The organism is Bartonella sp. 220B (genome assembly GCF_026930205.1).
Classification (GTDB): Bacteria; Pseudomonadota; Alphaproteobacteria; order Rhizobiales; family Rhizobiaceae; genus Bartonella.
On the sequence record NZ_JANHOI010000001.1, the window covers coordinates 1 to 57,671 of the forward strand.

Annotated in this window: 31 protein-coding genes, 3 tRNA genes and 1 pseudogene (1 of these 35 running past the window's edge); 12 read left to right on the forward strand and 23 right to left on the reverse strand. The window is 38.6% G+C overall.

Annotated features, from left to right (window positions below; translation table 11 throughout):
* The 4 genes from NPX99_RS00005 to NPX99_RS00020 form a co-directional block, all read right to left on the reverse strand.
* Window positions 1-7,287 (reverse strand): hypothetical protein (locus NPX99_RS00005; RefSeq protein ID WP_269029728.1); only part of this gene is annotated, 7,287 nt, incomplete at its 3' end.
* 1,422 nt (window positions 7,288-8,709) lie between these two features.
* Window positions 8,710-12,942 (reverse strand): Vomp family autotransporter, encoded by a 4,233-nt coding sequence (locus tag NPX99_RS00010; RefSeq protein ID WP_269029729.1) that lies wholly within the window; start codon window positions 12,940-12,942, stop codon window positions 8,710-8,712.
* 408 nt (window positions 12,943-13,350) lie between these two features.
* Window positions 13,351-17,970 (reverse strand): Vomp family autotransporter, encoded by a 4,620-nt coding sequence (locus NPX99_RS00015; RefSeq protein ID WP_269029730.1) that lies wholly within the window; start codon window positions 17,968-17,970, stop codon window positions 13,351-13,353.
* 595 nt (window positions 17,971-18,565) lie between these two features.
* Entirely contained in the window at window positions 18,566-19,090 is a 525-nt protein-coding gene (locus tag NPX99_RS00020; RefSeq protein WP_269029731.1) for a helix-turn-helix domain-containing protein, read from the reverse strand.
* 792 nt (window positions 19,091-19,882) lie between these two features.
* On the opposite strand from NPX99_RS00020, the gene NPX99_RS00025 reads away from it, so the two are divergent.
* Both NPX99_RS00025 and NPX99_RS00030 read left to right on the forward strand, forming a co-directional pair.
* Window positions 19,883-20,152 (forward strand): hypothetical protein, encoded by a 270-nt coding sequence (locus NPX99_RS00025; RefSeq protein WP_269030013.1) that lies wholly within the window; start codon window positions 19,883-19,885, stop codon window positions 20,150-20,152.
* Window positions 20,153-20,475: 323 nt separating this feature from the next.
* Window positions 20,476-21,250, forward strand: a pseudogene (locus NPX99_RS00030) (class I SAM-dependent methyltransferase).
* 412 nt (window positions 21,251-21,662) lie between these two features.
* Here NPX99_RS00030 and NPX99_RS00035 read toward each other — a convergent pair.
* The 4 genes from NPX99_RS00035 to rplU form a co-directional block, all read right to left on the reverse strand.
* Window positions 21,663-21,752: transfer RNA gene (locus NPX99_RS00035), tRNA-Ser, on the reverse strand.
* 349 nt (window positions 21,753-22,101) lie between these two features.
* Window positions 22,102-24,606 carry a phosphoenolpyruvate--protein phosphotransferase gene (ptsP, locus tag NPX99_RS00040; RefSeq protein ID WP_269030014.1) on the reverse strand — a complete coding sequence of 835 codons (2,505 nt, stop codon included), beginning with the start codon at window positions 24,604-24,606 and terminating at the stop codon, window positions 22,102-22,104.
* Window positions 24,607-25,343: 737 nt separating this feature from the next.
* Window positions 25,344-25,613 (reverse strand): 50S ribosomal protein L27, encoded by a 270-nt coding sequence (gene rpmA / locus NPX99_RS00045; protein WP_269029732.1) that lies wholly within the window; start codon window positions 25,611-25,613, stop codon window positions 25,344-25,346.
* A gap of 12 nt (window positions 25,614-25,625) precedes the next feature.
* Entirely contained in the window at window positions 25,626-26,117 is a 492-nt protein-coding gene (gene rplU, locus NPX99_RS00050) for a 50S ribosomal protein L21 (protein WP_269029733.1), read from the reverse strand.
* A 290-nt stretch (window positions 26,118-26,407) separates the two neighbouring features.
* Between rplU and NPX99_RS00055 the strand changes: the two genes are divergently transcribed.
* Window positions 26,408-26,497, forward strand: a tRNA-Ser gene (locus tag NPX99_RS00055).
* Between the two features lie 110 nt (window positions 26,498-26,607).
* Here NPX99_RS00055 and pgi read toward each other — a convergent pair.
* From pgi to NPX99_RS00070, 3 genes are all read right to left on the reverse strand, one after another.
* Window positions 26,608-28,272, reverse strand: coding sequence for a glucose-6-phosphate isomerase (gene pgi, locus NPX99_RS00060; protein WP_269029734.1), 1,665 nt, complete (start codon window positions 28,270-28,272; stop codon window positions 26,608-26,610).
* 195 nt (window positions 28,273-28,467) lie between these two features.
* A complete protein-coding gene (locus NPX99_RS00065; RefSeq protein ID WP_269029735.1) occupies window positions 28,468-31,602 on the reverse strand; it encodes an efflux RND transporter permease subunit in 3,135 nt (1,044 codons plus the stop codon).
* A complete protein-coding gene (locus tag NPX99_RS00070) occupies window positions 31,599-32,741 on the reverse strand; it encodes an efflux RND transporter periplasmic adaptor subunit (RefSeq protein ID WP_269029736.1) in 1,143 nt (380 codons plus the stop codon). Before NPX99_RS00070 ends, NPX99_RS00065 begins: the two co-directional genes overlap by 4 nt.
* Before the next feature lie 377 nt (window positions 32,742-33,118).
* Between NPX99_RS00070 and NPX99_RS00075 the strand changes: the two genes are divergently transcribed.
* The 4 genes from NPX99_RS00075 (at window position 33,119) to NPX99_RS00090 (ending at window position 37,990) form a co-directional block, all read left to right on the forward strand.
* A tRNA-Arg gene (locus NPX99_RS00075) sits at window positions 33,119-33,195 on the forward strand.
* A 646-nt stretch (window positions 33,196-33,841) separates the two neighbouring features.
* Complete coding sequence (locus NPX99_RS00080) at window positions 33,842-35,515, forward strand: formate--tetrahydrofolate ligase (RefSeq protein ID WP_269029737.1); 1,674 nt, start codon at window positions 33,842-33,844, stop codon at window positions 35,513-35,515.
* Window positions 35,516-35,711: 196 nt separating this feature from the next.
* Window positions 35,712-35,945, forward strand: coding sequence for a 30S ribosomal protein S21 (gene rpsU / locus NPX99_RS00085; protein WP_269029738.1), 234 nt, complete (start codon window positions 35,712-35,714; stop codon window positions 35,943-35,945).
* 1,469 nt (window positions 35,946-37,414) lie between these two features.
* Window positions 37,415-37,990 carry an SH3 domain-containing protein gene (locus tag NPX99_RS00090; RefSeq protein ID WP_269029739.1) on the forward strand — a complete coding sequence of 192 codons (576 nt, stop codon included), beginning with the start codon at window positions 37,415-37,417 and terminating at the stop codon, window positions 37,988-37,990.
* A 64-nt stretch (window positions 37,991-38,054) separates the two neighbouring features.
* Here NPX99_RS00090 and irrA read toward each other — a convergent pair whose 3' ends face one another.
* Entirely contained in the window at window positions 38,055-38,549 is a 495-nt protein-coding gene (irrA, locus tag NPX99_RS00095; protein ID WP_329957915.1) for an iron response transcriptional regulator IrrA, read from the reverse strand.
* Window positions 38,550-38,768: 219 nt separating this feature from the next.
* Between irrA and fabA the strand changes: the two genes are divergently transcribed.
* From fabA to fabI, 3 genes are read left to right on the forward strand one after another with little or no spacing between them, the layout of a single operon-like run.
* Window positions 38,769-39,278 (forward strand): 3-hydroxyacyl-[acyl-carrier-protein] dehydratase FabA, encoded by a 510-nt coding sequence (fabA, locus tag NPX99_RS00100; protein ID WP_269029740.1) that lies wholly within the window; start codon window positions 38,769-38,771, stop codon window positions 39,276-39,278.
* A gap of 40 nt (window positions 39,279-39,318) precedes the next feature.
* On the forward strand, window positions 39,319-40,539 hold the full coding sequence (fabB, locus tag NPX99_RS00105; RefSeq protein ID WP_269029741.1) for a beta-ketoacyl-ACP synthase I: 1,221 nt from the start codon (window positions 39,319-39,321) through the stop codon (window positions 40,537-40,539).
* 51 nt (window positions 40,540-40,590) lie between these two features.
* Window positions 40,591-41,409 (forward strand): enoyl-ACP reductase FabI, encoded by an 819-nt coding sequence (gene fabI, locus NPX99_RS00110; protein ID WP_269029742.1) that lies wholly within the window; start codon window positions 40,591-40,593, stop codon window positions 41,407-41,409.
* Between the two features lie 247 nt (window positions 41,410-41,656).
* On the opposite strand, the gene gpsA is transcribed toward fabI, so the two are convergent.
* The 11 genes from gpsA to acnA form a co-directional block, all read right to left on the reverse strand.
* A complete protein-coding gene (gene gpsA, locus NPX99_RS00115; RefSeq protein ID WP_269029743.1) occupies window positions 41,657-42,691 on the reverse strand; it encodes an NAD(P)H-dependent glycerol-3-phosphate dehydrogenase in 1,035 nt (344 codons plus the stop codon).
* Window positions 42,692-43,120: 429 nt separating this feature from the next.
* Window positions 43,121-43,906 carry a cytochrome o ubiquinol oxidase subunit IV gene (gene cyoD / locus NPX99_RS00120; protein WP_269029744.1) on the reverse strand — a complete coding sequence of 262 codons (786 nt, stop codon included), beginning with the start codon at window positions 43,904-43,906 and terminating at the stop codon, window positions 43,121-43,123.
* The gene (locus NPX99_RS00125) at window positions 43,906-44,571 is read right to left on the reverse strand and encodes a cytochrome (ubi)quinol oxidase subunit III (protein ID WP_269029745.1); all 666 of its coding nucleotides are present in this window, start codon (window positions 44,569-44,571) and stop codon (window positions 43,906-43,908) included. Before NPX99_RS00125 ends, cyoD begins: the two co-directional genes overlap by 1 nt.
* Complete coding sequence (cyoB, locus tag NPX99_RS00130; protein WP_269029746.1) at window positions 44,568-46,586, reverse strand: cytochrome o ubiquinol oxidase subunit I; 2,019 nt, start codon at window positions 46,584-46,586, stop codon at window positions 44,568-44,570. Before cyoB ends, NPX99_RS00125 begins: the two co-directional genes overlap by 4 nt.
* A gap of 73 nt (window positions 46,587-46,659) precedes the next feature.
* The gene (gene cyoA, locus NPX99_RS00135; RefSeq protein ID WP_269030016.1) at window positions 46,660-47,631 is read right to left on the reverse strand and encodes a ubiquinol oxidase subunit II; all 972 of its coding nucleotides are present in this window, start codon (window positions 47,629-47,631) and stop codon (window positions 46,660-46,662) included.
* A 125-nt stretch (window positions 47,632-47,756) separates the two neighbouring features.
* Window positions 47,757-48,221 carry a type II 3-dehydroquinate dehydratase gene (gene aroQ, locus NPX99_RS00140; RefSeq protein WP_269029747.1) on the reverse strand — a complete coding sequence of 155 codons (465 nt, stop codon included), beginning with the start codon at window positions 48,219-48,221 and terminating at the stop codon, window positions 47,757-47,759.
* Between the two features lie 52 nt (window positions 48,222-48,273).
* Window positions 48,274-49,407: a DNA replication/repair protein RecF gene (recF, locus tag NPX99_RS00145; RefSeq protein ID WP_269030017.1), complete on the reverse strand. Its 1,134-nt coding sequence runs from the start codon at window positions 49,405-49,407 to the stop codon at window positions 48,274-48,276.
* A gap of 20 nt (window positions 49,408-49,427) precedes the next feature.
* The gene (gene dnaN / locus NPX99_RS00150; protein ID WP_269029748.1) at window positions 49,428-50,549 is read right to left on the reverse strand and encodes a DNA polymerase III subunit beta; all 1,122 of its coding nucleotides are present in this window, start codon (window positions 50,547-50,549) and stop codon (window positions 49,428-49,430) included.
* Window positions 50,550-50,731: 182 nt separating this feature from the next.
* Window positions 50,732-52,303 (reverse strand): chromosomal replication initiator protein DnaA, encoded by a 1,572-nt coding sequence (gene dnaA / locus NPX99_RS00155; protein ID WP_269029749.1) that lies wholly within the window; start codon window positions 52,301-52,303, stop codon window positions 50,732-50,734.
* Window positions 52,304-53,019: 716 nt separating this feature from the next.
* Window positions 53,020-53,286, reverse strand: a complete 267-nt coding sequence (rpsT, locus tag NPX99_RS00160) for a 30S ribosomal protein S20 (protein ID WP_269029750.1) — start codon at window positions 53,284-53,286, stop codon at window positions 53,020-53,022.
* Between the two features lie 234 nt (window positions 53,287-53,520).
* The gene (acnA, locus tag NPX99_RS00165; RefSeq protein ID WP_269029751.1) at window positions 53,521-56,208 is read right to left on the reverse strand and encodes an aconitate hydratase AcnA; all 2,688 of its coding nucleotides are present in this window, start codon (window positions 56,206-56,208) and stop codon (window positions 53,521-53,523) included.
* Between the two features lie 304 nt (window positions 56,209-56,512).
* Here acnA and ccmA point away from each other — a divergent pair, with 304 nt between their 5' ends.
* On the forward strand, window positions 56,513-57,139 hold the full coding sequence (ccmA, locus tag NPX99_RS00170) for a heme ABC exporter ATP-binding protein CcmA (RefSeq protein WP_269029752.1): 627 nt from the start codon (window positions 56,513-56,515) through the stop codon (window positions 57,137-57,139).
* Window positions 57,136-57,671, forward strand: the 5' portion of a protein-coding gene (ccmB, locus tag NPX99_RS00175) for a heme exporter protein CcmB (RefSeq protein ID WP_269029753.1). The gene runs 130 nt beyond the window's last position; 536 of the gene's 666 nt are visible here — the first part of the coding sequence; the start codon lies at window positions 57,136-57,138; the stop codon falls past the right edge of the window. Before ccmA ends, ccmB begins: the two co-directional genes overlap by 4 nt.

Below are 57,671 nucleotides of genomic sequence, written 5' to 3' on the forward strand. Positions count from 1 at the left end.
AATATCCCCATTCTTAAGAGATGTAATCTTGCTGTTGCTTTTCTCTCCTTCTTTTTCACTATGCGTTGCCACAAAAGCGCTTTTTGCCTTATCCCACAACAACGCATCTCCTTGAACTTCTTGCGTAATATTCGTGATATTTTGAGTAAGTTCATTAAACTTATTCGTTATATTGTTATTAACATTTGCAAAAGAGCTCCCCACACCAGCAAACGCAGTTGTTACATCATCATAGGTTGCATCAGAAATTTTGCCACCTTCATTGACTGTCTTAACCGTAAATTTAGGAGCAGTCCATTTGCCATCCTTGTAGCTAGCATTACCTCCAAGAGATTTCGCAACTTCACTACCTAAAAAATAAAGCTGAGAACCATTGATTGCATCTGTTGAGTCTTTTGCAACACTACCATTGGCAAGAAACTTAATCTTGCTATTCGTTTTTGTATCATCTTTTCCATGCTGCGCTACAAAGGCACTCTCGTTATCACTCCACAACAAAGCATTCTGCTTAATATTTTCAGTAACTGCCGTGTTACTTTGAGTAAACTCTTTTTGAAGATTCTCAAAAGAACTCCCTACACCAGCAAACGCATCCGCTACGCTACCATAGCTCTGCTCTTTAACTTCAGTGCCATCCTTATTGACAATCTTAACCTTGAAATCAGGCTTGGTCCATTTACCATTCTCGTATTTAGCTACGCCGCCAAAATAGCCCGCAACATTCTGATTTGTCTCAAAAAGTTGAGAACCATTGACCGCCTCAATTGAATCTTTAGAGATTGCACCACCTATCACACCGTAAATGGTTCGGTTCTCACCATTCTTGTTTTGAAGGTTGATTATTGTACCATCTGTTTCCTTACCGATGGTAATAGGACTACCTTCTTTCTCTTGCTTAACAAGGCTATCACTAACTACTTCGTTAATCTCATTCTTAATTTCATTCTTAACATTCGTGATAGAAGTACCAACTCCAGCAAATGCATCAGCTACAGTATCATACTTCTTCTCTTCAGAAACTCCATCAGCGTTAACTATATTAATCTTAAAATCAGGCTTGCTCAAAATTCCGTTCTCATATTTAGAACCACCGCCAAAATAGGTCGCAACCATGTTGCCCATTGAATAAAGCTGAGAGCCATTGACTGCATCCGTAGAATCTTTCGTAATGTTACCATTAGCAAGAGAGGTGATTTTACTATTCGTTTTTACTTTATCCTTCTCATGCTGTGCTACAAAGGCATTATCCTTTGTACTCCAGTTTAAAGAATCCTGTGCTACATCTTGAGATACTTCCTTAATACGCTGGTTTACATGCTTGATATTTTCATCAAGACCAGAAAAAGCCGTTCCAACATCTTTAAATTCAGCATCTTTTATTTCACCTGTCTTATCAATACTGGATAATTTGTAGGTTGGACCTGTGAAAGTACCATTGTTAAATACTGTCCCACCACCTAAATAGCTCGCAAAACTCTGAGAAATCTCGTTAATCTGACCACCATTAATTACATCTCGTGAATTCTCAGAAATCTGACCTTCAGCAACATTATGGAGACCAACAGGAGCGGAATCTTTACCCTTTCCAAAAGTCACACTCGCATAATTAATGCTGTTATTGTCATCAGCTTTTTTATCGTAATGAACAACAGCTGAATCATCAGATTGAAGACTGTTAGAAAGTTTCGCTAAACTTTCATCAAGCTGGCCTTTATTAACTGCTTCATTGACTTTCTCCGCTTTCTTAACTCCAGAAAGGGTTCTATCCTTACCTTCTTGGTCAGAAATAGTAATTGTATTACCGTGTTTTTCTGCACCAATTTTTATTAGTTGACTATTGTCATCCCACTTAACAAGGCTCTCACCTTCAACTTTGGTAATTTCATTATTAATCTGGTTGGTAATTTCCTTTTTAACATTCGTAAAAGAACTGTCTACACCTGCAAAGGCAGATCCAACATCATGATAAGTCTTCTCTTCAGAGCTACCATCGCCATTAACAATCTTAAGTTTAAATGTTGGAGCAGTCCATTTCCCATCTTTATATTCAGCGTCACCACCTAAATAAGTTGCAAGAGCATTGCCCACTGAATAAAGCTGTCTACCTGTAACTGCATCCACAGAGTCAGACGCAATATTGCCATCTGAAAGATGCGTAATCTTGCTATTGGTTTTTGCTTCTCCTTCGCCATGCGTTGCAACAAAGGCATTATCTTTTGTACTCCAATTCAAAGAATCTTGCGCAACACTTTGAGAAACTTCTTTAATACGTTTATTGACATTATCAATGTTTGTATTAAGTCCTGTAAAAGCTGAACCAACATCAGAGAAAGTCTTGGCTGTTATCTCACCCTTTTCATTAATATTCGACAAATTATAAGTTGTCCCTGTAAAAGAACCATCTTTAAAGGATGTATCACCACCCAAAAGTTGGGCAACCTCATTGCCAACTGTATTAATCTGGCCACCCGTAATTGCATCATGAGAATTTTTTTCAATTTTCCCATCAGCAACATTATGCAAGGCAACTGAGGTTTTATTTTTACCACCTAAAGTCACACTCGCATAATTAATACCACCATTTTCGCCATCTTTCTTATCATAGTGAACAACTGCTGATTCATCAGACTGAAGAGCATCAGAAAGATTCTTTAGTCCTTCATCAAACTGTGTTTTATTAACGGCTTCATCACCTTTTACTGCCGCCTTAACACCACTAATGGTTCGTCCATTACCATCCTTATTCAAAATACTGATTTCAGTACCATTTTCTTTCGCACCAATGGTAATTTTACCTGTTTCGCCATCATGCTGTATAAGGTTGTTTTCTGTAACATTCGTAATCTGTGTATTAATGTTTTGGACAGCTTCTTTAATTTGTGTCTGAACGTCGTTGGCTACTTTTTCTACGTGCGTGTTGACATTCTTTATATTCGTATCAAGGCCCTCAAAAGCTGAACCGACATCATTGTAAGAAGCACTGTTTATTTTACCATCAGCTGTAACAGAAGATAAATTATAGGTTGGCGCTTTTTTAGAAAGCACATTTGCTTCACCACCCAAATATGTCGAAACATTACTGTTTAATAATGTTATATCAGTATAATTCTTCGTAGCCTTATCATTAGTTTCTTTAATAGCCTTTGTATTTTTGGTTACATCAGCATTCGTTGCAAAAAGCTGTGAACCTGTTACCGCATCACTGGAATCTGCTGAGAGTGCGCCATCTTTTATACCAGTAATCGTACGCTTTTGCCCTTCATTATTGGTAATATTTATTTCACCACCTGCTACTTTCGCACCAATAGTAAGACGATGTGTTGCTTTGTCTTGTTGAACAAAACTTTCGCTTTCCACTTTGTTCACTACATTATTAACCTGTTCCGTCAATTTCTTCTGAACATTCGTAATTTCATTCTTAACATTCTTGAATGAATTACCTACGCCCATGAAGGCAGCTGCGACATCATTATAGGTAGAATCAGAAACATTGCCATCATTTTGGACGGTCTTCACTATGAATTTAGGGGCGGTCCAACTTCCATTCTTATATTCAGCGCCACCACCTAAATAAGTTGCAACATTCTCATTTGTATCAAAAAGCTGAGAACCATTCACTGCCTCGTTTGAATCTTTAGAGATTGTTCCACCTATCACACCTGCAATCGTCCGGCTCTCTTTATTCTTGTTTTGAAGATTAATTATACTGCCATCTTTTTCTTGGCCAATGGTGATAGATTTTGTCACCTCATCCCACTTAACAATACTCTCACCTTCAACTTTGGTAATCTCATTATTAATCTGGTTGGTAATTTCATTTTTAACATTCGTGATAGAAGCACCAACGCCTTCAAAAGCTTCTGCCACACTTTTATAAATCTTCTCTTCAGAAGTACCATCACTATTAGGCGTTTTAAGTTTAAATGTTGGAATGCTTACTTTACCATCCTTATATTCAGCACCACCACCTAAATAAGTTGCAAGTGCATTGCCTACAGAATAAAGCTGAGAACCATTTATAGCATCTGTAGAACCAGCAGAAATGTCACCATTAGCAAGAAATGTAATCTTGCTGTTTTCTGGTGTCTCTGTAACTTCACTCTTTTCTACTTTCTTCTTTTTATGATGAGCGACAAAAGCCTGTTCTTCATCGCTCCATAAAAGAGCATTTTGATCAACCTTTTGAGCTATCTCGTTATGAATATTCGTGACAGAATTTTCTACCTTCGTAATTTTATTGTTTACATTCGTAAAAGAACTGTCAACACCTGCTAAGGCAGATCCAACATCATGATAGGTTTGTTTTTGTACAGTATAGGTTGGTTCTGTACCTTTAAGAACATTTGCACCACCACCCAAATATTTCGAGATATTACTATCAAGAGAAGATATATTACTGTTTGCTTTTGTTATATCAGCAGCGTTCTTCGTAATCTTACTATTAGCTTCTTTAATATCATTGGTATTTTGGGTTACATTACTGTTCGTTGTAAAAAGCTGTGAACCTGTAACTGCCTCACTAGAAGCTTCTGAAAGGTCGCCATTCTTCAAACCAGTAAGCGTACGCTTTTCTTTATCCTTATTGGCAATATCAATTTTATCACCACCAATGTCCTTACCAATCGTGATATGCTGAGTTTCAGAATTTTGTTGAACAAGATTATCACCTTCAACTTTTTCAATTACATTATTTACTTGTTCAGTAACTTTATTCTGAACATTCGTGATAGAAGTAGCAATACCTTCAAAAGCTGCTGCTACATTCGTGTAAGTCTTCTCTTCAGAGTTACCATCACTATTAGGCGTTTTAAGTTTAAATGTTGGGATGCTTATTTTACCATCCTTATATTCAGCACCACCACCTAAATAAGTTGCAAGGGCATTGCCAACAGAATAAAGTTGCGAGCCTGTTACCGCTTCATTTGAATCTTCTAAGAGTGCGCCATCTTTTATACCAGTAAGCGTACGCTTTTCTTTATCATTATTGGCAATATCAATTTTATCACCACCAGCGCCCTTACCAATGGTGATATGCTTTGTATTAGCATCTTGTTTTACAAAACTATTGGCTGCTACTTGTTGTTCAATCTTTGTTTCAGCTGACTTCAACTGTGCAAAATTTACAGCATCGGTATCTGCAGTTCCGGTTTCCAAATTTGTAATTTTTTTATTGCCAGCTGAAATGCCGTCCTTCGTCATCTTTGGGCCATCAGCAACTATGAGACCTGCTGCACTTAAACTACTTGCCCCTAATTTTATAGTATCATGTATTTTTATGCTATCAAGCGTAAGATCCTTGGCTAAATCAAATGTTAGCTTATTGCCTTTATCGCCTTTCGCAATTTTGAAATTGCCACTTCCAGAAGAAAAATCTACCGTATTCTCTGTATCTGAACTAACGTTCGTAGGATTTTCTCCACCAATGGTGAACTGCCACCCTCCTCCTACCATTTCCCTTAATTCTTTTAACTGCGCAACATTCACAGCATCGGTATCTTCCGTTCCAGCAGAAACACCTACAATCTGCCGTGTACTTTTAATCTCACCCGTGTCTGCGTTATACTTACCCACACTCACTGCACCAAATCCAGACCGCCATGCGGGATCCTGTGATGTTGAAGTTTTTCCTGTCTTAGGACTATAACCTACCACGCCACCCCAATGCTTTTTTAGAACATTAGAGTTAGAACCCAAAGCAACACTAGACATAACAGACGTTTGTGTATTATAGCCAATAGCTATTGACATATTCCCTTCTGTTCGTGCTTTTGCACCTATGGCTATTGAATCTTCTGCAGAAGCTACAGCATCAGTAAAATCTTTGCTCGTTGTGTTAATTTTTAAACCTTTTATAGCTACTGCCTCTTGTACTGCTTTTAACTGTGCAACATTCACAGCATCGGTATCTGCATCTCCCTTTGCAACGTCTGTTATCTTTTTACTACCAGCGGAAATACCAGCCGTGGTCACCTTCGGGCCATTACTAATTACTAAGCCAGTTGCATCGAAGACGTTCGCTCCTACTTTCACCTCATCAACGGCTATGCTCTTGGCGAGATCAAAGTTTATAGTATTGCCTTTATCGCCTTTTGTAATTTTGAAATTGCCACTTCCAGAAGAAAAATCTACCTCACTATCCATAAGAACAGTTTGAGCATTTTCACCGCCAACGGATAAACTCCAACCTTTTGTTCTTACAACTTTTTCTAAATCTTTCAACTGAGCAACATTCACTGCATCAGAATTTTCAAAACCAGCTGCAACTCCCGTAATCTGTCTAGTTATTTTTTTCTCAAAATTACCAACACTAACAGCACCTCTAGTACTCTTCCATTCAGAGTCAGTATTTTTTGTTTCCCCCTGCAAAATAGAAGTGTACCCTGCAATATCAGCAGCTTTATCGGCAATAGATTCTGCACCTATAGCCACACCTGAATCTGCTGTTACTTTTGCATAAGTACCAAAAGCTACAGATCGTTTATTGTCTGCTTTAGCACGATATCCAATAGCAATTGATTCTTCGCCCTTTGCTATTGTACGAGCATCAGCCTCAAGCGGCTCATCATTCCACCTACCTTCGCTGCCTATTGCAACACTTTTTCCACCCATACTATAGGCCAAATGACCTACGACAACAGACTTGTTTTGCTCCACCTGTGCACCATAACCAACAGCAACCGAATCTGGGGCTAGCATTTGTATTTTGGCACCAATAGCAACCATATCACTTGTATTGTGGGCGTTTTCGTATACCGTTATATTCTCACCAAACAAAACATTAGTACCATTTGCGCCTTGCTGTAAAGAACTGCGACTTTGCGGTCCGGCACGGCTCAGCATTACTGCACTGTTATCACCAGCCTGCCCAATTTTAGGTAGAGAGAGGTTTCTTAATCGAGGACCTTTCTTAACAGTATCTTCTTTTAGCGATTCAGTGTTTGCTGAAACATTCACTCTCAACGCTGCTGGATTGCTCTCCAATGCTGAGACCAACACGGGCTGCGTAGATACAGCAAATCTAGAAGATGCTTCTCCTTCACTAATATGACTCGCATTTACATCAACAGGCGATGTTGTAGAATCATTATTTGATGCTCTGGATACTGTTTCAACAGTATTAGGCTTTCCACCTGAAGAATTCCCCGCTATACCAGCACTTACTGGAAAAACATTTGATAAAAATGCTACCATGGCAGCAAACGATACACCCTTACCCAAAGACCATAGATAAGAAGAGCGAAGGTGATTTTCGTTATTCCGCGCTAACATGATACATAACTTTTTCATAATAAATTCTCCAAGTAAGAAAATTAAACCATAAAAAAGACACATTTTTACATTATTTGAGGATGAAGAGTGGGTTTTAGAATTTGATTCTATTGTTTTGTATGATGGTAACATTTTGAGTCTTCTTGTATGGTTTTTTGTGTGTGTTTTGTAAAGTCTTAATAAAAAAATTGAAAATGTTAAATAAACATGGGAAAAAAGTATATTTAGATACTGAGTAAAAGGTAAGTTTTATATTGTCATAAGATGAGTTTAAATAAAGAGTTATTTTTTATATCTTAATAAGAGTAGAGGTTTTTTACTTAAGAAATCTAGTGTTACTTAAGGGATGTTTAAGTATTTTGGAAATATTTACCTTTCTTTTTTTGAGTGCGTTCTTTGTTATTTAAGATAATAATGTGAAACGTGTGTGATTTTGTGATCTGCTTTATTTAAATGCGTTGATCTTACCCCTTCTTCTTTCGCTTCCTTCAACAAAATGAGCCTTACTAATACACTTTCTGCATGTTTATAAAGCCTGTTATTAAATAGCAAAAAAAATGAATTCTTGATAAGAGTACATCATTATGGATTCTAGTGTGCTGCTTTTTCAACAAAATCACGTAATATTTTTCTATAAAATCGCAAAATTCATCGCCTCGTTCAGGTGCTATACTCAACTGAGGTAATCAATATTATCTCATTTTTAGAACTTATAAACTGCTCTACAAAAGTAATGGCATTTAAGATTTTCACTAAATTCGCTTCTAACATCAATTAAGTGCCATATGAACCCCGTACTCATAATTTCAATAAATCTCCTGACTTTATTAATGATTATAATGAATTGAATGCCAAACCTTATAAATGCTCCTTTTAAAGATATCACCAACACCTAAAGAGAATGATACTGGAAAAAACATATTTAAATGCTCTTATCAGATAAAAGGTTTATAATTCGTAAAGTTTAGAAGACTCATTTTGTGTATTTGAAAGGTAAAAGATAATGAGTTTGAAAAAAGACTTGTCTTCTAGCAAGTTTTAAAGCAAAAATTCGTGCATTAATCATTTGCTTGTTTTGTAAAGTGAATTGTAGTCTTTTTGTAAAAATGGTTAATATTGCTTTAATTTAGCTTCTCATTTACAAGAAAAAATGACTTTAAATGATTGCATAATCTCTTGGAAGATATTTGTTTTACTTTCACTATAATGAATCTAACGCTCGTTATAGCACAATAGAAAAATAACTAGAAAAAATAAACTCTCCTCGCTCTGCTCATAACAAAGCACACTCCAGCAGATTTTGGAGTGTGCTTTTTATCCGTAAAATTATGAAATATTCTTCTGTGAAATTTTGACTTTAAGTACAATTGTCATTTATAAAATTTTCGCCCTTGCCTCATCCGACAAGGGCGAAAATTCTGTTAAGTTCCTGTTTTCTTATTATTTTATTTTCAGAGTTATTGCACCACCTACTCCCCAATGACCGCCAGCACTTGTTGCTGAGAGATTAGAGCGGATTTTTCCATTTTCAGATGTGTAACCAGCACCAAGAGCAAACGCAGATTGTCCACGCCATGCACCGCTACCAAATGAAACACTCAAAGAGCCTGGATCGTCAAAGTAACGTAAGTTAGATACTGCTAAACCAACCGCTGCTGCTTGCCTTGCCTCTTTGCGTACGCTCTTAATGTCATAACTTAAAATATTAAACTTCATATCTGTATATTGGTTAGCCCGATCAACGGCATCATCAACCGCATCGATAACGATATTATTCACCCGTTGATCTGTGTAATGTTTCGATTCATCAAGAATAATCTTCATTTGCTGCTCAGTATAATCATGTAGTTGCCCACCATTAACTGCCTCTTTCGAGCCCTTCTCAATACGCCCATCAGCTACATTATCAATCAGAACAGGTTCACTAGCATCACCACCTTTTAAAGTGATCTTATTGGTTTTCTTTCCGTCTTCAGTTTTGTCATAGTGAACGGCCCCATCAGCAAGATTATTAACCGTGTTCTCAATATTATCAACTCTGTTTTCAATATTGGTAACTGTATTACCAATATCTCCAATTGTATTTGAAATATTATCAACCCTGTTTGTGATATGTTTAATATCTTTTTCAACGCCTGCGACACGTTCATTGGTCTTCCAAAGTTGTCCGCCATTAACCGCATCTTTTGAATTTTCTACAATATTACCGTCAGCTACATTGATAATTTTACTTGGCTTACCCTCATGTTTAGCATCATAAGCTCCCTTCAAATCATTCCACTTTAAAGCATCGGAATCTACCTTGTCGATAACATGATCAATACGATCATTTATGCTTACCATATTGCTACTCACACCACTAAGTGCATCAGCAACATTACCGTAGCTTTTCTCTTCCGTTGTTCCATCAGCATTGAGTTGTGCAACTTTGAAATTAGGAGCAGTCCATTGCCCATCCTGATAGCTAGCACCACCACCAAAATAGGCTGCAAGTTGGTTGCTCATATGATAGAGTTGATTACCCGTAATGGCATCTGTCGAACCATCAGCAATTCTGCCATCTTTGACATTAAGGAGAGCTACTGGTCCAACGCTGTTTTTACCCCCTAAGGTTACACGATTATAATCAACAACACCATTTTCTTTATCGTAGAGAACCGCTGCCGCACTTGCTGTCTCAATATTTTTAGAAATCTTCTCTATGCTTTTATCAAGTTGATCTTTGTTAACAGCTTCATCACCCTTTTCTGCTGTTTTCACACCAGAAATAGTGCGTGCTACACCACCAACACCTGCAATATTGATCTCAGTACCAGCTGTTGCCTTACCAATCGTGATAATCCCTGATGCCCCTCCCTCTTGTTGCACAAGATTGTCCTTTTTCATTTCGGAAATCTTACCATCAAGATTGGCAATAGAAATATTCACACCAGTGAAAGCATCCGTAACATTATCATATTGTGTATCCTTAATAAGGAAGGTTGGTTTGATACCAGCCTCTACATCTGTACTACCACCAAAATAGTTCGATATATTCTTAGCAATTTTGAAAATCTGTGAACCATTCACGGCATCTGTTGAATCGCTAGAAATTTCTCCATCCTTAAGAAACTTAATTTTGCTGTTTGTCTTTTCTCCATTTGGTCCATGAAGTGCAACAAATGCTCTTTCCTGTTCGCTCCACAATAAGGAATCTTTAGAAACCCCATCTATTTTCTGAGTAAACTCATTAACTACATGGTCTAAATGGCTATTTACATTTTTGACATTTGCATCAAGACCTGTCAAAGCTGAACCTACATCTTTAAAGATTTTCTGTTTTACACTACCATCTTCGGAAACAGTAGATAAATTATATCGTGGTCCTACAAAAGCACCATCTTGAAATGCAGCATCCCCACCAAAAAATTCTGCAATATCTCCGGATATTTTATTAATTTGGCTCCCATTGATCGCATCACCCGATTCTTCGGTAATTTCGCCATCTTTAACATTATGGAGAGCAACTGGTTCTTTGGTCTTATCGCCCCCTAAAGTGATACTCTTATAATTGACAGAATTATCACCATTTTTATCGTAGAGAACTGCAAATTTATTTGCTTCTTTAATGACTTGAATCCTGTCTGTTATATCTGCAATTTCACCATCGAGTTGTTGTTTATTAACAGCTTCATCATCCTTCGTAGCCGCTTTCACACCCGAAATTGCACGAGCTTCACCTGATTTGTTTGCAATATGAATCTCTGTACCTTCTATTTCCTTACCAATGGTGATACGATTTCTCTCTTCTTCTCGCTTAACAAGGTTATTGCTTTTTATAGTGTCAATAACATCAGCAATCTGACCATCGAGTTGTTGTTTATTAACAGCGTCATTCGCGTTTACTGCTGCCTTCACACCGGAAATTTTACGATCATCACCATCATTATTTGCAACATTGATTTCAACACCACCCTTTTCAGCACCAATAGTGATACGCTCTTGCTCATCATCCCATTTTACAAGACTATTTTCTGCTATTTGGCTTTCCATTTCTTTTAGCTGTGCAACATTCACTGCATCAGTATTTTGTTGTCCTTTTTCAAGTCCTATAATCCTTTTATTTCCAGCATCAATACCATCAGGCGTTACCTCTGGACCTCCTTTCTCAAAATGAAAGCCTTGATCATTCATAACGCTTCTTCCTGCAGTAACACTTGTCACATGAATATCATCCGCTAGATCAAATGTTACATTGTGATTGTCATCCCTTACAATTTTGATATTCTGTTTATTTTCACTGCCGGCTGCTTGTAAATTTACTGTACCATTTTGGCCAATGGCTATAGCATCTCCACTGTTGACAGAAAGCTGCCAACTTGTTTTCGCTGCCTCTTTCACAGCGTTTAGCTGTGCAAAATTTACTGCATCAGTATCTTCAGTCCCCTCTGCAACTCCTGTAATCTGTTTATCACCAGCATAAATACCATCCACAGTTATTCTAGCTCCATCAGCAAACATAATGCCATCATCACTTATAGAGCTTCTTCCAGCGGTAACTCGCTCCACTGTAATATTTTTGGCTAAATCAAATTTTACATTATTGTCTTCAGCACCTTTTGTAACCGTAAGATTATTACTTGCAGCCGATAAATCTACTACACTCGTTGCACCAACTGTCGTGGCATTTTTACCTCCAACAGACAACTGCCAATCTTGGCCTATGTAGGATTGTAATTCTTTTAACTGCGCAACATTAACGGCATCAGTATCATTACTACCAGCTGCCACCCCTGTAATCTGACGCGTTAGTTTTTCTTTAGGATTACCAACACTCACTGCTGCTAGTGTACTTTTCCACCCGTAGTCCTCATTCTCTGATACTCCGTTTTTCAAAGGACTATAACCGCGAACACCAGCAAACGCATCAGCTACGGACTCGCTTCCAAGAGCAACACCGCCCTCTACAGTCGCTCTTGCATCGAAACCCACAGCAATCGCATCTTGTTTATCTGCACGTGATTTGTTACCAAATGCAATACTTTCAGTGCCTGTTGCTTTTGCAAGCCCACCAATAGCAATTGCCCCTTTTTCTCCTGTCTCTGACGCAACTCCTATAGCAAGACTTGCTTGTCCACCCGCAAGAGCAAAAAGACCAAAGGCTTGTGCTCCACCCCTCTTTGTGGTCGCACCCGCTCCAAATGCTGTTGAATAATTGCCCATTGCGGACGATCCACACCCAGTTGCAAAAGAATAAACACCAAAAGCTTCAGGCATAGCATTCAAAAGACCACCGGTTGCTCTTCCCATATACCCACCGCTATTAGTTGTAGCATCACTAACCCAAACAATCTGTCTATCTCCCTGATCAAAAGGCTTCTTGCCAGAAAAATCTTTGTTCAGAGAAACGCCTTCATATAGTTCCTCTGCAGTCATTTGATTAACAGTGCCTTGATTCTTTCCACCACGGCCAATAACATTAAACACACCACAGTAATCATCATCGCCAGCTAACACAATACTACCATGACTACCCTTTGAGTAAGACACACCAGCACCACTTGTGCTTAAAACCGCTCCACCTGTTATCGCAAGGTTTGCAGCGATTACAGGAGAAACACTCGACAAAAGTGTTGCTATAACAGCCCCCAATGAAACAGCTTTAATCGAATTTGGTGTTGAGTATTTTTTCATAATTCCCCTCCCTATAATAATATATTTAAGACGCAAAAAAACATTCCCTCATGTTGCAAGGACTTCTTATCTTTTTGTTTCTGCCTGCTTTCGCACTAAAAATAAAACAAGATATAAGCTGTTATGCTACAGCACCTTTAAAGGGGAATTAGAGGGCGCCTTGTGAAAGTCAAGTTAAGTAACATCAAAAAACATATCTTATTACGAGAATAATGTTAGACTTTTCTCTTAAAAAGAGTGTGTGGCTTTTCGCTTTAAGCTCTTTGGAATTGGTATAATTTTTGCGTCTCTTTATTTTAGGAGAGCGTTTATTCTTTTCAAGCAAGATTTATGTAACGCTTTTTAATAAAATGCCCCTGCTTCATTAAAGTAAGGGCAAAAAGTGTATTTAAGAAAACTGTTTCTGCATCAATTTAGTGTCATGTTAAGTCCTGCACCGACACCCCAATGCCCACCTGAACTCGTAACCGATACATTAGAACGAATGTTTCCTTTTTCAGATGTATATCCAGCACCAAAAGCAAAAGCAGATTGACTACGCCATAAACCGCTACCAAATGCGACACTTAATTTTCCAGGTGTATCATTGTACCGTAAGTTAGAGACTGCCAACCCAATCGCTGCTGCTCGTCTTGCCTCTTTGCGTACATTTTCAATGTTGTAATTTAAAGCCTCAAACCTCATGTTTGTGTAGTGGTTCGCGCGTTCAACAGCATCATCAATCGCATCGACAACGATATTATTCACCCGTTGATCTGTATAATTCTTTGATTGATCAAGAATAATTTTCATTTGCTGTTCAGTATAATCATGCAATTGCCCCCCATTTACAGCTTCCTTCGAGCCTTTCTCAATGCGGCCATCAGCTACATTATCAATCAGAACAGGTTCACTGGCATCACCACCTTTTAGAGTGACTTTATTGGCTTTCTTACCATTTTTATCTCTGTCATACCGAACAGCGTCCTCTGCAATATCGTTAATTCTATTATCAATATTATCAACTTTGTTTTCAATATGGAAAACCGTTTTACCAATATCCGTAACCGTAGTGGAAATATTGTCGACTCTGTCGGTAAGATGCTTAACATCTTTTTCAACACCCGTGACACGTTCATTGGTTTTCCAAAGTTGTCCACCATTGACGGCATCTTTCGAGCCTTCTTCAACCTTACCATCAGCTACATTGATAATTTTATTCGGCTTACCATCGCGACTAGCATCATAGGCTTTTTTATCATTGTTCCACTTTAAAGCATCTGAATCAACCTTGTTGATGACATCATCAATACGGTTATTAATATTTGACATATTTTTATTGACGTCACCAAAAGCATCAGCGACATTATGGTGCTCTTTCTCAACAGTCGTACCATCAGCATTGACTTGAACAATCTTAAAAGTAGGATCTGTCCATTTTCCATCCTTATAACCCGCACCACCACCAAAATATGCAGCCAACTGGGTACTCATGAGATAGAGTTGATTCCCTGTGATAGCATCCGTTGAACCTTCAGCAATGTTTCCATCCAAAAGGAATTTTAACTTGCTGTTCGTCTTCTTTCCGTTTTTTTCGTGACGTGCAACAAATGCCTGCTCATCTTCACTCCAAAGTAAAGCGTCTTTAGAAAGACCATCTATTTTTTGACTAAAATCATTGGCTACATTTGTTATGCGAGTATTCACACTTTTGATATTTGCATCAAGTCCATTCAAAGCTGTACCAACATCACGATAATTAACTTTTGCTACCGTACCATCTTCAACAATAACAGATAAACTATATTTTGGTCCTACAAAATCGCCATTTTCGAATTTAGCTCCTCCACCAAAATATTTTGCTATATTCCCGGATATTGTATTAATTTGACTACCATTAATGGCTTCTGTTGAATTGGCAGAAATTGTACCAGCTTTGACACCAGCGATAGTCCGGTCTCCATCACTGCCTGTAATATCAATTTTCATACCACCTTTTTCCTTACCAATAGTGATAAGATTCTGGTCTTCGTCCCATTTAACAAGGTTATTTCCTGCTACTTCTTGTATTTTCTCTTCTACTTTTTTCAACTGAGTAAGATTAACTGCATCCGTATCTAAAATACCTTCTGCCACGTTTCTAATCTCTTTATTGCTAGCATCAATACCGCCATATGTTATACTTGGACCACGTTTAATCACTAAGCCATTATCAGTTATAGTAACTTCATCCCCTACTTTTATTGTATTAACTTTAATAAATTTGTTTAAATCAAATTTTACCTCGTTATCATCGCCTCTTACAATGTTGATATTTTTGTGACTATCCTTATCCGCAGCGGCTACAAACTTTACTGTACTCTCTGCTCCAATATCTGTAGCCTCTTCATTTTCAACAGCAAGTTTCCAACCTGTTTTAATTTTCGCTGTAAAGTCTTTTAGCTGTTTATAATTCACAGCATCGGTATCTCCCTTTCCCGCTGCAACTCCCGTAATCTTTTTATTGCCAGCGAAAATACCACCAGTAGTCATATTAGGACCACCAGTAATTATGAAACCATCATCGCTTACATTCGTTTTATCTGCTATTACACGTTTAACTCTGATAATATCATTTAAACCAAATTGTACAGTATTGTCACTGCCTTTGGTAATTTTGATATTCTTACTTTCTTCATTACCTTCCTCTGCAATAACACCTACAAAATCTACTGTGCTACCAGCCTTAACATCCACAGGATTTGCACCATTAACAGAAAGTTTCCAACCTTTTTCTGAAAGTGTTTTTACATCTTTCAACTGTTTATAATTTACTGCATCAAAATCATCTTCCGCATCTGCAACTCCTTTAATCGTTTTATTACCAGCATGAATGCCAGTAACAGTTATACTCGGACCATCATCACCAGTAAACCTAAAACCAACAGCATCCATAATGCTTTCTCCTGTAGTGACACTCGTCAACTTAAGATCATCACTTAAAGTAAAGTTGATTTTATTCTTATTATTACCTCCATTGTCTTTGGTAATCTTTAAGTTGTCTTTGCTCTCTTCATTATCGCCATTTTTCACTGAAAAATCTACAATATTGCCTGAATTCACATCTGTAGGATCGGTATCGTTAGCAGAAAGCTGCCAAGCCCCTCCTCCTGCTATTTGATTTTTTATTTCTTTCAGTTGTGAATAATTCACTGCATCGGTATCATCAGTCCCTGCGACCACTCCTGTAATCTTTTTATCGCCAGCAGAAATACCATTCACTGTTATGCTTGGACCATTACCATTAAGAAACTTAAAGCCGTCATTACTCATAATGCTGTTGCCTGTAACAACAGTCGTTAGCGTAATCTGATCACTTAAAGCAAATGTAACTTTATTGTTGTGATCTTTTTGAATCTTGATATTTTTACTTTGTGTCCCCCTAGTCTCACCAGCAATAAGATCTACTGTACTACCAGCTTTAACATCTGTAGTGTTGCTACCATCAACAGAAAGTTTCCAAGCTCCTGCCAAAGCTTCCATAGCTTTTAGCTGTTTATAATTCACTGCATCGGTATCGTTACTTCCTTCTGCTACTCCCGTAATTTTTTTATTGCCAGCAGAAATGCCTTCATTCTTTACGCTTGGACCATTAGTAATCACTAAGCCACTGTCATCTAAAGAGCTTTTTCCTGTAGTGACACTCATCAACTTAAGATCATCACTTAAAGTAAAGTTGATTTTATTCTTATTATTACCTCCATTGTCTTTGGTAATCTTTAAGTTGTCTTTGCTCTCTTCATTATCGCCATTTTTCACTGAAAAATCTACAATATTGCCTGAATTCACATCTGTAGGATCGGTATCGTTAGCAGAAAGCTGCCAAGCCCCTCCTCCTGCAATGACATTCCTCATAGCTTTCAGCTGCGCAACATTAACAGCATCAGTATCTTCACTTCCCGCTGCAACTCCTGTAATTTGGCGTGTTAGTTTACCCTCTGTACCATTAGGCGCAACACCAACTTCTCCAACGCTGAAAGCGCCTGTGGTGCTTTTCCATGCTATACCACTATCTGTCGAGGCAGCATTTAAATGAGGGTCATAGCCAGCAAAACCCTTCTCTCTATAAGAGATAGATCCCCCACCCACAGCTACACCATCCTTAGAAAACACTTGTGCATTTACACCAATGGCAACAGAATCTTCCGTTTCAGCATAAGCAAATGTCCCTATAGCAATCGCATTTTCAGCCTTTGCTATTACTTTTCTGTTAGGATCATGTTCTTCAGTTCTGTCAGAACGCCTGCTACCTATCGCAATAGAACCTGAAGCTTGAGCTTCAGCCTCTGAGCCTATAGCAATCGCATAATTCTTTTCTGCCCTTACCCTTGTTCCTAAAGCAACACTATTTTCACCTAATGCAGTTGCAAGCCCACCAATAGCAACTGCAGATTTCCCTGATGCCTCTGAATCAACACCCATAGCAACACTTGCTATACCACCTGCAAGCGCAGAAACACCAAAGGCTTGCGCTCCACCAGCCTTTGCTGTCGCGCCTGCACCAAACACCGTGGAATAATTACCTGTTGCAGCAGATCCACAACCGGTAGCAAAAGAATAAACACCATAAGCCTCAGGCATAGCATCCTCAGTACCAAAAGTGTTTGTTCCCATATAAGTACCATTATTGGACAAAATTCCTTCACTAACCCAAGTAACCTGTTCAGTGGTCGTACCATAAGGACTACGACCGTTAAAAACTTTTTCACCAATAAATCTCTCATATTGTTGCTTTGCTGTTATTCGAGAAGTGTCTTTTATTGCCTGCTGTTGTTTGCCACCACGTCCAATAACACTATCTGCACCACAGTAATTGTCATCACCAGCCAAAACAACACTCCCATGACTACCATATATATAGGAAACACTGGTACCACTTGTACTATTATTATTTCCTCCGACAAAAGCAAAGTTAGCAGCAAAAACAGGAGAAACACTCGATAAGAGTGTGACCATTGCCGCACTGAGCGAGACAGCTTTAATTAAATTTGGTGTTGAATATTTTTTCATAATAAATCCCTCAATATAGAGAATCCTTAAAGCCAAAACGCAGTTCAGCTTCGCCACAACAGGCAATAAAAAATACTTTGCAAAATCATGTTTGCGCACTAGAAAAATTTTAAAAAGACAAAATGCCCCCTCTCGACGCCTAGAGTTTTCTCAGCATCATCCTACAACTTCTGAAAAGACATTGGATGTTAAAAAATTCCCCATCAATAAAGGGAATTAAATAAAAAATAAGCAATCTACTTGCAAATTATGTTATAATCTCCATCATGAACAGTATAATCCACTTCTTATAAAACGATCTCTCATTTTCAGATAAAGCGCATAAACAAAATGGCAAGAGTAGAGAAAAATAATTTTTCATTGTGTTAGAAACACACTATCATAAACTGTAAAATGTATTTTTATATAAAGACAATCCTACGGTATAGTTTCACGAAACGTATGAACACTACATAGAAATTTGTATTGTTCAATCTTCTCTAGAAGATAAAATGCGTGATAGTGTTTTCAAAAACTAAAAGATCTGTAGAGGTAGTGCTATTTTTGAACTTGGATTTTTATAGAAAATCAAAAAAATTTTTGTTGCAGAAGACTGTTAATCTTGTGGCGTTGTTGGTTGTGTTTTCTCAGCTTCTATTTGACGTTTTAAATGCAATTTCAAAAGCGGGAAAGTTGCTTCAACTTCTTCCACATCACTGATGTTTTGAATAAGCTCTTGTAATTTTCCATAAAGTTCTGCCGCTAATTCCGCTATATCTTCAGGAGAAATTGTTATCTTTGCATCATGATAGGTCGTATAAACCAAACGCCCAAGCTTTTTCATCAGTCCAGCAGGAATAGCTTGCAGTTTAAAACCCGCTGCTTTCGCCTTTGCCATGTCTGTAAACATTTCACCATTGCCAGTAATGAGCCAATCTAATGAAACACCACAGATTTCTTGATATTTGGAGAGAGCAGAAGCAGTAGGCTCACTTATACCAGTTTCATACGTTCCTATGGAACCAGCAGTTATACCAAGATGTTCAGCAAATTGTTTACGTTCCTTGAAACCAAGGGTGCGACGCACTTCACGAAAACGTTTTGCCAAATCAGTTTTAGGTTCTGTTTCTGGACGTGCCAAAAAACTACTCCAAAATCAATATAATTGTTGACTAAATAATTATATTGATTTATATTTCTTAATTACCGCTCGTTAGATGAGCGGTTATCACACACATAACCCCACAAAATGGATGTTGCCGTATCCATTTAAGTAGGAGCGAAAATTATGACAATCACATAAAGATAGTACTGCCATAGTATTTTTCGAGTTTATGCCGCAAAACATGATCCGTGGCAAAACTCACGAGAGTTTACCAAATACCGTTATCCAATGTCAAAAAATTTGGACAGTTTTTTAATTACATAAGAAAAAAGGTTTCTCAATGTCTCAAAATCAAGTCGAAATGGGTAAAATAAATTGGTGTTTTGCAAAAAATGAAAGCAGATCGGAAATGATAGATGCCTCGTTGTTAATGAAGTTCAAAATCTAACCGATAAAGCAATTCATCAATTATGCCAAGTTATTGATATCAATAATTCTGGTTTGAATTTCGTTAGCAATGATAAAATCTCAGAGCATTTTTATCAAAATGATACATCTTCTGCGCAAACGAAAAGCCGTCTGCCAATCATGTATTCTCAATACTATAAGTCCTATAATAAAGATCTTGCAATATGCATGCACAAGTGGGAAACTGAAGTTCTTGGAACAAGAAAATTTCTGATAGATAGTGACTTAAAAGTTGATGTTTTGCGCCAAATCGACAAAACTATGATAGTGATATGCATGAAAGCTTTTGACGATCATAATGCAATGGCGCTTAAATACATAAAACTGCATTAAAAAAAACCGTGATGTGGAGACATGAACATGACCTCTTTACGCGATAAAGAATTATCGGATACGCTTGTTGGTCTTTATGACGATTATCAACGCGGTTTTGACATTGGAGAACAGCTTAAATCATGTGTAGATTTAGCTTTATCTCTTGAATTAGAATTAAGTATCTGTCGTTTAAGTGAAACAGATATGGTTTTTAAAAAGGAAATTGTAGAAACTCTACGCCGTCGTAGAATGCCTCTTTCCAATAAAAATGAAGAAGAGACTGTGACTCATATGGATTTTGAAGAATACAAATAACACAATACAACCCTGATATGGTGTGAGATTGTCTGACTGCCTTCCACTCTTCTTTACTTAAATAGAAATGAAAAACTTTTAAAAAATTGCAAAATGCTGTCTCCCTTCCCTCTCACGAAAGTGAGGTTAAGAAAAAAGGCATCTCAAGTTTCTATAGTAATTCATCAAAAACTGGCTCATATTTTATGGCACTTATAAAATTTATGCATTATTCATTACAAACAGCCATTCCTCTTCAACTATCCTTAGGAACTTATGCTTAACATACGGAACAAAGAAAAGCATCTCAATTACCTATGTTAGCAATTGTAAAGGGAAATTCGATGACACAAAATATTCAACCACAAAGCGAAAAGTTTGATGGATTGGCTGATGATTATGATCGCTATCGTCCACGCTATCCCCTCCCTTATTGAAAACCATGCTACTGCCTTTTAAGGACAAAAAACATTTATCCATCGTGGATGTAGGAGCTGGAACCGGTATCGCATTAGAAGGAATTGTCAAACTTCTGGGAAATGAACACCAATATCATGCTATCGATATATCCTCGGACATGATTAAGCAGGGGCGAAAAAATTTCCTACTGTGCAATGGTATCAAGGCCAAGCCGAAAGCCTATTGCCCAAAATCGGCAAGCTTGATCTTGTTGTTGTGGCACAGGCGTTTCAATGGATGGATCGCCCTCGATTGCTTTGTGCTGTCTCAAACCAACTCCAAACCAATGGTATCATAGCGGTTATTCAAAACAATCGCAATTTTAAGCAGAGCGAATTTCTCACCGCTTATGAGACATTATTAGAAGAAATGAGCCCTCACTATTCCCGTTATTATCGTCATTTTGATTTTTTACAGGAAATGAGCGATGGCTTTAGGGTCAATCCAGAAAAGATTGCTTTACATACACATGATTGGTCAATGACGATCTCATCCAAAAACTTTATTGGAATAAGCCGCTCCTCAACGCAAGCACAACGCGCCATTGCTAGCCATCAAGAAGAATATTTGCAGAAATTGGGTACATTGATAAAGCAATATGAAATACAAGGAAATTTGGAGATTCTGTATCGAAGTGAACTTTACATGTATGCAAGATAATCCCATATTTATGGTTGCCTCTTCTGCCTGTCAGCATACAAAATAAGCAATGTGCGAAAAATCCACGCATATTAAAATGCTAATTTGAGAGACATTTGTACCGCCTTTCTCCTTTGGTTCCCAATTCACGTCTTATTACATCGATCTTTATGTTCCGTGTCCATGAACTTTGCTCAAATAAAGAGAAAGCGTTTTTTGTCTCTCAATAATATGCCAGAGATAGGAAAATTGAGTTAATTTACACTTTGGACGCACCAAGGATAGAATAGCATCACTTTATACCAAAACAGCAGATAGGCAACGGTGAGCAATAGAAGTAATAAAAAAGGTATGGGATAGACAGGAAAATAAGTTAAAAGAATCAAAGAATACAAGATTCCTGAACTTGCATAGACCCCTTTAATTCTTAAAGTGGCGGAGAGAGAGGGATTCGAACCCTCGATATGGTTTCCCATATACACGCGTTCCAGGCGTGCGCCTTCAACCACTCGGCCACCTCTCCAGAGGTCCGCACTATACCCAGAAAGAAATAACGTGCAAGCTTAAACTCATACTCACAACTCAAAAAAATAACTTTATTTATCAAAACAAGACGAAAGCCTTATTAAGGATAAATACATTTTCTCTTTTTCAACAAGCAACTTTTTTCCGTGGATAGACAGTACTCCCCCTATTATCACTACCTATATTTAGAAAACAACAAAATAAGCACCTTCATGAATCGTCACCAATACGAAAACGTGCTTCGTGAGAATAATAAAATCTATTCTAACAAAAATGCTTGATGATGTGCTTTTGCTTTACCAAATTATAAGATTAATAAATTCTCCGTCCCCTTAAACTTCCCTATATCACTTTATATCATTGCTAAGAGCACGTACAGCCTGTGCAGTTTCACATTGTAATGCCTTTCTTGCTAAAATTTTCATGTCTTCAAAACTATGGGTCTGCAAACATGCTTTTACTGAAGAAATATCACTGGATATCATAGAAAGTTCATTAATCCCCAATCCTGTCAAAATCATCGCTGCAAAAGGATCTCCCGCCATACCACCACACACACTAACCCAACAATTATGTTTTTCTGCACCTTGTACAGTCTGATGTATCATACGCAAAACCGCTGGATCAAGACTATCAGCTTCAGACACAAGGTAAGGATTCTGTCTATCAACTGCCATTGTATACTGCGTTAAATCGTTCGTTCCAATGGAGAAAAAATCCACATAGGCACTCAAAACATCTGCCATAATAGCTGCTGCCGGAACTTCGATCATAATACCAATCTTTAATTTAGGCGCACCAAGATCATGACGTATTTCTTCTGTGATCTTTTTTATAGCAAAAACCTCTGAAACAGACATAACCATCGGAAACAGAAGCCATAAATCTCCACCTTCTTTTGCCACTCTATACAAAGCACGTAACTGAGGAACCAAAAGATCACGTCGCCGCAATAAAAGCCGCGTTCCCCGAATTCCTAAAAAAGGATTGTCCTCTTTAGATAAATGTAAATGTGTAACCTGTTTATCTCCACCAATATCGAGTGCACGAATAATCAATGGCTTATCCCCCACCGCTGTCATCATCGCTCGGTACACATCAAATTGTGCTTCCTCATCTGGAACATAGGGGCTCTCTAAAAACAAAAATTCTGTACGCATAAGACCAATACCTTCAGCTCCCAAGTCCAACGCAACAGAAACCTGATTTGTGTAGCTGACATTAGCCATGATACGAATCTTTTGACCATCCGTCGTTTGCACAGGTAATCTACATACGCGTATCTCACTCTCATGCTTTTGCGCAAAAATGCTTATCTGCCTTTCTACATCTTCAACATCTTCAGGAGAAGGATCAAAATAAATGAACCCATTATCACCATCAATAATAGCTTGAACATCATTCTCAACTGCCAAAATATCATCACCTGTAGCAACAACCATTGGGATACCCAGAGTACGTGCTAAAATTGCCGTATGAGACAGTGGACCTCCCCATGCCGTTACTAACCCTTGCACTTTTGTACAATCAAGCTGAGCTACATCAGAAGGAGATAGATCATCTGTAACAAAAATAATACCGCTCGGAAGGTCATTTAAAAAGAATGGTTTATATGATGGATTTATTTCGCCTAAAACACGACGACCAACATCAACTAAGTTAACAGCACGCGCCGCTAACAAAGGATTATTGACCTGAGAAAACATATCCACAAATTGCTGAATCGCTCTATCCCAAGACCAAGCAACACCATGACCTTCTGCTATAAAACGATAAGCTTGAGCTATCAGATTTTCATCTTCAAGCAAAACCATTTGTGCAGAAAAAATCGCAGCAGAATCTGCTCCCATACGCGCTGTGATATCAGAAATAACGGATGCCATTTTACGTCTTGTTTTTGTAAGAGCATTTTCAAGATATGCCGTCCCAATTGCAAAATCAACAGGCTGATCCGTTATGGAAATATTATTTTGTTTTAAAACAAAAATCTTTCCCAAAGCTAACCCTGAACTTGCACCAACACCAGAAATACCTTTTTGCCCAGAACGCGGAGACCAGCCATGAAAAGTCTTGGTTTGAGACTCTATTTCTCTCATCATACACTTTTCACTTATGCTCACTTTCTTCGCAACAGAAATTGCATCTTTAAGCAGTTGCACACCTTCTACAGCATCCGTCGAAAAAATAAGAACATCACCGCTTTTTGCTCCTAACTGCAATAAACCAACCAAATTTTTCATTTCAACAGCATATTGACCATGGCGAATTCTGATAGAGCTCTTAACCTTTTTTGCAAAGTCAACCCAAAGAGAAGCTGGTCGTGCATGAAGACCACTTGGATAATCTAAAGTCCATTCTTGGCAAACCGAAAGATCACCAATAGAAGTCTTTCCCATCTGCATATCTTGACCAAATAAAGTTGTAACAATCTGTTGTTTATCCGTAGTCGTTGAAAGTGCTTCAAGCAGTTCCTTATCATATAAAAGAGGCGCCAATTGTCTGCAAATCTCTCTATAACGATCTGGACAAGCTGCAATGGCAATAACCAAACGCGCTTTCTCACCCTCCCGCCATTCAACACCTGCAGGAATCTGTATAACAGCAACAGCATCTCTGATAATCAAATTATGGTTTTCAACCATTCCATGGGGAATGGCTATACCATTCCCAAGCCAAGTATTTGTGATTGCTTCACGTTGAAGCATGCTTGCTAGATAACATTCATCAACTGCACCGGCCTGCACAAGCAATTCACCAGCAGCACGAATCACATCATTTTTATGCTCAAAAGCAGCTGCAAGTTGTACAGATCTTATAGACAAGATTTCACTCTCGTTAAATTCTGTATTCATTGCTTCGACTTCTTCACATCTCATGATGAATTTAAACTCCCTCACGTTTGAGCATGAATATTTCTGATAAATTTTATTTCAAAGCCGCATTTTTCAACATACAACGTATAAATAACATTGCGACTTCTCTTTTTATTGTATGGAATATAATGAACTGAGACATTTCCCCCAACGCGATCCATCAAACGCTTGGATATCATCCTCTACCAAGTTACGAAAAGTTATCATAGATAAATCGAACTCCCACTCTTTATTTTACAAAGATCAATACCCCAATCCTTGCACCCTCAACAAATTGAAAAGCTCTTTAAAAAACGCTCTCACTTCCCCAAGTTATTTGGCATAACCTGTCATGACACCCCATAACCGTTTAAAGAACATGAATAGCCCCACTACCCCTTCAAATTTCTCTTAAAATTCTATGAAAATAAATTGCCTTTTTAAAACAAATGGTTTGGTGCTTTTTCGTGCGCAAAAAACCTTCTGCATCATTATCATACCCTGATTATTGGCAAACTCCCTCCTCATATTAATGCCTTCAATACAAGCGAAACATTACAGCAATCTTTCAGCTCTTTAAGAAAAACATTTTCCTAGATTCTGTTCTTTAGTTTTTTGCATCCCCTCCATTTTACATTATAGCATAGAGCACAAAAAAGGAAAGATAGCATCCTACCTTCCCTTTCTTGTGCTAAAATTTAAAACCGAACTCCAATGAAGTTCTAGCTTATTACAATCTATTTTGTCGCCTCTGTCACAGGAATAACCGAAACATACGAACGGTTACTCGCTTTCCTACGAAAAGAAACCGTTCCATTTGATAGCGCAAAAAGAGTATGGTCTTTTCCCATACCAACATTGTCACCAGGATGCCAACGCGTACCCCGTTGGCGAACAATAATATTCCCAGGAATGACGGCTTCACCACCAAATTTTTTAACGCCAAGTCGTTTCGATTCTGAATCGCGACCATTCCGCGAGGAACCACCAGCTTTTTTATGTGCCATGGACGTTCTCCTTTAATCTTCTTTATTCTCTGATGCTACAGCCGCTTTCTTTTGCGGTGTGGTCTTCTTTTCAGCAGGCTTCTTTGCTGCCTTCTTTACAGAAGCTGGCGCTTTTGTTTCCTTCGTTGTCTCTTTTAATGCCGTGGCTTCCTCTTTACTTGGTTTTGCAACTGCTTTTTTAGGTTTTGAACCACCCATTAAAATTTCTAAAATACGAAGTGTTGTCAGTTCTTGACGATGTCCACGCGTACGTTTCGAATTTTGACGACGACGCTTCTTAAATGCGATAACCTTACGCCCACGTACTTGCTCTACAATCTCAGCAGTAACCAAAGCACCAGCAACAACAGGTGCACCAACAACCGTATTCCCCTCTTGCTCAACCATCAATATGTCATTGAATTCAATAACATCACCCGCATTGCCAATAATTTTTTCAACTTTTACCACTTGGTTAGCAACAACGCGGTATTGCTTACCACCGGTTTTAATGACTGCGAACATTTTTTATCCTTCCGTTCATTCCAGCTCTTATTTGATTTCTGCCTTGTTAATAAGGAAAAATAGGCTGCTTTTTATCAGTCGTAATAGATCTTCCAAGAAGGATAAATATCCTTCTCTAAAAAAAATACACACAGACTTATTCTGCGCTTGTATCTCGCGTATATGACGGAATTTCTATTCTTTGTCAATAAAGCCCTATAAAAAAGCAAAAAAGGGTTGTACTAAAAGCAATTGAAGGTTATTTACCCGCCATACACTCAAATAGTGTGAAATTCATCACACTTTTATAAGGAGAGATGGCTGAGTGGTTGAAAGCACCGCACTCGAAATGCGGCATAGGGGCAACTCTATCGGGGGTTCAAATCCCTCTCTCTCCGCCAAAGTATTCATCGCTCAATGATATTTGTGAAAACAGTGAATTATCACGTATTTTTTCCTCATCCTCTCTTTTCTCATTTAAGTATAAAACCTTATGTCAAACTACAACAGTTCATTCTACACGCTTGGCTCTCATATGTGCTAATAACCCTAATGTCGAACTATCGCGGTTATCCGCTTTTTTTTCTCCACGAAGTATCGGTAACAATTCATTGGCTAATTCTTTGCCAAGCTCAACGCCCCATTGATCAAATGAATTAATATTCATCAAAACACCTTCAACAAAAACACGATGTTCATAAAGGGCAATAAGGCGACCAAGTGAAAAGGGAGTCAATAAATCCTGAACTAACATTATACTGGGACGGTTTCCCTCAAAACTTTTATGAAGTGCTAGATTATCTGCTTCATACTCATCCATTCCATTTTTTACAAGAATGCGCCAAGCATCTTCGACACGACGTCCCTTCATTAAGGCCTTTGATTGCGCTAAGCAATTTGCTACCAACATATCATGCATATGACGTAAATTATGTTCATGCCCTTTTGCAAATAAAATAAATTCCACGGGAATAACATCTGTTCCCTGGTGCAAAAGCTGGAAAAAAGCATGTTGCCCATTCGTCCCAGCATCTCCCCAAACAACTGGACCGCTTGAAAAAGTCATCGGTTTTCCATCCAAAGAAACCTGCTTACCATTTGACTCCATATCAAGTTGTTGCAGATAAGCTGGAAAACGTACCAAACGCTGTTCATAAGGAATAACAGCACGTGATAAATAACCACAAATGACGCGATGCCAAAATCCTAAAAGCGCAAATCGAATAGGAATATTTTTATGTAAAGGTGCCGCTTTAAAATGTTGGTCCATCTGCTGCGCACCTTTAAGAAACTGGCGAAAATTCTGCCCCCCGATTGCCAACATAACAACAAGACCAATAGAAGACCAAATCGAATAACGCCCTCCAACCCAATTCCAAAATCCAAAAACTCTTGAAAAATTGATGCCAAATTCTGCTACTTTATCAAGCGCACTTGAAACAGCAACAAAATGCCTGCAAACAGCTTCTTCCCCTAAATGCGAACAAATCCATTGACGTGCAACTTGCGCATTCATCATCGTTTCTGTGGTCGTAAAAGTTTTAGAGGCAATGACAAACAGCGTTGTTGCAGGATTCAAAACAGAGAGAGTATCAAAAATATGTGCACTGTCAGCATTAGAAACAAAATGACAATGCGGACCATCATGATACGGTTTTAAAGCATGTGTGACCATTGCAGGTCCAAGATCAGACCCCCCAATACCAATATTCACAATATCGGTTATCCTCTCACCATTATTGCCCTTATAGCTACCATCACGCACTCTTTCAGAAAATCTTTCCATATCATGAAGAACAGCTTGAATATCTCCAATAACATCATGACCATCCACCATAAAAACTTCGTCAGCAGGCAAACGTAATGCAATATGAAGAACTGAGCGTTTTTCAGTTGTATTAATAGCCTGACCTAAAAACATTGCCTCACGCCTACCCAACACATCTGCGGCAAGAGCCAAATCATCCAGAAGTTGTAACGTTTTAAATGTTACACCACATTTTGAAAAATCAAAAAGAAGATCATCAAGCTTTAAAGAAAAATGAGAAAAACGCTTTTCATCCTCTTCGAAATGCCGGCGAATATCGTGGACTCTCTCTTTTGTGGCATGCTTTTTTAAAGCTTTTAAAGCTTCCTCAAAAGCTTTTTCATTTCGAAGCAACAAGCTATCTTCCATAGACTTATCTCGCACAGTTATTGACAATGAAATTTACGCACAAAAATAATAAAATAGAGAGCTTCCTTTTTTATTGTTCGGTATTTTTACTGCTCATATACAAAATAAAGGAACACAAAAGTGGAAAGGTAGGACCTGAAAACGGCATTTTTAAAACGAAAGTAAGAAACTTCTAAATCTTTCTTACCAAATACATCATTCAACTTGGCTGAGTTCTTTTGTTAAACGTAAAGCTTCTTCTGCTTTTGGCTTTACAAAACATCCGAGAAAAAGATAAACAACCGGTGTGACATAAAGCGTAAAAACAGTTGCTAAACCCAAACCACCAACAATAACCCAACCTAAAGATACACGTGCTTCTGCACCAGCACCTTTGGCTAAAACCAAAGGAATCCCCCCTAAAATAGCACAAATCATCGTCATACAAACTGGACGAAGACGTATATTTGCCGCTTCTTCTACAGCTTCACGTACGCTTTTACCTCGATCACGCAATTGATCTGCAAACTCAACAATCAGAATCCCATTTTTGGCCATAACCCCAACTAACAAAATTAAACCAATTTGACTATAAATATTCAGACTAACACCACTTAAAAGCATAGCAATTACAGCACAACCAATCCCTAATGGTACAGTCGCCATGATAATAAATCCTGAAACAAAACTCTCAAATTGAGCAGCTAAGACCAATAAAATAATCACAAAGGCTATTCCAAAGACAATCATAAAATTGGAAGATGTTTCATCAAGTGTAGCAGCTTCCCCCAATGGAACAATATAATTTCCCTCTACCAACAAAGGAGCTGCGATTTTCTGTACAGTCCGATAAGCATCCCCTAAAACGATACCTGGGGCAAGATTTGTGCTTAAAATAACAGCACTCATGCGTTTCTCTCGTTTTAATTGAGGTGCTATGGCTTTTTCCTGCAAGCGCGCAACAACCGATAAAGGAACATATTTATTGCCTTTGGTTTTCAAAAAAATATTTTCCAAATCACGAGGATTGTTAAGTGGATTCTTACGCGAAGTGAGTTTTACATCATAAGAATGATCATCAACATAAACGGAACCAATTTTTTTCCCATCCAGCATTGCTTGTAGTGTATTCCCCAAATTGGTGATATCAATCCCTAATTCAGAGGCTTTTTCTCGATTAATTTCAATAAAAAACTGTGCTTGCGTTGCATCAACAGTAAGCCTTGGGTGGATAAAATGTCGATCAGCTTGCAAAGCACTCACAAGTTTATCAGCAATTGGCTGTAATTTTGTATAATCATTGCCAAGAATTGCAAATTGTAATCCTTGCCCCGTTCCTCTAACGCCTAGAGAATTTCCCTGTGCAGCAAACACAAAAACTGCGGGCAACTGTCTCACCTTAGCATTAACATCTTCTACGATCTCTTGTTGAGAGCGCAAACGTTTATTCCAAGAAGAAAGCAACAAAATTAAAAAAGCAGTATTTGATGAACCACCAATGCCAGCGATAGAATAACTGTTAGCAATTTCTCCAGCATCACGTAACGGTTTTAAACGCGTTTCAATCTTCTCTACCTGTTCATTGAGATATTGTGTTGAAATACCTTGTGGTCCATTAATGACTAAAAAGATCAAAGCCCTATCTTCTGCCGGCGTTAATTCCTGTTGTAATTTCGTATAGCCTCCAACACAAAGACCCGCAAAAATAAACGAAGCAAAAATAACAGTCCAAGGTCTGCTCAAACATTTATGCAGAGTATAAGCATATCCTTTGTTAAAAAAAGAACCCAATTTATATAAAAAGGTAAGATAATGCGTCTTATCCCTCTCGCTTTCAAGATGTCCTTTGAGAAGACGTGAAGCCAACATCGGGCAAAGTGTTAAAGCAACAATCGAAGAAAGCAGAATAGAAATTGCCAACACAAAACCAAATTCTCTAAAAAGTCCTCCTACTTGACCAGGAAGAAAAGAAATAGGTACAAATACAGCAACTAAAGTCAACGTTGTTGCTAAAACAGCAAAAAAGACTTCCCGTGTCCCTCGTACCGCTGCTGCTCGAGGACCAAAACCCATATTGCGCCATCGAACAATATTCTCCAGAACAACAATTGCATCATCAACCACAAGCCCTGTTGCCAAAACAAGTCCTAAAAATGTGAGAATATTTAAGGAAAATCCTATAAGATAAATGGCAGAAATTGTACCAATCAAAGCAACAGGAATAGATAAGGCAGGAATAAGCGTTACACGAATATCTCTTAAAAAAAGAAAAATAACCAAGATAACGCTGAGAATAGCAATGACCAATGCAACCTCAACCTCATGAAGTGCGCTCTTAATAAAAAGTGCATCATCACTAATCACATCCATATGCACAGAAGACGGAACAATACTTTTGAGGTGACTAAGAACTTCTCGAACTCCTTGAGAAATATTAAGGGTGTTGGATTGTGCTTTACGCACAATTCCTAACCCAATTCCTGTCTTTCCATTAACACGAAGAATAACTGTTTCCACATCGGGTGATAAAGTCACATGCGCAACATCACCAAGATGCACATGCGGTTTTAAAACAACTTGTTCAAAAGCCTCTGGTGTTGTTAAACGCGCAGTAGCACGTACAATTAAAGTTTGCTTAGAATTGCGTAATGACCCTACTGGTACATCCGTTGTCATATCCGCAAGAACACGTGAAATATCCGCTACAGTTAAGCCATAGCTGGCAAGCTTTGCTTGATCGACATCAATCTGAAAAATCTTCGTGCGTGCGCTATCAACCTGCACATCACCAACACCATCAACGGCAGAAAGCGCATCAACAATTTGATCATTTACGACTGCTGTTAAATCATCAATACTCATTGTTGGTGAAGTTACAACCAAATACATCATCGCAGCAGCATTCGAATCTGCCTTAATAATCAAAGGTGTGTCAGCATTTTTGGGTAAAGAATAAGCAATGCGAGAGAGCGCATCACGAATATCAGATGCTGCAACATTCAAATCAACACCAACATTAAAGCTAATCTCTACACGGGAACGGCCAAAAGAAGAGCTTGAAGAAATTGTTTTAACACCTGAAACACGAGAAACAGCATCTTCTATAATTCTTGTAACTTCACGATCAATGGTTTCTGCTGATGCTCCAGCAAAAGCTGTCATAATCGTCGTTACGGGAGTATCAACATCGGGAAGTTCACGTACATCCACATTCAACCATGCAGCAACCCCTGCAATGACAATCAGAGCATTCAAAACAAAGGTGAAAACCGGTCTGCGAATAAACAATGCAATCAAACCGCCTTGCTCAGCCTGTGCTATGGGCTGTTTCGCGCTAAATTCCTGTCTCATTGTACACTCTGCCCATGAAGCATTGATAATTTCTGTTGATCGGACTTTGGATTATCAAGAGTAACCCTGCTTCCTGGATGGAGAGTCTGTACTCCCTGAATAACAACTTGATCACCATTTTTGAGGAGAGCTTTCACAAATACTTGATCTGCTTTATGCTGCATAATCGATACTGGAATAGGCTCTACTTTCCCCTCTCTCACACGCCAAACGAATGATCCCTTACTGTTCCATTGAACGGCAAGTGGATGAACGACAGGAAAAGCACCACCATAAAATTGCAACGCAATAGAAAAAGACATACCGGACATAAGCGTATCTTTTTCATTCTTGATTTCAACCTGAACATGAAGTGTGCGACTTTCTGGATCAACAACATTATCAATCGCATAAATATGACCAACAAAAGCTTTATCCGGCTGTGCCGTTAATGTTGCTGTTACCTCATCTCCTTTATGAATATACGATGTGTATCGTTCAGGAACCCATATATCAACTAAAATACGTTCTCTATCCTCAATACGGCCTATTATAGTATTAGGAGTAACAGCATTGCCCACATCAATGGGGAAAATACCAACAACACCGCTAATAGGTGCACGAATTGTTCGCCGATCAAGTGCTAAATCAGCATCACGTAAAACCAAATTTGCGTTATCCAACTCTAAGCGTGCAGTAATTTCCTGAACCTCTGTTGCTGTATTGCTGGCACGTAATTTAAGAATACGCGATAGCGTTAATGCACTGTTATCACGTTGTACTTTTGCTTTTGCAACCGCTATTTCTTCCTTTTTAGAATCAAGCTTTGCAAGCGCATCACCCTCTTGCACTTTTGCACCAGCTGACACAAAAAACTTATCAATAACACCTGATGACCAAGGGGTTAACTCCACTGTAGCAAATGCTCGTCCACTTCCAAGCGCATTCAACTGTTCATAAAAATCTTGAACTTTGACAACATCAACAACAACATGCGTCAGAGGGCTTCCCATGGGTGCCTTTAACATTTTACCCGATGCATTTGTCGTCTTACCTGTTATAGGAATAAGTCGTTCTGAACTTTTTTTTCCCTCCCAATAAGCAACCATCAGAACAACAATGAAAAACACTAGTGGAAAGATCTTTTTTAACAACCCCATACATCTATCCTTGCTTCGCCATTTAATACGCAAATTTGTCCGAAACAATCTTCAACAGTAACATCCGAATTTCACATAAAAAACGAATTGCAGGCAGTGTATTTGATCCTCTACTGAAAAAAACATATCTCATCGAGACTTGATTATCTTGCACGGACTAAAGCGTCAAGTTAACTATCGTTCATATTACATTTACTGCTTAAACAAGTGAAAACATACCATATAAAAATCCAACTTAAACCGAAAATGTTGTTGTCTTTTTTAAATGTATTAAAGAACAAAAGGACAAAATTTCTATTTTTACCAAGTTTCACTTGCAATTCCTCAATGAAACGATTAGGAAACGCTTGTTTCAATGATGTAAAGTTGAAAATAGGGCACCCGTAGCTCAGCTGGATAGAGCACCAGACTACGAATCTGGGGGTCAGGAGTTCGAATCTCTTCGGGTGCGCCATCATATAAGATTTTCGTTTCTCTTTAGCGCATTATTAGGGTTAGTAAACCATTTCCCTTTATGGTACCCTTTTATCATGCACTTATAGCCTAATCGGATAAGCACACACCCACTCTTTTGAGCACGAATCAGGATTTTTTGCTAAGATGTCTTTAGACACACGCATCATCTAACATATTTTTCTATTCAAAAATGGAAATTCCTGAATATCTCTATTATCTTTTGAAATCCAAAATAAAATATTTTGTTCTTTGCTAAAGAATATTCGCCATTTTAACAAAATTCCCCTTTATAAAATTTTATGGTGATAGCATTCTTTTTTAGTAAGCTATAAAAATTCTGGAAAATATAAACTGATGCGAAAATCAGAAAGCGTAACACAGTGCTGTTATGTAAAAATTTGAAAGATTGATATCAAGGAGCTGTTTCTGAATTCCTCATTTCTTCTAAAAACTTATCAAAATTAAAAATATAGCGATTTTTTAAATTTCTTTCTGTTTCTCTTTAGCTTTCCCTCTTGCACAATATAATCGCTATCTTATCAACCTTTATTATGTTTATCTTAATCTCTCTATGCTACAGTTTCCCTTGTCCGATTAATACTCGCCCTCAATGTCAACAAAAGCAAAATTTAAAGAATTTTCCCATGCCTAAAACAGATATTGAAATTGCCCGCATTGCTCAAAAGCAGCCCATCACTAAAATTGCACAAAAAATTGGTATTACACATGAAAATCTCATTCCTTATGGACATGATAAAGCTAAAATTTCTTCTGCATACATAAAATCACTCAATAACAATCCGGATGGTAAACTTATCCTCGTCACTGCTATCAATCCAACTCCTGCTGGAGAAGGAAAAACGACAACAACGGTTGGACTCAACGATGCCCTCAATCTCATTGGAAAAAAAACAATCGCCGCTCTGAGAGAACCGTCTCTAGGCCCCTGTTTTGGTATAAAAGGTGGTGCTGCTGGAGGTGGTTATGCTCAAGTTGTACCGATGGATGATCTGAATTTACATTTTACTGGTGATTTCCATGCCATTACAGCTGCCCATAATCTTCTTTCCGCAATGATAGATAATCATATCTATTGGGGAAACAGTCTGAACATTGATCCCCGCCGCATTGTTTGGAAACGAGTCCTTGATATGAATGACCGTACATTGCGCAATATTGTTATTTCATTGGGTGGAATAACCAATGGCTTCCCACGTCAAACAGGTTTTGATATTACTGTTGCATCCGAAATTATGGCTGTTTTTTGTCTTGCTGAAAATTTGGAAGATCTTTCACAAAGACTCAAAAGAATTATTGTTGCCTATCGTTATGACAAAACACCTGTGACAGTTGCTGATCTCAATGCGGAAGGTGCAATGACAGTTCTTCTCAAAGATGCCATGCAGCCTAATCTCGTACAAACCCTTGAAAATAATCCTGTTCTTGTTCACGGAGGACCTTTCGCCAACATTGCTCATGGCTGTAATTCAGTTATAGCAACAAAAACCGCTTTAAAACTCGCGGATTATGTTGTCACCGAAGCAGGATTTGGAGCCGATCTCGGAGCAGAAAAATTCTTCAACATTAAATGTCGACAAGCAGGTATTGTTCCCGATGCTACAGTGATTGTCGCAACAATTCGCGCATTAAAGATGAATGGTGGTGTGGAAAAAAATCATCTGTCAGAAGAGAATATCCCTGCTTTACAAAAGGGAGCCGCTAATCTTTTACGGCATATCAAAAATATGCAACACTACGGAATTCCTTGTATTGTCGCTCTTAATCATTTTGATAGCGATAGCGATGCTGAAATAAATACATTACAAAAAATCGTTGCAGCAACTGGACATAAAGCTGTGGTCTGCACACATTGGAAACAGGGCGGAAAAGGTGCTCTAGAACTTGCACAGGAACTTGTTACTTTGATTGAAGAAAAAAATACTCATTTTAAAGTCCTGTATCAAGATGACCTTCCACTCGTTCAGAAAATTAATTGTATCATAACAAACTTATATGGTGGGCGTGGAGCCATAATCCCCGCCCCTATTCTCAAACAACTTGAAGGTTGGGAAAAAGAAGGTTTTGGCACATACCCTATTTGTATGGCAAAAACACCCTATTCTTTTTCTTCTGATCCTACCCAATATGGTGCCCCTGTTGATTTTGAAATTCCTGTACGAGAAGTTCGCCTCTTGGCGGGTGCAGGTTTTATTGTCGTTATTTGCGGAGATATCATGACCATGCCCGGCTTACCACATTATCCGGCTGCTGAAAAAATTCATCTTGACAGAAATGAACAGATACAGGGACTTTCGTAAATATAGAGCCCATAAACTCAATCATTCATGATAAAAAGCACCTTATAACGAAAGAATAGAATTTTAAAAAGCAATATAGACAAATACCTTATTTATGTGATATGTACTCCGTAGTGTATGCCCTTTCAAATATAGTTTAAAGAGGGCTAGGTTTTTGCCTATTATTGATGAAACTTGAAACAAAGCAGGATAGATCGTGCAAGTACTCGTTCGTGATAACAATGTTGATCAAGCGCTACGTGCGCTAAAGAAAAAGATGCAGCGTGAAGGCATTTTTCGGGAAATGAAGATGCGTGGATATTATGAGAAGCCATCTGAAAAGCGTGCCCGTGAAAAGGCTGAAGCTGTTCGTCGTACACGTAAGCTTGCCCGTAAACGTGCGCAAAGAGAAGGTCTTGTTACGAACGGCCGAGCTGCTACAGTAAAATAGTGCGCTTTTGTTGATCTGTTTTTAAAATCGCAATAACAATGATATCCAAGAATATTTGATATATCTTGTGATTTTTTTTCACTTGTGGTTTGTTGTATCTCTCTGTCTGCCATATCCGTTCTTCAAATGTGATGGTTAGTTCTAAAAGGCTCTAAATGAGCGTTTTCTTTTAATCTTTTTGTGGACTTTACGTAGCACTTACTTATTCGAGATAATGAAATAACAAACTATCACTTGGATTATTAAAACTATCTGTTGTTACACGGGATGTGCATGTATGGGGAGTGTTGTTTCAATGTAATCCTTATCTGCATATAAATCTCACGATGATCTTCTCATCTGGATTGTACATTGGGAATCTTGTACATCTTTTAAATCAAATTAAACAGCAGAATATAAATTACTACCACAGTGTGTCATTGCGTGCGTAAAGAATGAATACAGGTAATTTTCTCCACCCTCACTGCATTCAATAAGGAGATAAAGCTCTGTAACTTTTAAGCTTTTTATTTCCTTTTCATCCTCAAGGACGAATATTCTGAACCACTCTCAATCTATAATCAGATTTGTGTCTCTCAAGATACGTTCTACTTTTTCACTGCTTATATGATTCACTTCATCGGATTCTACGGGCAAGCTCTGCTCTCAATCTTCTGTTCAATTTTGTTGGTACAAAAAACTGAAATCAAGCATAAATAACTCTTATATTTTAATACATAAACGTATCCTCTATGTCCTACAAAACAATACTTTCCAGCACTCCTAAGACCTGAAATTAATATATGCTCACCTCGTTCTCTCGATTTGTCTGGCATACTACAGCATGAACAATTAAGTAGATTATAGTATAATACCCTATAACCAAGCCGCAAAATTTGTCGACACAGAAAAACACTATCTTTACAATGATCTATAGAATCTCAAGCCAACTTATCACAGCTTTTTCTCCCCTCAATGTTGTTTATCTTTCTTTAAAACAACTTATTAATTGTATATTTCATTTGATGCTAGAATCGCTTTTCAAATCACACACCTATCCTTTTATTATCCTGTTATTGAACGTTTTTTTTGATCATAATTCGCATAGAGTGGTATCCTTTTTGAAAAATAAATCACATCGATAGATACACTATTTTTATAATCCTATCTGTATTTTTATAATCCTATCTGTTCTAGAAAACTGACACAGATTTTACGATATTCAATCGTCTCAATACTCAACTCTTTATCTTAAACCTATAAACTGTATGATAATCGAACATTAATTTACAGGTACACTTTAATGGGAAAAATAAGCATTAGAAAATTCAAACTTTTGTTCTACTTATTTCACTATTCTTATAAACAATTTCCTCATTGTTTAGATCTCTTTAACTAGCAGTATGCCATAGCTTTAATCTAATTCTCAATCCTATCTTCTAGATCTTAGATTGCTAATATATAGAAATAACGAGATAAAAGGTTTAAGTGTGCAAAATTCTAGTTGGTTTCAGTTTTCAGTACGCGCATCACGTATCCTCATAGCAGGAGTTTTTGTATTTAGTTCCCCTTGTTTTTTGCACGCACAAACACCCAATCAAAATTTAGGGCAAAATTTAGGACCAAGTGGTTTACCCCTTCCGCGCTTTGCTTCGATTAAACCCACCCGTGTAAATGTGCGCATCGGACCAGGAAGTAATTATTCTATTCTTTTTACCTATAAAAAACAGGGATTGCCTATTGAAATCATTCAAGAATATGATCAATGGCGCAAAATCCGTGATGCCGAAGGTGATGAGGGATGGGTCTATCAATCTCTTTTATCAGGAAAACGAACTGCTATAACTATCCCATGGCAAAAAGATAAAATAAAAAGAATCATGCTGCGCAAAGCCCCAGCAGACAACGCAGAACTCGTTGCAAAAGTAGAACCTAATGTCATTGGTAATATTCGCCGATGCGATGGACACTGGTGCGAACTAAGTATTAACAATAATATCCGAGGATGGCTTCGTCAGTCCCAATTATGGGGAATCTATCCTGATGAAAAAATTAAAAATTGGTGAATTTTAAATCAAAACACGTTTAAATTTTACCGCTTGTTGAGCTTTCTCTTGCTTTATAATCAAATCAGCCTTTTGGCTTTAATCGAATGATCAAATCAACATGCGAAATTTCCATACCTTCTGGCGGTTGAGGTAAATTTCCAATGATAGGTGTTTCCTCCAAGTCATAAGGAATATCAAGAATACGATTTTCGCCTTCTATATAAAAATGGTAATGGTCAGATGTATTTGTATCAAACCAAGTTTTCGAACCTTCCACGGCAATAATCCGTAATAATCCTGCTTCCGTGAATTGATGAAGCGTATTATAAACCGTTGCTAAAGATACAGGCACACCTAATGCAATTGCCTCTTCATAGAGCTCTTCAGCAGCAATATGACGATTCCCTTGAGAAAAAATCATATGAGCAAGTTCTAATCTTTGGCGTGTTGGCCGCAAACCATTTTGACGCAAACGTTTTTCTAACATAGGGACGGAATAATAATGTAAAATCCTTCCACAGTTTTTTGTGGACTGTTGCTCTTCTTTTAAACCTAAATTGTCTGCGCTCATTAACATATCAAAACCACAATGCATTTTTGCTCAAAGAAGGTTAAAATAGAAACAATATGTACAATCTATATCCCATTTTCAAATAACCCACCATGCAAGATACATAAAAAAGAGCTTTTGTCATTAAAAATGATATAAAATCATTTCCCTCTCCTTAAAATTTGCTCTAAAAGTAGGTTTAGGAAAAGCGCAGAAGTAAAAATATATGCAAATAATGGAGTAACAATGGCTGAACAAAAGTCTCACTACACTTATGAAGAGCTTCTAAGCTGCGCTCGCGGCGAAATGTTTGGTAAGGGTAACGCGCAATTACCTGCCCCTCCTATGTTGATGATTCATCGAATCACTCAAATTAGTGAAACTGGCGGTGAATACAATAAAGGCATGGTCCGTGCCGAATTTGACATCACTTCAGACCTATGGTTCTTTAACTGTCACTTTATAGGTGATCCGGTCATGCCAGGATGTCTTGGTTTAGATGGTCTGTGGCAATTAACAGGTTTTTTTCTTGGTTGGTTAGGTGAACAAGGAAAAGGAAGAGCTATCTCAACCAGTGAAGTGAGATTATCAGGTATGGTCACTCCGGAAACCAAACTTCTTGAATATGGAATAGATTTTAAACGTGTCCGACGTGGGAATTTGGTTTTAGGAATAGCAGATGGATGGTTAAAAGCAGATGGAGACCCCATCTATAAAGCGATTGATTTACGTGTTGCTTTATTTAAAGAAGACTGAAATTATTGGCATTAAAAGAGGCATAGACAAGGAGGTATGAATGCGTCGAGTTGTTGTAACTGGGATGGGAATTGTCTCCGCGATTGGAAATAACCCTAAAGATGTTTTAACCAGTTTGTATGAAGCAAAATCTGGGATTTCCTATGCCCCCCAATATGCCGAATTAGGCTTTCGTAGCAGAGTTTATGGAAAACCTGATATTGATATAGAGGCATTGGTCGATCGACGCGCTTTGCGTTTTCATGGACGCGGAACTGCTTGGAATCATATCGCCATGGATCAAGCAATTGTTGATGCGGGTTTAGAGCTTTATGAAGTATCAAATGAACGCACAGGTATCATTATGGGCTCGGGAGGCCCTTCAACGCAATCAATCGTTGAAGCCGCTGACATTACACGCCAAAAAGGTCCAAAGCGCGTTGGTCCTTTTGTTGTACCTAAAGCAATGAGTTCTACAGCATCCGCAACGCTTGCGACTTTTTTTAAAATTAAAGGTGTGAACTATTCGATCTCTTCGGCTTGTGCTACTTCTAATCATTGTATTGGCAATGCTTATGAATTGATCCAGTACGGCAGGCAGGATCGTGTCTTTGCTGGTGGTTGCGAAGATTTGGACTGGACATTATCTGTTTTATTCGACGCTATGGGCGCTATGTCTAGCAAATATAATGACGTACCAGAAAAAGCTTCACGCGCTTATGATATCAATCGTGATGGATTTGTTATTGCTGGTGGAGCGGGTGTTTTAGTTCTTGAAGAGCTGGAGCTTGCCAAGGCACGTGGTGCAAAAATCTACGGAGAAATTATCGGATATGGCGCTACATCTGATGGGCATGACATGGTTGCTCCATCTGGTGAAGGGGCAGAACGGTGCATGCGCATGGCACTTGCAACGGTCAATAATAAAATTGATTATATCAACCCCCATGCAACAGCAACACCTGTTGGTGACCCTCCTGAAATAGAAGCAATCCGCCGTGTCTTTGGAGAAGGTGATCAATGTCCACCAATTTCCGCCACAAAATCTCTGACTGGTCATTCTTTAGGAGCCGCGGGTGTTCAAGAAGCGATCTATGCACTGTTAATGATGAATCACAATTTTATTTGCGAGAGCGCCCATATTGAAGAGCTTGATCCAGCTTTTATCAATATGCCAATTGTTCGTGAACGTCGTGATCATCAACAACTTAATACTGTATTATCAAATACATTTGGCTTTGGTGGTACCAATGCAACGCTCGTTTTCCAACGCTATGTGTAAATTAAGAGTTCTTAGCGGATTGAAAAAAAGCATAGTTTTATGGAGAATAGTATGAAAGGTTTGATGGAGGGCAAACGTGGCCTTATTATGGGGGTTGCAAATGATCACTCAATTGCTTGGGGCATTGCCTGTCAACTCGCAAAAGCAGGAGCTGAATTAGCATTTACCTATCAAGGAGATGCCTTCGGAAAACGGGTGCAACCACTTGCAGAAAAACTTGGTTGCAAATTGTTGCTTGAATGCGATGTTGAAAAAATTGAAAATCTTGATCATGTCTTTGAACATCTTGAAAAAGAATGGAAAACAATTGATTTTATTGTTCATGCCATTGGCTTTTCAGATAAAAATCAACTCAAAGGACGTTATGTTGATGTTACAACACGCGAAAATTTTAAGCGTACGATGGTTATTTCAGCTTACTCCTTTACTGAAATTGCTCAGCGTGCTGGTAAGCTTATGCCCAATGGAGGTGCTCTTTTAACGCTCACTTATGGAGCTTCACAGCAAGTGGTCCCTAATTACAATATCATGGGTGTTGCTAAAGCTGCTTTAGAAGCTATGGTACGCTATTTAGCAGCAGATTTTGGCCCGCAAAATATTCGTGTTAATGCCATTTCAGCAGGACCTGTTAGAACATTAGCAGGTAATGGTATTTCGTCTGCACGCGCAATCTTTTCATATCAACGCCGTAATGCTCCCCTACGTCGCACCGTAAACATTCATGAAATCGGAAAATCTGCTCTTTACCTCCTTTCTGACTTATCATCAGGCGTTACTGGTGAAATTCATTACGTTGATTCAGGCTATAACATTATGTCTATGCCAACACTTGAAGAGCTAAAACAAAGTGAAGAAACGCAAGGAGAATGACTATTCAGCACTGTTAAAAGTGCAAAAACTTATCATATATATAACGTTTTAAAAGTATATTGCATAGTTTTTCTAACGTAAATGCTATGAATAATGAGAGTTTTTGTGTTTTTAGAATATACGACTAAAATAACAGCTCATATGACACAAACAACTACCTCATACACATATAATCCGTTAAGATGGTTGGTTTGTGAATGATCAATGCAGTTCATTATTAAGTTTTCGTTGTAATTGCATTATCTTGTTATTTGAATGATTTAAAATATACTGTACCACCACTCTCATTTTTAAATGTCCGACCGAGTAATGTATTGGCTGCTTCAACTACACTTTTATCACAAAATAAAACTTGATAAATTTGCTCTGTAATTGGCAATTCTACCCCAAAACGCTGTGCTAATGTACGCACTTCTTTCGTATTTAAATAACCTTCAACAACTTGACCAATCTGTTTTTCCGCTTTTTCTCTCTCCATTCCTTGACCAAGCAGTATTCCAAAACGGCGATTGCGTGACTGGTTGTCAGTACACGTTAAAACGAGATCACCTAAGCCTGTCATACCCATGAATGTAGAAAGATCAGCACCCATTGCAACACCTAAACGACTAATTTCAGCTATCCCTCGTGTGATCAAAGCTATTCGAGCGTTGGCTCCAAATCCCATACCATCTGATATTCCTGCACCAATAGCAATGACATTTTTGGTTGCACCACCTAATTGAACACCTACCATATCTGAATTTTTATAAACTCTAAAATTTTTGCTACAATGAAAAAGTCGCTGTAGCTCTTCACCAAATTTAGCATCAGAAGCTGCTAACGTAATTGCTGTGGGTAAGCCATTAGCAAGTTCTTTAGCAAAAGTTGGTCCAGACAAGACAGCTAAAGGGATTTTATCACCTAAAACCTCACGAGCAACTTCTTGTAAGAGGCGTCCCGTACCTTGTTCTAAGCCTTTCGTTGCCCAAATAACACGTGAATTTTGATGCAAATAAGGCTGAATATTACACAATACCTGACGAAATGCATAGCTTGGAACGACAATCAATATATTAGAACTGGTCGTTATTGCTGTTTCAAGAGACGTTTCAAGCAATAGATTGTTAGGAAATGGAATATCGGGTAAAAATGCCTGATTACAGCGATGTTTTTGTAATTTTCTGATATGTCGAGGATCATGTCCCCAAAGTAAAACACTCTGGCCGTTACGGGCAAGAGTAATGGCTAATGCTGTGCCAAAAGAACCGGCACCGATAACTGTTATCGAAATAGCTTTCATTAAGCTTTCTGATTATTTTTCAAATTTCCAATCTGCATTATACACTATAATATACTTATTAAAGAGTACTTTAATATAAATTAACTGAATTTGAAAATACCCTTTTTTCTTAGATTTACCTCACACAACATGAAATCTTTCATACTTTCTCATGTTCTATACTGAATTATATAAACACAACTTCTTGTACATTCTATAAAGAGCTCTTTGTTTCAAATAAAATTAAGGTTACGCTAAACTATCCATGTTTTCTGTTTTAGAATAAAAGTACATTTCAAATTGTAATAATCCCTTAAACAATTACTCGACTGATACCCTATACTTAATATCCTATCATGTCCCACAATATTTTTGCGACCAGTGCCTACAAAAAAAGCCAATGCACTTGGCATTGGCTTCATAAATAGTCAATATTTTGATTCTCAGTAACTACTTTACGGAATTTTTTGTATTTGGCGCTTGCCCCACAGGCATCTCTACACCTGGTGCTTGCTCTGCAGGAGCCTGCACTGGTAACTGTCCTACAGGCATCTCTACACCCGGTGCTTGCTCTGCAGGAGCTTGCACTGGTAACTGTCCTACAGGCATCTCTACACCCGGTGCTTGCTCTGCAGGAGCTTGCACTGGTAACTGTCCTACAGGCATCTCTACACCCGGTGCTTGCTCTGCAGGAGCCTGCACTGGTAACTGTCCTACAGGCATCTCTACACCCGGTGCTTGCTCTGCAGGAGCCTGCACTGGTAACTGTCCTACAGGCATCTCTACACCCGGTGCTTGCTCTGCAGGAGCCTGTGTTGACAACTGCTCCACTGGTCTTTCTGTATTCGGTAATTGCCTAGGTACCGATACAGAATTCCCTAATACTTCTGGCTCAATAACACGCCCTGAACCACCCATCATATTGTAATTCAAATGAGAAATAGCCCACCACGTACCTCCAATAATAATAAAAACGCAGATAGCTGCAAACCATAATGCGCTTAAATTCCACTTAGCATCTGGACCAGAATTCAAGTGCAAGAAGAAAACAATTTGCACTATAATCTGAATAATCGCCATTCCAATGAGATATGCAACCTTTGTGCTAATTGCCCAACTGTCCATCATGCCATACATCACAGGAATAAAAGACCCCATCGTAAAAAATACAGCTAAAATAAAACCGATTAAATAGGAACCAGTACTGGGACCATGTGTTTCGTTATGCACACTCATTATAACGCTCCTAATAGATAAACCATCGTGAAAACACCAACCCACACAATATCAAGCAAATGCCAAAAAATTGAAAGGCATGTCAAACGCGTTTTATTATCCTGATCCAAACCACTACGACGAAGATGAAAAAACATTACGACCATCCAAAGAAGACCAACACTTACATGAAGACCATGGGTGCCCACCAAAGCAAAAAATGCTGACCAATAAGCGGACAGAACCTCTCGCCCAAAAAGCTGTAGACCTGTCGCAGGATCAATACCAGCATAAGCATTAGGATCGTAATAAAACACCTCGCTCAGAAGCTCATGAAACTCATAAACTTCCATTCCGATAAAGCAAAATCCTAGGACCAAGGTAACTGCCATCCAGAACCGCACACCACTAAGATTACTTTTATGCGCTTGTACCATTGCAAACCCGTAAGTAATTGATGACAGTAATAAGATAGCAGTTTCAACCAAAACAAATTTTAAATCAATGAATTCATTGCCTGCTTTCCCTCCACCATAAGAAGCAGAAAAAACGGCAAAACTTGAAAAAAGTGTCGAGAATAAAATCAAATCCGAAAGAATGTAGACCCAAAAACCAAATGTCATTATTGAGCTACTATCGTGATGATGTTCATCGACGTGAGCATTATTCATTGTCATCGCATTCATACTGTTGCTCCTTGTTTTTTAAGAACAGCTGTAAAAACATCCTCAGTTTTTTGTACTTCTTCAGCTGGAATATAGTAACCATGGTGGTCACCTGTTAATGAATGACGCACAATCGTTGCAATAAAACCAATCAATCCAATCACAACAAGCCACCAAATATGCCAAACAAGCGCAAAACCAACGACTAATGAAAAGAATCCTGCAATAATCCCTGCTGATGTGTTTGAAGGCATATGGATTTTTGAAAACCCATTTATTGGACGCTGATAACCATTCTTCTTCATATGCCAATAAGCATCGTCAGTCTGTACTTCTGGAATTATCGCAAAATTGTAAGCAGGAGGAGGGGAAGAAATAGACCATTCAAGCGTCCGTCCATCACCCCAAGAATCATTGAGCGTTACTGGTAAACGCCCTTTATGCTTGATACCGTACCAAATTGCTAAAACAACTTGCAGTACAAAACAAAGGATACCAAGCAAAATAATAAAGGCACCCAATGCGGCAATAATAAACATTGGCTGCCAACTCGGTTCCATATAATGTTGGAGACGACGCGTTGCTCCCATAAGTCCAAGTGCATACACTGGAAAAAATGCAAGATAAAAACCAATAAACCAGCACCAGAAAGATGCAATACCTAATATGCGATTCGGTTTATAACCAAAAACTTTCGGAAACCAAAAAGCAAGCCCAGCTAAATAAGAAAAAACAACACCACCAATAATTGTATGATGGAAATGCGCTATCAAAAAGAGCGAATTATGAAACTGCCAATCCGCAGGCACGATAGACATCAAAACGCCTGTTAATCCGCCACCAACAAATGTAAAGATCATGCCCATACACCAAAGCATTGGAGGCTCGAAACGAATGCGACCTTTATACATCGTCAGTAACCAATTAAAGACTTTCACACCTGTAGGAACTGCAATAACCATCGTTGCAATACCAAAGAAAGTATTTACAGCCTCACCTCCACCCATTGTAAAGAAATGGTGTCCCCAAACAACAAGCGAAAGAATTAAAATAACCAACATTGCCCATACCATTGAAGTATAACCAAAAAGGCGTTTTGAAGAAAAAGTCGATACAACCTCAGAAACAATCCCAAAAGCAGGAACAACCAAAACATAAACTTCAGGATGACCAAAAATCCAGACATAGTTAATCCATACCATCGGATTTCCACCACCAACATTGGTAAAGAAATTCATGCCCAAATAACGATCACATGCCAAGAGTGCGAATGCTACAGCTAAAACAGGATAAATCACCAAAATAAGGACATTGCTAACGAAAGCGCTCCAACAAAAAACTGGCATTTTCATCATTGTCATCCCAGGAGCACGCATTTTAATAATGGTCGCAACAAAATTGATGGCCCCCATTGTCGTCGCGATACCAGAAAGCTGAAGTGACCATAAATAATAATCGACCCCTGTATCTGGACTCCCTTGCAATTCGGTAAAAGGTGGATACATCAACCAACCACCACGACCAAAATTACCAACACCTAGGGATATGTTAATCAATATTGCCCCTGCAGCTGTAATCCAAAATCCTAAATTATTTGCAAAGGGGAAAGCAACATCACGCGCACCAATTTGCAGCGGTATGAGATAATTGAAAAGACCAAATAAAATAGGCGTAGCCATGAAGAAAATCATAATCGTGCCGTGGGCCGAAAAAATCTGATCAAAATGATCCGGCGGTAAATACCCCGCCGTTTCATTCCCAAGCGCCATAGCCTGATGCGTTCGCATCATAATCGCATCAGCAAAACCACGTACAAGCATGATAATACCAAGAACAATGTACATAATACCAATGCGTTTATGGTCAACCGTTGTAATCCAATTTCGCCATAAAACTCCCCACCATCCAAGTACTGTTAAAGCAATAACAGCAATTAAACCTCCCAAAACAATCGCAATACATGTGTATAAAACGATTGGCTCATGTGCAAGTGCATGAAAAGCACCAGCTGTAGGATCTGTAAGTCTTCCAAACATTTCTCAACCCATATCAAATGAATTTCAGTTAAAAGAAACCTTCTTTTAAAAAGGTCCTTTCTCGATTGATGCCCTAAATAACACCAGGATCAAAAACAGAACAAAGAGCACCCCAAAGCGACTGAGCCGCAGCACGCTTCATTAAGTCTTCATTACATACGGTATTTTCAGAAACACATCGATTGACAATCCGGTAATAAAGCCGCTCTTCAATAGGTGCAAAATAACGTACTTCTGCATCTTTTTCCTTCGCAGCAATATCACCCATACGCGGCGCAACAGAAAGCTGACGATAAGATGCACGATCAAGAGCTTGTCCATGAGACCGAGCTTTAGCAATCCAATTATCAAAATCTTGTTGAGACACAGAATGCCATTTAAAGCGCATTTGTGCAAAACCATCACCACTGTAATTTGCTGAGGTTCCTTTGAATACTCCATGCTCATCCGCTATCAAATGCAATTTAGAATTCATCTGCGGCATAGCGTAAAGAACCGTCCCTAGTTTTGGTACCCAAAAGGCATTTACAGAATTTTCTGATGTCAACTGCAACAAAACTTGACGCCCTTTAGGTGCGTAAATCTCATTGATCGATGCAATATTATATTCAGGGTAAATAAAAAGCCATTTCCAATCAAGAGCAACAACATCTACTTGCAACGGCTTCCCTTCGCCAACCACTTCCACTGGAAGCGGATTTTCTGGCTCAAGCTTATAGGTGTAATAGGCTGTCAATGCACCTAAAACGGTTACAATAATAATTGGAATACCCCACATGAACGCTTCAATTTTATTTGAATGCCCCCAATCAGGTAAATATTCTTCTGCAGTATTCGACGCTCGATATTTAATGGCCAAAAATACAACACTCACCATCACTGGGATTACAACGCAAAGCATAACAGCAACACAAATAACAATCAAAATAAGCTGTTGTCGCGCAACATACCCTGCCGGGTGAATAACATCAAATTTACAACTAGATAAAAGAAACGCCATCCCTAAAATCACGAGCACCTTTATTTGTTTAACAAAGTTTCTCATCTCACCTGCCCCATCATACATATCAGAAGTTGTTATCAAAAAACGATAAAACCTCAATAACATGCTTACCTATTTAAAAAGAATTATCAAGTAAATTCAAATGCTCACATCAATATTATACAGCATTATACAACTTTTGATCCTCTGGTGCCCAATTTAAGCCTCTTAGAAAGATATTCAAGCGCAAACCAATAGCCATCACTCCCACAACCAGCAATAACCGCATCCACATCTGTGGCGCTATAAGAATGGTGGCGAAAAGCTTCACGCTGATAAATATTAGACAAATGAACTTCCACTTTTGGCCCTGAAAATATTTTTAATGCATCAAGAAGTGCAACAGATGTATGACTGTAAGCTGCTGGATTGATGATCAATCCAGCACTCACTCCAACGGCTCTCTGTATCCATTCTACCAATTGACCTTCACAGTTACTTTGATGAAAATGCACTATTACACCAGCATTTGTTGCCCATTCACTGCAAAATTTTTCAATATCTTCTAAAGTCTCAGTTCCGTAAATTTCTGGCTCTCGTTGACCAAGAAAATTTAAATTAGGACCATTTAAAACCGTTATAATTATAGACATAGTAAGCCTCTTTTTCTCGACCATCACCTTATTTAAAAAATGAACATATTTTCTACTGCAATAAAGCTCCATCCTTAATCTCAAAAAATTCTGCTCGTCCTTTTAGAGCATCAAATAAAATGCGATCCGTTCCTGTCATAAATGTTTGTCCCCCTAAGTCATCAAGAATATCAAATAAAGCAACACGCCGATGAGGATCAAGATGTGCAGCCATTTCATCAAGAAGAAGAATGGGAGCCTTATCTGACATCATGCCTGTTAAACGCGCATGACACAAAACCAAACCCGTTAGAAGAGCTTTTTGTTCACCTGTTGAACAAGATGTTGCAGCCATATTTTTATCAGCATAAAAAACCTGCAAATCCGTACGATGTGGTCCTTCCAATGTTCGCCCAGCAGCACGATCTCTTGCACGATTACGCCGCAGTCGCCCATAAAATTGCTCTTCAACCTCAACCGCTGATATCTTATCAAGAGCTATTTCTAAAAAACCATCAATTTGCAAAAAAGCTCGTGGAAAAGGTATTTGAGAAGGCGTTTGTGCAAACATATCATTTAAAAGGCGAATAACATCGATACGCGCCGCAGCAATAGCCGTTGCCAACTCTGCCATTTGCTTTTCCAAAGCATCAAACCAAGCAAAATCTTCATTTCCATCTAAAAACAAACGATTACGCGCGCGCATAGCCTTATCATAATCTGCTATGCGGCGACTATGCAAAGGATCAATCGCCAAAACCATACGATCCAAAAAACGACGACGCTCAAGCGAAGGACCTGTAAAAAGCCCATCCATAGAAGGAGTCAAAATGCTAATATGACAATAATCTGTCAAGCAGTCGCTTGTCTCATTCACACCATTAATATGAACTTTTCGACCATTGCCACCAACTTCCAAAGCTGTGCCAATATTCACTTCGCCATAAAGAGCACATTCAAGGCGCGCAAAGATGACAAATCCTCCACCCCCACCATCTGCAAAACTCACATCAGAATAAGCCGCACGCCGCAAACCACGACCAGGAGAGAGAAAAGAGAGCGCCTCTAAAAGGTTCGTCTTACCAGCACCATTATGGCCAGTAAAAACAACATGTTGACCTGAAAAATGAACATTAAAAGAAGGATAATTGCGATAACGCATAAGCTTTAGCTGTTTCACTGCCACTTTGTGCACATGACCAGCTATGCATTGCAAAACAATCGTCCCTAAACACGAATGGGCATCAGCACATAAAGCGCAGCTTCATCATCCTTGTCGCGAATCAGAGCAGGAGCTACAGCATCAGCCAACATAAAAACCATCTCATCACTCGAAAGTTGTCCAGCAATGTCCAAAAGATAACGTGAATTAAAACCTATCTCAAGCGGATCAGCTGTATAAGTTGCTGCTAACTGATCTTCTGCACTTCCCGAATCAGGATTATTAACAACAAGCCTCAATTGCCCATGCTCAATCGTTAACTTTACTGCACGTCCACGATCACTTGAAATTGTTGAAACACGATCAACCGCAGAAGAAAAATCCTGCCTGTTAACAATCAATTTTTTATCATTCCCAAGAGGGATAACACGCTGATAATCTGGAAATGTTCCATCAATTAACTTTGATGTCAAAACTACAGAACCTACAGAAAAACGAATCTTTGTCTCTGAGAGCTCTACACACACCTCACCCTCGATTTCTTCCGAAAGCAGCTTTTGCAACTCTCCCACAGTTTTACGAGGAATAATGACACCCGGCATACCATCGATACTCGAAGGCGCGTCCATATCAACTTGTGCCAAACGATGTCCATCAGTCGCAACTAAACGGAGCTTCAAAACACCATCATTAACAATATGAAAATAAATACCATTAAGATAATAACGGGTTTCTTCAGTGGAAATAGCAAATTGCGTACAATCCAGTAAATGTTTTAAGCCTGATGTTGATAGAAAAAAACGATAACCGAACTGACCCGGAAGTGACTCTGGAAAATCTATCTTTGGAAGACACTGAAGCTGAAAATGTGCACGACCCGAAACAATAGACATCGTACTTGCTTGATTCTCATCAACGGATAAAACAATTTCACTACTGTCAGAAAATTTGCGAACGATATCATACAACAAATGTGCTGGAACAGTTATTGCTCCAGCCTCTTCAACATTGACCATAAAAGATTCTGTAATCTCTAAATCAAGATCCGTTGCTTTTAACTGTACAGTACCATTATCTACATCAATCAATACATTCGATAAAATAGGAACAGTATTACGACGCTCCACCACACGGTGAATACGACCTAGAGACTTGAGAAATTGACTGCGATCCACTGTAATACGCATAAAATCCCCGTTACAATTTACAAAAAGACATAAAAACCCTCTAGATTAAAAATAACCTATCCCCTTAAGAATCACCTGTCGAATTTTATTCAACCTCGCTTTAAATAGCAAGTAACGACTGTATAAATAAAAAATAGCACTCCTTATAAGTCCTTCACGCTCCCCCTAAAAAGAAAAGATTCTTATGCAGCTTGCTCTCCAATCAACCGCTTAAGTAATTCAAGTTCTTTAGCCAATGTCTGATCTCCACAAATCAAATCTTCAATTTTACGTACAGCATGTAAAACTGTTGTATGATCACGCCCACCAAAACGACGCCCAATTTCTGGTAAGGAGCGAGGTGTCAACATTTTTGCTAAATACATCGCAACTTGTCGCGGTTTTACAACTGTACGTGTCCTACGATTGGATAACAAATCCTGTTTAGAAACATTATAATGCCGTGCAACTGTACGTTGAATTTCTTCGATCCGAATACGCTTAGGTTCACCAGAACGTGTCAAGTGACCTAATAATTCATCAATTCGTTCTAAGGATAAATCAGATTCGAAAGACTGACGGAACAATAACTGATTAAATGCTCCTTCAATATCACGTCCCGATCCTGAAACTGTTTTCGCTATATACTCTAGAATATCATCAGAAATTGAAATCATATGATCATCTTGTTGCGCCAATTGTAATCGCTGGTGTAACATTTTCAAACGCATTTCATAATCGGGCGCTTCAATTTCAAGAGCCACCCCACCCTGAAGACGAGAGCGGACTCGAAGATCAAGTGATTCTAATTCTGCTGGTGGACGATCTGCTGCCACAACAACTTGTTTTGCACTGTCAAGCAACATATTAAGCAAATGACAAAATTCATGCTGAATCGACTTTCCCTGCAAAAATTGCATATCATCAATAATGAGAAGATCGATATCACGAAGCTGCTCTTTAAAAGAAAGAGCATCATTATCACGAATAGCCGTCGCAAAACGCCACATAAAATATTCAGCGGTCAAATAAATAACCCGCGCAGATGTTAAACGCTTCAACGCTGCAGATGCAATAGCTTGAAGCAAATGCGTTTTCCCTAAACCAACCGATGCGTGAATAAAAAGAGGATTAAATCTTAAGGCACTTTTATGACCTTCTGCAATCGCACGTGCTGCTGCTAAAGCAACACGATTAGAAGACCCCTCTACAAAACTCTCAAAAGTATAGCGAGAATCAAGCGGTGAACCTAAAACACCCCCTTGAGCATTCTTTACTGAATGCTCTGTATACCCCTCAACGAAAGACGCCGTTGCCTGCTCTTCCAGAACAACAGGAACTGCACTTGTTCTACAGACTACACCTGTGGAAACACGTTTCATACCCCGAACGATAATTTCGACGCGAAGAATCGCAGAATTCTCTTGTTTCCATAAATTGGTCAAAAGAGAACCATAATGATTATTAATCCATGAACGCAAAAATGCTGTAGGAACAGAAAGTTTTACAAGATTACGGCTATATTCAGCAAGCTTCACACGTCCAAACCAGCTCGTATAAGCTTCCATACCAACCTGCGCCTTTAATTGCGCCATAACGCGCGCGAAAGCTGCCGCCCCTTCCTCCTCTGAAATAATAGAATGCTCTACAGAAATACCCCTACCAACTTCCCCATCACTATCCGTTATCTTACTCTTTATTATTTTTTCTGCCGACAGGATATTCACCGAAACCCTTTTAAAGGAACTAGCTTTAGAGTTCAATTTATCCACCATCTTTCATCCTGATAAAAATAAAAATTTGTCCTACCAAACAGCTAAAAATTAACTTAGCGAAAGCAAAACGCCCGACCCCAAATAAGATCACTCATCCTCCCCTAGGACAGCTTTATTACAACTCCACCAAAAAAGATGACCAATTAAGATTTACTTGTATTCACGATATGACCCACTCTTCTTAAATAGCAAACATACCAATCAAGAGAACTAACAAACACATCAGAAAATCTCTCCAACATGAGGACTCACAACAGCCTAAACCAAAGCATCTTACACTCAACGTAACATAGAATAATAAGCTGATGTAACCCCTATATGTTTTTAGTCTCCGTGAGAACCATACAAAACAGCAGAGGTAAAATGCAAGAGGTCAAAATGAAATCAAAAACTTCTAAAAAGTCGCCATAAACCTGTTTATATAAATGAGAGATAGGAAAAATAATTGATTCAATTCATTTTTTTTCTTTTAATTGACCAAGAATTAAAGAATCTTTTCAGATTTAAAAAAAAAAATAAAAATGCTTGACAAAAAAGACTCTGCAAAAATCCACAAAGCTTGTGGATAACCATATAAAGTCTACAAATCTTCTCTTCTTTTTTAGGAGAAGAATCGTCTTTGATTCCTTTCCTTAAAAGAGAGTGTTTTCAGAAAACAAACAAAAACCAGCATCCAAACAAATGCTGGTTTCATTTCTAAATAAAATGGAAAAAGCTTAAACGTTGAGAGCTTTCAAACGTTTTGCTAAACGCGATATTTTTCGCGCAGCAGAATTTTTGTGAAAAACCCCTTTGGAAACCGCGCGCATAATTTCAGGTTCAAAATTCTTAAATGCTCTTTCTGCAGAAGCTTTATCGCCCCCAGCTAAAGCATCATCAAACTTACGCATAAAAGTACGAACGCGTGAACGGCGGGCCTTATTAACCTGTGTGCGTGCAGCAACTTTGCGCACTGCTTTTCGAGCGGAAGGTGTATTCGCCATAAATATCTCTCTCTTTCAACGCATTAGATAGAAAAAGTCTCAATAACATCTCTACCAATCAAAATAAATCTCATCTCAGCAATATCATAAAGCCGTTGATAAACTGCACGGCTTATAACGCAATCCTTAAACAAACGTCAATCAAATTTTCAAAGAGTAGCATAAAAAAATAAAGCCAAACTCCCTAACATTCATCTTAATGTTTAAGGACACTTCTCAATGAACAAATACGGTTCAAACTGCTAGATTACGCAAAACATATTGCAAAATTCCGCCATGATGCAAATAATCTAATTCATCTTCAGTATCAACACGGCATAATAATGGCACCGTTTTTACCTTTCCATCAGAAAAAGTGATTATAGCTACAGTCTTTTGCCGAGGTTTCAAATTATGAACCCCTTCAATCGTTACCTTTTCATCTCCCTTTAAGCCCAAAGATTGCCAACTTGTACCCGCTTCAAACACAAAAGGAACAATTCCCATCCCAACAAGATTAGAACGATGAATCCGTTCAAAAGATTGCGCAATCACTGCTTTTACACCAAGAAGATTGGTGCCCTTCGCTGCCCAATCACGCGATGACCCATTACCATATTCAACACCAGCAAAAACAACGAGCGGAACCCCCTCCCGTTTATATGCCATTGCTACATCATAAATTGCCTGCTCTTCTCTTGAAGGGTAATGAATTGTATAGCCTCCTTCACGACCATTTTCTCCTAGCATGAAGTTACGAATGCGAATATTGGCAAAGGTTCCACGCATCATCACTTCATGATTCCCACGACGTGTTCCATACTGATTAAAATCAGCCACTTTCACTCCGTGATCTATTAAATATTTTCCTGCAGGAGAATCAATCTTAATAGAACCAGCAGGCGAAATATGATCTGTCGTAATTTTATCACCAAACAAACCTAAAATCCGTGCATCTTTAATGTCTGGTAAAATATCAGGAGTCCTCTGCATATCATAAAAATATGGTGGATTACGCACATATGTCGATTGTTCATCCCAAGCATAAGTAGCTCCCGTTGGAACCTGAACTTTTTGCCAATTTTCATCGCCCTTAAACACATCCGCATATTTTTCGGCAAAAATCTTACGCGTGACATTCTTTTCTATAAATTCTTGTATTTCTTGAGAAGTGGGCCAAATATCTTTCAAATAAACGGATTGACCATCTGAACCTTCTCCTAGAGGCTCCTTCGTTAAATCTTTACGCACCGTCCCTGCCAAAGCGTGCGCAACAACCAGTGGTGGTGAAGCTAAATAATTTGCTTGCACATCAGGTGATACACGTCCTTCAAAATTACGATTTCCTGAAAGAACAGCTGCTGCAATTAAACCATGCTTATTAATCGTTTTAGAAATAGCTGGATACAAAGGACCAGAATTCCCTATACATGTTGTGCACCCAAATCCCACTAAGTTAAACCCTAACGCATCCAAATCTTTTTGGAGACCTGAATTGAGAAGATAAGCTTCAACAACTTGTGAACCGGGAGCAAGAGAAGTCTTAACCCATGGTTTGCTCTTGAGACCTTTCGCCACAGCATTGCGTGCTAAAAGACCCGCAGCAATAAGAACGCTTGGATTCGACGTATTCGTACAAGAGGTAATTGCGGCAATCACCACATCTCCGTGGCCAAGATCATATTCCTCACCCATAACTTGATATCGGTCATTTTGTCCAACAACCTTCTTATAATCGCTAGATAATGCTCCCTCAAAACCCTGTCCAACGCTTTCCAACGCAATACGCCCCTCAGGACGCTTAGGACCAGCCATGGAAGGTACAACACTTTCCATATCTAATTCAATTGTATCCGTGAAAATAGGATTGGCTACGGCTTCATCATGCCACATCCCTTGTGCTTTGGAATAAGCTTCTACTAAAGCGATCCGATTCTCATCACGCCCTGTCATATTGAGATAACGTATTGTTTCCTTATCAATGGGAAAAAAACCACAGGTTGCTCCATATTCAGGAGCCATATTTGCAATTGTTGCCCGATCTGCAAGCGTCATGTGTTCCAGACCAGGTCCAAAAAACTCAACAAATTTACCAACAACGCCTTTTTTGCGTAGAATTTGTGTCACCATCAATACTAAATCGGTAGCCGTCACACCTTCTTTAAGTCTTCCTGTTAAACGGAAACCAATCACTTCAGGTAACAACATAGAAACAGGCTGACCTAGCATTGCCGCTTCTGCTTCAATACCACCAACACCCCAACCCAATACCCCCAAACCATTCACCATAGTCGTATGCGAATCAGTTCCCACACAAGTATCGGGATAAACCGTCTGCTCGCCTTTCTCATTCTTCATCCACACACATTGGGCTAAATATTCTAGGTTAACCTGATGACAAATCCCCGTTCCAGGAGGAACAACACGAAAATTCTGAAAAGCTTGCTGCCCCCATTTCAGGAAACGATAACGTTCACCATTGCGTTCATATTCATGATCAACATTTTCCTTAAAAGCCATAGGATTGCCAAAATCATCAACGATAATTGAGTGGTCAATAACGAGATCAACGGGAATAAGGGGATTAATTTTTTCGGCATTCCCTCCAAGTTTAACCATAGCATCACGCATTGCAGAAAGGTCAACAACTGCAGGAACACCTGTAAAATCTTGCATAAGGACGCGTGCGGGACGGTAAGCAATTTCTGCACCAGCACTGCCTTTGTCATTTAACCATTTAGCAACGTTTAAGATATCTTCTTTTTTAACCGTACGTCCGTCTTCAAATCGTAATAAATTTTCAAGAATAACCTTCATCGAAAACGGCAAACGAGAAACTCCCTCGAGCCCATTCTTTTCCGCTTCGATCAGACTATAATAAGTATATTTCTGGCCACAAACATCTAAAATTCTGCGACAATTAAAACTATCAATTTGAGACATAACTGCCTACCCTCATACTACAAACCACCCAATTTCCTGGAATGAACAACCAAACTACGAATCAAGGCCGCAGCTTGAGCGCAGACATAACCACCTCCGCCATCCATTTCCCCCTTCACCTTATCTATTCTCTCGGTAAATTCGGAAATCAGCGCTAAAAAACTTTCTACACCAGATATTTGATGTAACATATAGCTTATAGAATTATTTCTAGAACTATTCTAGATACAATTGCATAAAAAACATGTTTTTTATCCTATAATGCAATAAAGGTTATAGAAAAAAAATAAAAACAGGCAATTACATGGTGTTATCGGGTAAAAACTTAGCAGCTCACAGAAATGAAGAAGTTCTGTTCCAAGAACTTTCTTTTTGTTTACTCCCACACCAACTTATGACAATCACAGGTCCAAACGGAATTGGAAAATCCACATTGCTACGAATCATCGCTGGTCTTCTTGAAGCTGCTAAAGGCCAGGTAATACTTAAAGACCACGAACAAACATATCCGGTAGCAACTGCGTGTCATTATCTTGGTCCTCAAAATGCCATGAAACCTTCCTTATCTGTCATCGATAATTTGCAATTTTGGGCAACATTTTATGGGCAACATTTACGCTATCCACATGAAGCCCTTGCTGACATTCATCTTTCTGATCTTGAACTCTTACCCTTCAACGTTCTGTCAACGGGGCAAAAAAGGCGTGTAGCTATTGCTCGCCTTTTGCTTTCTTATCGTCCTATTTGGATTTTAGACGAACCACTATCGGGAGTTGATAGCCATTCTCAAATTCTGCTCGCCAATATTTTTCAACGCCATCTCAATCAAGGCGGTATGATTATCGCTGCAACCCATCATCCCCTCGGCATTTCAGAAAACCTTAAGATTGCTCTGGAAAAATTCTTACCCCCACAGGAAAAAAGAGCATGAAAGCACTGTTTTTGCGTGATCTTAAACTCGCCTTAACACCACAAGCCTCTTCGTTAACAGGACTTTTGTTTTTCATCGCTATTATTATGGTCACTCCCTTCGCCATTGGACCAGATCCTCAAGTTCTCACACAAATAGGCCCAGGCATATTATGGTTTGGAGCTCTTTTCGCAGGACTTCTCAATTTGAACAAACTTTTTCAAACCGATTACGATGATGGAAATCTCGACCAATTCATTCTTGCTGGACAAAGACAAAGTTTTACACTGATTGTCTTTATCAAATGCCTTGCCCATTGGGTAGGAACAATGCTCCCCCTTATTTTTGCTACTCCTGTTTTAGCATTCATGCTCCATTTAGATAGCACGATAACTTTTACAACAATACTCACCCTCTTATGCGGAACACCTGCCATTATCTTTATTGGTGCTATAGGAGCTGCCCTTGCAACGTCATTGTTACACAGCACTCTTCTCATTTTTATTATCATCTTACCGTGGATCATTCCCATCATGATCTTTGGTGTTTCTGC

Coding starts and splice junctions, on each gene's coding strand:
- NPX99_RS00010 (WP_269029729.1), bottom strand. CDS start 12,942: ATGAAAAAATACTCAACACCAAATTCGATTAAAGCTGTTTCATTGGGG.
- NPX99_RS00015 (WP_269029730.1), bottom strand. CDS start 17,970: ATGAAAAAATATTCAACACCAAATTTAATTAAAGCTGTCTCGCTCAGT.
- NPX99_RS00025 (WP_269030013.1), top strand. CDS start 19,883: ATGACCTCTTTACGCGATAAAGAATTATCGGATACGCTTGTTGGTCTT.
- ptsP (WP_269030014.1), bottom strand. CDS start 24,606: ATGAATACAGAATTTAACGAGAGTGAAATCTTGTCTATAAGATCTGTA.
- rpmA (WP_269029732.1), bottom strand. CDS start 25,613: ATGGCACATAAAAAAGCTGGTGGTTCCTCGCGGAATGGTCGCGATTCA.
- rplU (WP_269029733.1), bottom strand. CDS start 26,117: ATGTTCGCAGTCATTAAAACCGGTGGTAAGCAATACCGCGTTGTTGCT.
- pgi (WP_269029734.1), bottom strand. CDS start 28,272: ATGGAAGATAGCTTGTTGCTTCGAAATGAAAAAGCTTTTGAGGAAGCT.
- NPX99_RS00065 (WP_269029735.1), bottom strand. CDS start 31,602: ATGAGACAGGAATTTAGCGCGAAACAGCCCATAGCACAGGCTGAGCAA.
- NPX99_RS00070 (WP_269029736.1), bottom strand. CDS start 32,741: ATGGGGTTGTTAAAAAAGATCTTTCCACTAGTGTTTTTCATTGTTGTT.
- NPX99_RS00080 (WP_269029737.1), top strand. CDS start 33,842: ATGCCTAAAACAGATATTGAAATTGCCCGCATTGCTCAAAAGCAGCCC.
- irrA (WP_329957915.1), bottom strand. CDS start 38,549: ATGTTAATGAGCGCAGACAATTTAGGTTTAAAAGAAGAGCAACAGTCC.
- fabA (WP_269029740.1), top strand. CDS start 38,769: ATGGCTGAACAAAAGTCTCACTACACTTATGAAGAGCTTCTAAGCTGC.
- fabB (WP_269029741.1), top strand. CDS start 39,319: ATGCGTCGAGTTGTTGTAACTGGGATGGGAATTGTCTCCGCGATTGGA.
- fabI (WP_269029742.1), top strand. CDS start 40,591: ATGAAAGGTTTGATGGAGGGCAAACGTGGCCTTATTATGGGGGTTGCA.
- gpsA (WP_269029743.1), bottom strand. CDS start 42,691: ATGAAAGCTATTTCGATAACAGTTATCGGTGCCGGTTCTTTTGGCACA.
- cyoD (WP_269029744.1), bottom strand. CDS start 43,906: ATGAGTGTGCATAACGAAACACATGGTCCCAGTACTGGTTCCTATTTA.
- NPX99_RS00125 (WP_269029745.1), bottom strand. CDS start 44,571: ATGAATGCGATGACAATGAATAATGCTCACGTCGATGAACATCATCAC.
- cyoB (WP_269029746.1), bottom strand. CDS start 46,586: ATGTTTGGAAGACTTACAGATCCTACAGCTGGTGCTTTTCATGCACTT.
- cyoA (WP_269030016.1), bottom strand. CDS start 47,631: ATGAGAAACTTTGTTAAACAAATAAAGGTGCTCGTGATTTTAGGGATG.
- aroQ (WP_269029747.1), bottom strand. CDS start 48,221: ATGTCTATAATTATAACGGTTTTAAATGGTCCTAATTTAAATTTTCTT.
- dnaN (WP_269029748.1), bottom strand. CDS start 50,549: ATGCGTATTACAGTGGATCGCAGTCAATTTCTCAAGTCTCTAGGTCGT.
- dnaA (WP_269029749.1), bottom strand. CDS start 52,303: ATGGTGGATAAATTGAACTCTAAAGCTAGTTCCTTTAAAAGGGTTTCG.
- rpsT (WP_269029750.1), bottom strand. CDS start 53,286: ATGGCGAATACACCTTCCGCTCGAAAAGCAGTGCGCAAAGTTGCTGCA.
- acnA (WP_269029751.1), bottom strand. CDS start 56,208: ATGTCTCAAATTGATAGTTTTAATTGTCGCAGAATTTTAGATGTTTGT.
- ccmA (WP_269029752.1), top strand. CDS start 56,513: ATGGTGTTATCGGGTAAAAACTTAGCAGCTCACAGAAATGAAGAAGTT.